Annotated in this window: 51 protein-coding genes, 1 pseudogene and 1 riboswitch (2 of these 53 only partly in view); of the genes and pseudogenes, 24 read left to right on the top strand and 28 right to left on the bottom strand. The window is 39.8% G+C overall.

Annotated elements, in window-relative coordinates; all coding sequences use genetic code 11:
- Positions 1-453, bottom strand: partial view of a phosphate-starvation-inducible protein PsiE gene (locus EG365_RS05230; RefSeq protein WP_001113293.1) — the 5' portion only. It extends 30 nt beyond the left edge of the window; 453 of the gene's 483 nt are visible here — the first part of the coding sequence; its start codon is at positions 451-453; its stop codon lies off the left edge, out of view.
- A gap of 160 nt (positions 454-613) precedes the next feature.
- Positions 614-1324, bottom strand: a complete 711-nt coding sequence (locus EG365_RS05225) for a glutathione S-transferase family protein (RefSeq protein WP_000103025.1) — start codon at positions 1322-1324, stop codon at positions 614-616.
- 123 nt (positions 1325-1447) lie between these two features.
- On the opposite strand from EG365_RS05225, the gene EG365_RS05220 reads away from it, so the two are divergent.
- Positions 1448-2326, top strand: coding sequence for a LysR substrate-binding domain-containing protein (locus EG365_RS05220; protein ID WP_085916936.1), 879 nt, complete (start codon positions 1448-1450; stop codon positions 2324-2326).
- A 71-nt stretch (positions 2327-2397) separates the two neighbouring features.
- Here EG365_RS05220 and EG365_RS05215 read toward each other — a convergent pair whose 3' ends face one another.
- The 3 genes from EG365_RS05215 to EG365_RS05205 form a co-directional block, all read right to left on the bottom strand.
- Complete coding sequence (locus tag EG365_RS05215; protein WP_001123422.1) at positions 2398-4179, bottom strand: acyl-CoA dehydrogenase C-terminal domain-containing protein; 1782 nt, start codon at positions 4177-4179, stop codon at positions 2398-2400.
- A gap of 167 nt (positions 4180-4346) precedes the next feature.
- Complete coding sequence (locus tag EG365_RS05210; RefSeq protein WP_001136744.1) at positions 4347-6149, bottom strand: acyl-CoA dehydrogenase C-terminal domain-containing protein; 1803 nt, start codon at positions 6147-6149, stop codon at positions 4347-4349.
- A gap of 289 nt (positions 6150-6438) precedes the next feature.
- Positions 6439-6819: a hypothetical protein gene (locus EG365_RS05205; protein WP_000784267.1), complete on the bottom strand. Its 381-nt coding sequence runs from the start codon at positions 6817-6819 to the stop codon at positions 6439-6441.
- A 131-nt stretch (positions 6820-6950) separates the two neighbouring features.
- Here EG365_RS05205 and baeS point away from each other — a divergent pair, with 131 nt between their 5' ends.
- Positions 6951-8609, top strand: a complete 1659-nt coding sequence (baeS, locus tag EG365_RS05200) for a sensor histidine kinase efflux regulator BaeS (protein WP_031944935.1) — start codon at positions 6951-6953, stop codon at positions 8607-8609.
- 19 nt (positions 8610-8628) lie between these two features.
- Positions 8629-9315 (top strand): response regulator, encoded by a 687-nt coding sequence (locus tag EG365_RS05195; protein ID WP_000680577.1) that lies wholly within the window; start codon positions 8629-8631, stop codon positions 9313-9315.
- Between the two features lie 63 nt (positions 9316-9378).
- On the opposite strand, the gene EG365_RS05190 is transcribed toward EG365_RS05195, so the two are convergent.
- Both EG365_RS05190 and EG365_RS05185 read right to left on the bottom strand, forming a co-directional pair.
- Complete coding sequence (locus EG365_RS05190) at positions 9379-10821, bottom strand: protein adenylyltransferase SelO (RefSeq protein ID WP_001160208.1); 1443 nt, start codon at positions 10819-10821, stop codon at positions 9379-9381.
- Positions 10822-10934: 113 nt separating this feature from the next.
- Entirely contained in the window at positions 10935-12107 is a 1173-nt protein-coding gene (locus tag EG365_RS05185) for an acyl-CoA desaturase (protein WP_000199593.1), read from the bottom strand.
- 208 nt (positions 12108-12315) lie between these two features.
- Here EG365_RS05185 and EG365_RS05180 point away from each other — a divergent pair, with 208 nt between their 5' ends.
- Complete coding sequence (locus EG365_RS05180; RefSeq protein WP_000701694.1) at positions 12316-12846, top strand: META domain-containing protein; 531 nt, start codon at positions 12316-12318, stop codon at positions 12844-12846.
- Positions 12847-12874: 28 nt separating this feature from the next.
- On the opposite strand, the gene EG365_RS05175 is transcribed toward EG365_RS05180, so the two are convergent.
- The 3 genes from EG365_RS05175 to EG365_RS05165 all read right to left on the bottom strand — a co-directional run bounded on the left by EG365_RS05175 (position 12875) and on the right by EG365_RS05165 (position 16207).
- The gene (locus tag EG365_RS05175) at positions 12875-13588 is read right to left on the bottom strand and encodes a glycerophosphodiester phosphodiesterase (protein ID WP_001220110.1); all 714 of its coding nucleotides are present in this window, start codon (positions 13586-13588) and stop codon (positions 12875-12877) included.
- A 72-nt stretch (positions 13589-13660) separates the two neighbouring features.
- On the bottom strand, positions 13661-14239 hold the full coding sequence (locus EG365_RS05170) for a cob(I)yrinic acid a,c-diamide adenosyltransferase (protein WP_000509981.1): 579 nt from the start codon (positions 14237-14239) through the stop codon (positions 13661-13663).
- A gap of 96 nt (positions 14240-14335) precedes the next feature.
- Positions 14336-16207, bottom strand: a complete 1872-nt coding sequence (locus EG365_RS05165; protein ID WP_000045379.1) for a TonB-dependent receptor plug domain-containing protein — start codon at positions 16205-16207, stop codon at positions 14336-14338.
- Positions 16208-16242: 35 nt separating this feature from the next.
- Positions 16243-16450: riboswitch (cobalamin riboswitch) on the bottom strand.
- Between the two features lie 126 nt (positions 16451-16576).
- Here EG365_RS05165 and EG365_RS05160 point away from each other — a divergent pair.
- From EG365_RS05160 to EG365_RS05145, 4 genes are read left to right on the top strand one after another with little or no spacing between them, the layout of a single operon-like run.
- Complete coding sequence (locus EG365_RS05160) at positions 16577-17236, top strand: phosphoribosylanthranilate isomerase (protein ID WP_000083559.1); 660 nt, start codon at positions 16577-16579, stop codon at positions 17234-17236.
- Positions 17220-18449 carry a tryptophan synthase subunit beta gene (trpB, locus tag EG365_RS05155; protein WP_000372737.1) on the top strand — a complete coding sequence of 410 codons (1230 nt, stop codon included), beginning with the start codon at positions 17220-17222 and terminating at the stop codon, positions 18447-18449. The genes EG365_RS05160 and trpB overlap by 17 nt, the downstream gene beginning before the upstream one ends.
- A gap of 9 nt (positions 18450-18458) precedes the next feature.
- A complete protein-coding gene (locus EG365_RS05150) occupies positions 18459-18971 on the top strand; it encodes a DUF1543 domain-containing protein (RefSeq protein ID WP_001139544.1) in 513 nt (170 codons plus the stop codon).
- A 37-nt stretch (positions 18972-19008) separates the two neighbouring features.
- Positions 19009-20004 carry a DUF2804 domain-containing protein gene (locus EG365_RS05145; RefSeq protein ID WP_000364284.1) on the top strand — a complete coding sequence of 332 codons (996 nt, stop codon included), beginning with the start codon at positions 19009-19011 and terminating at the stop codon, positions 20002-20004.
- Between the two features lie 8 nt (positions 20005-20012).
- On the opposite strand, the gene EG365_RS05140 is transcribed toward EG365_RS05145, so the two are convergent.
- The gene (locus EG365_RS05140) at positions 20013-20888 is read right to left on the bottom strand and encodes a metal-dependent hydrolase (RefSeq protein WP_000991232.1); all 876 of its coding nucleotides are present in this window, start codon (positions 20886-20888) and stop codon (positions 20013-20015) included.
- A 120-nt stretch (positions 20889-21008) separates the two neighbouring features.
- Between EG365_RS05140 and EG365_RS05135 the strand changes: the two genes are divergently transcribed.
- The 5 genes from EG365_RS05135 to EG365_RS05115 all read left to right on the top strand — a co-directional run bounded on the left by EG365_RS05135 (position 21009) and on the right by EG365_RS05115 (position 26343).
- Positions 21009-22058, top strand: a complete 1050-nt coding sequence (locus EG365_RS05135; protein ID WP_001155161.1) for an AraC family transcriptional regulator — start codon at positions 21009-21011, stop codon at positions 22056-22058.
- 244 nt (positions 22059-22302) lie between these two features.
- Positions 22303-23106: a tryptophan synthase subunit alpha gene (trpA, locus tag EG365_RS05130; RefSeq protein WP_000088559.1), complete on the top strand. Its 804-nt coding sequence runs from the start codon at positions 22303-22305 to the stop codon at positions 23104-23106.
- Entirely contained in the window at positions 23103-23999 is an 897-nt protein-coding gene (gene accD / locus EG365_RS05125; protein ID WP_001071168.1) for an acetyl-CoA carboxylase, carboxyltransferase subunit beta, read from the top strand. The genes trpA and accD overlap by 4 nt, the downstream gene beginning before the upstream one ends.
- Entirely contained in the window at positions 23996-25282 is a 1287-nt protein-coding gene (folC, locus tag EG365_RS05120; RefSeq protein ID WP_000813081.1) for a bifunctional tetrahydrofolate synthase/dihydrofolate synthase, read from the top strand. The genes accD and folC overlap by 4 nt, the downstream gene beginning before the upstream one ends.
- Positions 25273-26343, top strand: a complete 1071-nt coding sequence (locus EG365_RS05115) for an SPOR domain-containing protein (protein WP_002001156.1) — start codon at positions 25273-25275, stop codon at positions 26341-26343. The genes folC and EG365_RS05115 overlap by 10 nt, the downstream gene beginning before the upstream one ends.
- Positions 26344-26361: 18 nt before the next feature.
- Here the strand turns inward: EG365_RS05115 and EG365_RS05110 are convergent, their stop codons facing one another.
- The 3 genes from EG365_RS05110 to EG365_RS05100 form a co-directional block, all read right to left on the bottom strand.
- Positions 26362-26940, bottom strand: a complete 579-nt coding sequence (locus EG365_RS05110) for a dual specificity protein phosphatase family protein (protein ID WP_000714606.1) — start codon at positions 26938-26940, stop codon at positions 26362-26364.
- Positions 26937-27749, bottom strand: a complete 813-nt coding sequence (locus EG365_RS05105) for an MBL fold metallo-hydrolase (RefSeq protein WP_002022492.1) — start codon at positions 27747-27749, stop codon at positions 26937-26939. Before EG365_RS05105 ends, EG365_RS05110 begins: the two co-directional genes overlap by 4 nt.
- Before the next feature lie 261 nt (positions 27750-28010).
- The gene (locus EG365_RS05100; protein WP_000175334.1) at positions 28011-28652 is read right to left on the bottom strand and encodes a peroxiredoxin; all 642 of its coding nucleotides are present in this window, start codon (positions 28650-28652) and stop codon (positions 28011-28013) included.
- 407 nt (positions 28653-29059) lie between these two features.
- Between EG365_RS05100 and secA the strand changes: the two genes are divergently transcribed.
- Complete coding sequence (gene secA / locus EG365_RS05095) at positions 29060-31783, top strand: preprotein translocase subunit SecA (protein WP_000881348.1); 2724 nt, start codon at positions 29060-29062, stop codon at positions 31781-31783.
- 131 nt (positions 31784-31914) lie between these two features.
- Complete coding sequence (locus EG365_RS05090) at positions 31915-32358, top strand: hypothetical protein (protein ID WP_000757177.1); 444 nt, start codon at positions 31915-31917, stop codon at positions 32356-32358.
- Positions 32359-32422: 64 nt separating this feature from the next.
- Here EG365_RS05090 and EG365_RS05085 read toward each other — a convergent pair whose 3' ends face one another.
- Positions 32423-33733 carry an MFS transporter gene (locus EG365_RS05085; protein ID WP_000446412.1) on the bottom strand — a complete coding sequence of 437 codons (1311 nt, stop codon included), beginning with the start codon at positions 33731-33733 and terminating at the stop codon, positions 32423-32425.
- Positions 33734-33867: 134 nt separating this feature from the next.
- Positions 33868-34509 carry a PAQR family membrane homeostasis protein TrhA gene (trhA, locus tag EG365_RS05080; protein ID WP_001984806.1) on the bottom strand — a complete coding sequence of 214 codons (642 nt, stop codon included), beginning with the start codon at positions 34507-34509 and terminating at the stop codon, positions 33868-33870.
- Positions 34510-34635: 126 nt separating this feature from the next.
- Here trhA and EG365_RS05075 point away from each other — a divergent pair.
- Positions 34636-35846 (top strand): annotated as a pseudogene (locus tag EG365_RS05075) (class I SAM-dependent methyltransferase).
- A gap of 12 nt (positions 35847-35858) precedes the next feature.
- A complete protein-coding gene (locus tag EG365_RS05070) occupies positions 35859-36278 on the top strand; it encodes a GNAT family N-acetyltransferase (RefSeq protein ID WP_000278752.1) in 420 nt (139 codons plus the stop codon).
- 29 nt (positions 36279-36307) lie between these two features.
- Here the strand turns inward: EG365_RS05070 and EG365_RS05065 are convergent, their stop codons facing one another.
- The 5 genes from EG365_RS05065 to EG365_RS05045 all read right to left on the bottom strand — a co-directional run bounded on the left by EG365_RS05065 (position 36308) and on the right by EG365_RS05045 (position 42146).
- Entirely contained in the window at positions 36308-37168 is an 861-nt protein-coding gene (locus EG365_RS05065; RefSeq protein ID WP_000129262.1) for a patatin-like phospholipase family protein, read from the bottom strand.
- A gap of 15 nt (positions 37169-37183) precedes the next feature.
- The gene (locus tag EG365_RS05060; RefSeq protein WP_001280986.1) at positions 37184-37438 is read right to left on the bottom strand and encodes a hypothetical protein; all 255 of its coding nucleotides are present in this window, start codon (positions 37436-37438) and stop codon (positions 37184-37186) included.
- A 164-nt stretch (positions 37439-37602) separates the two neighbouring features.
- Positions 37603-39738 (bottom strand): 3-hydroxyacyl-CoA dehydrogenase NAD-binding domain-containing protein, encoded by a 2136-nt coding sequence (locus tag EG365_RS05055; protein ID WP_001274319.1) that lies wholly within the window; start codon positions 39736-39738, stop codon positions 37603-37605.
- Positions 39739-39758: 20 nt separating this feature from the next.
- Complete coding sequence (locus EG365_RS05050) at positions 39759-40964, bottom strand: acetyl-CoA C-acetyltransferase (protein WP_001287654.1); 1206 nt, start codon at positions 40962-40964, stop codon at positions 39759-39761.
- A 171-nt stretch (positions 40965-41135) separates the two neighbouring features.
- A complete protein-coding gene (locus EG365_RS05045) occupies positions 41136-42146 on the bottom strand; it encodes an AraC family transcriptional regulator (protein WP_000085721.1) in 1011 nt (336 codons plus the stop codon).
- 210 nt (positions 42147-42356) lie between these two features.
- Between EG365_RS05045 and EG365_RS05040 the strand changes: the two genes are divergently transcribed.
- From EG365_RS05040 to EG365_RS05015, 6 genes are all read left to right on the top strand, one after another.
- Positions 42357-43475, top strand: a complete 1119-nt coding sequence (locus tag EG365_RS05040) for a CaiB/BaiF CoA transferase family protein (RefSeq protein WP_000205325.1) — start codon at positions 42357-42359, stop codon at positions 43473-43475.
- Between the two features lie 155 nt (positions 43476-43630).
- The gene (locus EG365_RS05035; protein ID WP_002001352.1) at positions 43631-44863 is read left to right on the top strand and encodes a carbohydrate porin; all 1233 of its coding nucleotides are present in this window, start codon (positions 43631-43633) and stop codon (positions 44861-44863) included.
- Between the two features lie 173 nt (positions 44864-45036).
- Positions 45037-47442: a glucose/quinate/shikimate family membrane-bound PQQ-dependent dehydrogenase gene (locus tag EG365_RS05030; RefSeq protein ID WP_001075596.1), complete on the top strand. Its 2406-nt coding sequence runs from the start codon at positions 45037-45039 to the stop codon at positions 47440-47442.
- A gap of 166 nt (positions 47443-47608) precedes the next feature.
- Positions 47609-49252 (top strand): nitrite/sulfite reductase, encoded by a 1644-nt coding sequence (locus EG365_RS05025; RefSeq protein WP_000281760.1) that lies wholly within the window; start codon positions 47609-47611, stop codon positions 49250-49252.
- Positions 49245-49730, top strand: a complete 486-nt coding sequence (locus tag EG365_RS05020; RefSeq protein ID WP_000935249.1) for a DUF934 domain-containing protein — start codon at positions 49245-49247, stop codon at positions 49728-49730. The genes EG365_RS05025 and EG365_RS05020 overlap by 8 nt, the downstream gene beginning before the upstream one ends.
- A gap of 82 nt (positions 49731-49812) precedes the next feature.
- Entirely contained in the window at positions 49813-50166 is a 354-nt protein-coding gene (locus EG365_RS05015; protein ID WP_000457787.1) for a DMT family transporter, read from the top strand.
- Between the two features lie 42 nt (positions 50167-50208).
- On the opposite strand, the gene EG365_RS05010 is transcribed toward EG365_RS05015, so the two are convergent.
- The 3 genes from EG365_RS05010 to EG365_RS05000 form a co-directional block, all read right to left on the bottom strand.
- A complete protein-coding gene (locus EG365_RS05010) occupies positions 50209-50652 on the bottom strand; it encodes a VOC family protein (protein WP_001176580.1) in 444 nt (147 codons plus the stop codon).
- 126 nt (positions 50653-50778) lie between these two features.
- Positions 50779-51954 carry a thiolase family protein gene (locus tag EG365_RS05005; RefSeq protein WP_000129968.1) on the bottom strand — a complete coding sequence of 392 codons (1176 nt, stop codon included), beginning with the start codon at positions 51952-51954 and terminating at the stop codon, positions 50779-50781.
- A gap of 108 nt (positions 51955-52062) precedes the next feature.
- Positions 52063-52578 carry a GspH/FimT family pseudopilin gene (locus tag EG365_RS05000; protein WP_000477147.1) on the bottom strand — a complete coding sequence of 172 codons (516 nt, stop codon included), beginning with the start codon at positions 52576-52578 and terminating at the stop codon, positions 52063-52065.
- Positions 52579-52959: 381 nt separating this feature from the next.
- Here EG365_RS05000 and omp38 point away from each other — a divergent pair, with 381 nt between their 5' ends.
- Entirely contained in the window at positions 52960-54030 is a 1071-nt protein-coding gene (gene omp38, locus EG365_RS04995; RefSeq protein ID WP_000777882.1) for an outer membrane protein Omp38, read from the top strand.
- A 124-nt stretch (positions 54031-54154) separates the two neighbouring features.
- Here the strand turns inward: omp38 and EG365_RS19305 are convergent, their stop codons facing one another.
- The 4 genes from EG365_RS19305 to EG365_RS04980 all read right to left on the bottom strand — a co-directional run.
- Positions 54155-54298, bottom strand: a complete 144-nt coding sequence (locus EG365_RS19305; RefSeq protein WP_162138624.1) for a hypothetical protein — start codon at positions 54296-54298, stop codon at positions 54155-54157.
- A gap of 18 nt (positions 54299-54316) precedes the next feature.
- Positions 54317-55522 carry an RtcB family protein gene (locus tag EG365_RS04990; RefSeq protein WP_000512707.1) on the bottom strand — a complete coding sequence of 402 codons (1206 nt, stop codon included), beginning with the start codon at positions 55520-55522 and terminating at the stop codon, positions 54317-54319.
- A 276-nt stretch (positions 55523-55798) separates the two neighbouring features.
- On the bottom strand, positions 55799-57259 hold the full coding sequence (locus tag EG365_RS04985) for an amino acid permease (protein WP_000004971.1): 1461 nt from the start codon (positions 57257-57259) through the stop codon (positions 55799-55801).
- Between the two features lie 21 nt (positions 57260-57280).
- Positions 57281-57671, bottom strand: the 3' portion of a protein-coding gene (locus tag EG365_RS04980) for a methyltransferase (protein WP_000371518.1). Its footprint extends 623 nt past the window's final position; the window shows 391 of its 1014 coding nt (coding positions 624-1014); its start codon lies off the right edge, out of view; it ends in the stop codon at positions 57281-57283.

Below are 57671 nucleotides of genomic sequence, written 5' to 3'. Positions count from 1 at the left end.
CGTTTTTAACGAAGTAGGTGTTTTTGAATGTTTTTCTTTCATAACAGATGGGTAGTGCCAAGAAGCAAAACGGACAACTAAAATAGAGAGAGCTAAAATAAGAATTGAGCCAGTAATAATGACTTGATCAAGGTCGGCTTTATGGTCATGTTGGATATCAGAAATAAGTAAACGTGTTAGGGCTGTAATGGCGACATAAATAAGAAAACGTACAGGCATATGATTGGTTTTAAAGTAAATTCCAACCATTGCCCCAAGTTCTAGGTAAATAAATAACAATAAGATGTCATCGATTGATGCATATTTTTTGACGGTCAGAATTTCAAAAACGGTATGAGCAGCAGACCAAGCAATCATACAGCCTATAATAAATAAGGCTAAATAATGAAAAGCCTCAACAGCATAATGTCCAAACCGATCAAGGGTTCTTTCAAACTTTTTGGGATCAGGCATAGTAAAATCTTTTTTGATATGAGAATGTTTAAAAATTAAACAAATTTTGTGCCAATGGAAATAGTAAATACAAAATAAAAAGCGCCTGATTATTCAGGCGTTTTTATTGAAATTTAGTTCAATTCAAATAATAAGACGATATCCACTATCAAAGCGATGGCTATTCCAAATTTTCATATTGCTGAATGGCATCTTCAAATGCAATATGGCCTAAAAATTTACCTATACTCTTTGTGGGCTGTTCTTGTTCAATCGCATGCGCAAATTTCACAGCCGCCTCATTTTGTAATTGTTCATAAAGTCGTTTGCAGTTTGGAAATTGATCAATATCAATAACATTATGATATTTCAACCACCGTGCGATACCTGCGTAGTATCCGTCTACAAAAGATAATTGATCGCCCATTAGCCAAGTTTGATTTGTCAGGCTATTTTCTAAAGCGGTAAATGCTTTTTTAACTTGGACTGCTCCATATTCACGTAATGCTTGTTTATTACCTTCTGATGAAGAGTGTTCAAGGCTATACCAGAGTGGGCTAAATGCATTAAATAAAGTCGTATTCAAAAAAGCTAGTTTCTGATTAAAGAGATTAAATTGTTCTGTTCCTTGCTCATAATGAAAAGCCGCATTCAGGCTTTTTGCCATGATATGGTTCAAGATAGCCATGCTTTCCGTTAAAACTTTACCATTATCGTAGAGCAGTGCGGGTGTTTCGCCGACTGGATTAATTTGGCGGTATTCCTCGGTATTACACTGAGCCGGCATCTCAATTCTACAGAGCTGATAAGGTAAACCTGACCATTCTAAGGCAACAATAGAACCAAATGAACAGCCAGATGGGACGCCATAAAATAAAGTGAAAGTAGACATGATGATTACTCTTTTGTGATGTGTAAAATCATCTTAAGTCGCCAGAAAAGTTTCTAGTAGTCAGGTATTATGAGACTTATTGTCTACATATATGGACATTGAAGAATGCTACTTAGACAAAACTTGAATGATGTTTATCTCTTTGTTGTTGCTGTAGAGCATCAGGGATTTTCCGCAGCAGCTAAACGGCTTAATTTACCTAAATCAACAATCAGTAAGCGTGTTGCAATATTAGAAAAAAAGCTAGGCTTAACCTTAATTCATCGTAGTTCACGTAGTTTTGTCTTAAGCGAAGCAGGTAAACTGTTTTATCAACATGCCAAAAATGCAGTAGATGAGTTTCGTTATGCAGAAGAAAATTTATTAATACAACAACAAGAGCCAAGTGGTGTAGTCAGGCTCAGTGCTTCTGTACCCATTGCCCAGTATCTTTTATCTGATTGTTTGCCTGAACTTGCAGAACGTTATCCTAAGTTGTTATTGCAAGTAGAGGTAACTGATCGTTACGTTGATGTCATGAGTGAAAACTTTGATATCGTGATCCGTAGTCATTTTCAACCCTTGCCGGATTCTGGGTTAATTCAACGTGTACTTAAAAATGATAAAATCATCGCTGTTGCAGCGCCTGCCTACTTAATGAAATCGTCTCCTATACATACACCAGAAGATTTACTCAAACACGAAGGTATATGGCCTGAATTGCAAATGAATCCATGGCATTTTCAAAATATAAATGGTCAGAAAGAGATAGTACGTCCAAACATCCGCTTTGTAGCAAATGAGTCGGAGATTTTAAAGGGGGCTGCAAAAAGGGGATTGGGGATTACGCTTTTACCTGAAACTTTTTGTATGAATGAACTATCTGAGGGTAGCTTAATTCATGTTTTGCCAGAATGGTCTGCTGGTAGCGTAACGACAAGTTTATTGATGCTAACAAGACGAGGGCTTTTACCCAGTGTCAATATTACTGCTGACTTCTTGGTTGAGAAATTAAAAACTTAAAAGTTATTCTACTTTTTATGATTAGAAATAAAAAACGCCTGATTATTCAGGCGTTTTTATAAAAAATTTAATTACGCTTGGTTTGTAAAGTAATCTTCACTAAAGCCCATAATTAAGTCAGAACCAGCTTTGATTTTAGCAATACGCGCATCAATATCCGGCAAGATACGTTCAACAAAGTATTGAGCCAATGCAAGTTTGTTTTGGTAGAAATCACCAGATTTATCTTTAGCAGCGGCAGCAATTTTTGCAAACATATAAGAGAAGCTGAGTAGACCCACTGCATGTAAGTAATCAACAGCAGCAGAGTTCGGAAACTCTACGTTCTCTGCAGCTTGCTCAATAATAAACTGAGTGATTGCTTCGATTTCAGTTGCAGCATCTAAAGTTGCATCTTTAATGAAGTTCAAATCAGTGTCTAAGTCATTTGCAAAGTCACGAATTTCAGTGATGTATTCAGCAATGAATGCACCGCCACATTTAATGGTTTTACGACCAATTAAATCTTGAGATTGAACGCCGTTAGTTCCTTCGTAGATTTGAGCAATACGAAGATCACGGATACATTGCTCCATACCCCATTCACGAATATAACCGTGACCACCAAATACCATTTGAGCATCTAAAGTTGCTTGGAAGGCTGTATCTGTGAGGTAAGCTTTTGCAATTGGGGTTAAAAGCGCAACACGGTCATTGGCTTTTTTCACGGCTTCTGCATCAGTTGAGAATTTAGTGATATCGAGCTGCTGGCCTACATAAACTGCAAAGGCACGAGAAGCTTCGTTGTTTGCACGTACATTTAACAACATACGACGTACATCGCCGTGGACTAAAATGCTATCAGCGGGTTTGCTTGGTGACTGAACACCAGCTGCACTACGACCTTGTAAACGGTCAGTCGCGTATTGAGCAGCATTTTGATAAGCAAATTCAGAAGCACCTAAACCTTGAATACCCATTGATAAACGTTCGTAGTTCATCATCACGAACATGGCAGCAAGGCCTTCGTTTTCTTTACCAACGAGGTAACCTTTCGCACCGTCAAAGTTCATCACACAAGTTGCAGATGCTTTGATCCCCATCTTATGTTCAATAGAGCCTGGACCAACATGGTTACGGTCACCTAAAGAACCGTCTTCATTTACAAGGTATTTCGGTACAATAAATAGCGAGATACCACGTGAACCAGCAGGAGCATCTGGAGTTTTAGCAAGTACCAAGTGAATGATGTTTTCTGCTAAATCGTTGTCACCGCCAGTGATGAAGATTTTAGTACCTGTAATGTTATAAGTACCATCTTCATTGCGCTCGGCTTTAGTTTTGATAATACCTAAGTCAGTACCGGCATGTGGTTCAGTCAAACACATGGTACCTGACCATTCACCTGAATAAATCTTAGGTAAATACGTTTCTTTTTGTTCTTGAGATGCGTAGCTGCTTAAAGCCATACCTGCACCCACTGAAAGAAGCGGGTAAAGCATGAAAGATGGATTTGTCGCGAATAACATTTCATCGGCAAGAACGGTAAGCATTTTTGGCATGCCTTGACCGCCCCATTCTTCATCTGCACCTAAGCCAATCCAACCACCTTCTGCATATTGACGAAATGCATCTTTAAAGCCAGCAGGAGTAAAGACTTCGCCATTTTCGTAGCGAGCGCCTTCTTCATCACCAGTACGGTTTAATGGATGAGTCACGTTCTGAGCAAATTTAGCCATTTCTTCTAAAATTGCTTCAGCTGTTGCAGCATCTACATGAGCGAGTTTCTCATTAGCCTGCCAAAATTGTTCTGCTTTAAATACATCATTTAAGATGAATTTCATATCAGCTAAAGGAGCATTGTAAATTGGCATAATCGTTCACCTTTTTTGTGCACATCGGCCTGTGCTAGATATCCTGTAAAACGAAATGGATATTGAATTTAAAATCTAAATTTATCATTGATTTTATAAAAAAAGGACCGTCAAAACTGAGCAGTCCTTTTTTGGTTTTTAACATTGCATATCGCAACTAACTATGATTAGAAAGCGAAATGTTCAGCATCTAATGCCATCAATGGGTCTAAACCACCTGCGATAACGTCTACATGAGAGCGTACACGCGGTAAAATTTTCTTGAAGTAGAAGCGAGCAGTAGTTACTTTCGCATTGTAGAAATCAACATCGGTTGTACCCGCAGCTAATTTCTCTTGTGCTACAAGCGCCATACGAGCCCATAGATAAGCTAAAGTAACGTAACCAGAGAAGTAGAGGTAATCTACAGCCGCTGCACCCACTTCATCCGGATTTTGCATTGCACGCATACCGATTTGCATAGTGAGGTCGCCCCATTCTTTGTTCAGCGCAGCAAGTGGCTCAACAAATTCTTTCATGGCAGCATTGTCTTTATTTGCTTCTACAAACTTGTGAACAATCTTAGTGAAATCACGAAGCATTGCACCTTGAGTTTGTAAAACTTTACGGCCTAACAAATCAAGTGCCTGAATTTCAGTTGTACCTTCATACAAACAAGCAATACGTGTATCACGTACGATTTGCTCCATGCCATGCTCAGAAATGAAGCCATGACCACCGAACACTTGAACACCGTGCTTAGCAGATTCAGAACCTGTTTCAGTTAAGAATGCTTTTGCAATTGGAGTCAATAAAGACAAGATGTTGTCAGCAAACTTACGCTCTTCTTCAGTTTCGCCTTTTTCAACGATATCTGCATATTGAGCAAGTAAGTAAACAAGTGCACGACCACCTTCAGCAAATGCTTTTTGAGTTAAAAGCATGTTACGAACGGCAGGGTGAACGATAATTGGATCTGCTTCTTTTTCTGGAGCTTTAGGACCAGAAAGTGAACGCATAGCTAAACGTTCTTTCGCGTAAGTTAAAGCACCTTGGAAAGAAGACTCTGATGCAGATAAACCTTGAACCGCAGTACCAATACGTGCTGTGTTCATAAAGGTGAACATACAGTTCAAACCACGGTTTTCAGGGCCAATTAAATAACCTTTTGCTTGGTCAAAGTTAATGACACAAGTCGCGTTACCGTGAATACCCATTTTGTGTTCAATTGAACCACAACGTACGGCATTACGTTCGCCTAGAGTTCCGTCTGCATTGACGTTGAACTTAGGAACGATAAATAACGAAATCCCTTTAGTCCCTTTTGGTGCGCCTGGTAGACGAGCAAGAACGATATGGATAATGTTTTCAGCCATGTCGTGTTCACCAGCAGAGATAAAGATTTTCTCGCCAGAGATTGCATAGCTACCATCTGCATTTGGTTCTGCTTTAGTACGGATAATACCTAAGTCTGAACCTGCATGAGATTCAGTTAAACACATCGTACCTGTCCAAACACCTGAAACAAGGTTTGGTAAGTAAGTATTTTTTTGCTCTTCAGAACCGTGATGTTCTAATGTACGTACTGCACCGTGAGACAAACCAGGGTACATACCCCATGCCCAGTTAGAGCTACCTACCATTTCTGAAATTGCGATACCTAAAGAGTTAGGTAAACCTTGACCACCGTATTGTTCTTCTGCTGATAAAGACGGGAAGCCAAGTTCGATGTATTTTTGATAAGCTTCTTTAAAGCCTGTTGGTGTAGTTACAACACCATCATTCCAAGTACAACCTTCACGGTCGCCAACTTGGTTTAAAGGAGAAAGTTCATTTTCACAGAAGTCTGCCGCAGCTTCTAAATATTGATCAACCAATTCACGGCTTACGTTACCTTGAAAGTCAGGTAATTTTGCATAGTGTTCTTCAGCATTTAATAATTCATGCAAAACGAATTGCATATCACGTAAGGGCGCTTTGTATTGTGGCATATCGGGTTCCTCAATACTGGTGAAACCAGAGTTATAATCCTAATCTACGATAATGTGCCATAAGGCACCTTGAACTATTACATCGTGCAACAACTTGCATAACTGTACAAGCACCTCGGGGCCTTTACTTTGTGACTGCAAAGTCAAGAAAAAAATACTTGAACTATGTAAGTGCTTTGAGTGTAAACACTTTTGATGAAGTTTAGATGAGACAAATAGTCAAAATCGTAAATAGTTATGTATAAACAAAAGGCGCCTTCTGGCGCCTTTTGTTTTACTGTTTTTAGAATTATTTTGCTTGAGATGCTACTGGAGCAGGTGCATTGACTGGTGGTTGAGGACGTTTTGGCTCAAAGCGGAGGTTACATGTACCTTCAAGTGTTTTATCTCCAACTTGAACATTGACAGTTTGTCCAACAGCTTTACCTTCACATGCTTTTTGAATTTGCTCAAAACGAGCTTTACGCTCTGCACGGTGTTGTTCCCATGCTGCTTTTTGTTCAGGCGTAAATTCACGGTGTTTCATACGATGGTGGTGACCATCACGTGGGCCATCTTGCATCATGCCATGTTCTGGCTTAGGTGGTTGAGTTGTTGATTGACAAGCAGCCAAACTACCCATAGTTACAATTGCTGCACTGAATAATGCAATTTTAGCCGTCATTTTCATGGTTAAAACCCTTTAATGTTTGTTTTAAGATGACTTAAAGATTAGATAATAAAGATGAAGAAACAATGGAGAGTTTTTCTTTTCGTTGTTGGTTACAATGCAAAATATAGAGTAAAAATGAGAGAGTGCTTTTGAACGTTCTACGTGTTCCCATAGCCTTGCGGTTATTTTTAACGGTCTTGCTTACCACGCTGTTAATTGCAACTGCAAGTTTGAGTGTTCTGCACTGGACGATGCAAAAGAACTTTGCCAAATATGTAGCCGATGTTGAAATGCAAAAGCTAGATCGGCTCATTACTAATCTGGGAAATGTATATACCGTTTATCATGATTGGGGGAATGCGATTCAGGCGCAAATCTTACAAATTGAAGGAACGGCAGCACCAGATGATTATGACCGTCTTTCCCAGTGGTGGTTACGGCGCCAATATGATATTGCCATTCAGCAGCATTCTTTCGATGAACACACTCTCATTAATATTTCTCCAGATGCGGGAACGGTAAATAAAAACTCTATTTTTAGTGATGAAGAACTACGTACACTTGAGCAAAACTTACCTTCGGAATATCAACCATTTGAAGGTTTAAGATTCCCGCTAAGTGCAAACCAGTTTCGTCCAAGCGATGATAAAAACAAATCAAAAAAAGGAAGCCTCAAAGACATTGAGACGCAAAATGGTAAGAAGCGTTTTATTGCTTTACCAGACCGGCTGGGCTTAAGTTCTCGTTTATCTTTATATGATGCCAAACACCAGTTCGTAGTGGGTGAACCGCCGTCTTCGGATCAGATGTCTTATCGCCCGATTATGGTCAATAGTCAGGTCGTAGGTTATTTAGGTCTAAAACCAGTTTTAGATAAAGAAGATGCATTAAGTATTAATTTCTTCAGTAATCAAAAGCGCTATTTACTTTTAATTTATGCCTTAACATTACTGTCGAGTTTAGTTGCAGCACTTTTAATGGCAACTTATTTTAAAAAGCCAATTCAGCGTCTATTAAATGCAACAAATGAGTTAACAAAAGGTAATTATCAACACCAAGTTGTGATTAAACGAAATGATGAGTTAGGTGATTTATCTACTCAATTAAATCATTTAGCTGAAATTTTACATCAGCATGAAGAATCACGACGTCAATGGGTTGCAGATACCTCTCATGAATTGAAAACTCCATTGGCTGTTTTGCAAGCGCAGATTGAAGCGATGCAAGACGGTATCCGAAAGGCAACACCTGAACATCTTGATGCCATGATGCGACAAGTTTCGAGTTTAAAGAAATTGACACAAGATTTGGCAGACTTGGCTCAGGCTGATGCTCAACAACTTAAATGTTATTTGAGTTCGGTTAATCCTTGGGAAGTTATACTGCAAGAAGTCGAAAATTTCAGACCTAAACTCGAACAAGCAGGGTTAGAAATTGAGGTGGAAGGTGAAGGTGCTACTTTATTGTTAGACCGCGATCGATTTAAACAAATTATTGTTAATTTGATTGGTAATAGTATTCGCTATACCGAAACAGGTGGAAAGATTCATATTCATACAAGTCAAACGCCTCAGGAGTGGACTTTATATGTTGATGACAGTCCATTTGGTTTAAGTGATGAGCAATTATCACGTTTAGGTGAACGTTTTTATCGTGTCGATGATTCGCGTACGCGTAGTACAGGTGGAACAGGACTAGGCTTAGCTTTATCTTGTAAAATTGCGCAGGCGCTTGGTGGTACACTCAGTTTTGAACACTCACCATTAGGTGGTTTACGTTGTGTACTGACCTTTAAAAAGCAGAGTTAAATAAAAGGAAAAATGGCCCATGAAACATATTATGTTGGTTGAGGATGAAGTCGAGTTAGCGCATCTGGTGCGTGATTATCTTGAGGCTGCTGGATTCGAAGTAAGCATGTTTCATGATGGTCAGGATGCTTACACGAGCTTTCAACAACGTAAACCTAATTTAATGATTCTGGACTTAATGGTTCCAAGAATGGATGGTTTAACGATTTGCCGTAAGGTACGTGAACAGTCAGATTTACCGATTATTATGGTGACGGCACGTACTGAAGAAATTGATCGTGTCTTGGGCCTAAACATGGGGGCAGATGATTATGTGTGCAAACCTTTTAGTCCAAAAGAACTGGTTGCTCGTGTGCAGGCCGTTTTACGTCGTTTAGAACGTAAGGCTGAGCCAGAGCAAAATGATTCTTTCCGTATTGATAAAGCACAGCAAAGAATTTGGTATCAACAAAAATCTTTAAGTTTAACGCCAACAGAATTTCGCCTACTTGAGTTATTTTTAGAACATGTGGGGCAAGTTTATTCACGTGCACAATTATTAGATCATATTAATCCGGACAGCTTTGATGTTGCCGACCGAGTTATTGATAGCCATATTAAAAACTTGCGTCGAAAAATCACGGAAGTGGCCGAAACTGGTAACCGTCATGAGTGGATTCAAGCTGTTTATGGAGTAGGTTACCGCTTCGAATATCCAGAAGAATAATTGCTTAGAAAAGTTATGCTGTGGATAACCACAATGTTATCCACAGAAAATGTGGATAAAAAATTAAGAAGAACAGCTCACCGCGACATCAGGTACATCGCTTGGTAACGGACCTAAATCTTCCGGTTTTTCCAAATCTGATTGCTTTGTATAGGGATGGTTGAGTAGCTTAAATAAGCGGTCAACCTCACTAAAATCATCTCGCTCCGCTGCCTCAATAGCTCGCTGTGCCATATGGTTACGTAAGATATAAATTGGATTTACCTGCTGCATGTTTGCATCAAGCTCATCAATATCTTGATATTCACGGATGTTTTGATACTGCGTAAGGAATGCATCAAATTGTCGAATATCAAGGCAGTCATCACGTAAGGCTTTGTATTCTTTATTTTGAAGGCGAATGAAGCTTTGGGTGTAATCGAGCTGCTCCGCTTGCAGAATACGCAAAAAGCTTAAGCCGCATTCAGTACTGTCTTTATGAAAATGAGGAAGCCCCATTTTTTGACACAACCCAGTGGTGTAATGCTCAATAAAAGTCGGCTCAAATTCTTCTAAACAAGCGGCCAACGCTTCTTTGAACTGCTCTTTATGCTCAGGTTCGGCAAGTGGAATGAGATTATTTAACCAAGTCCATAAGTTCCAGTGCGCAATACTCGGTTGGTTTTGATAGGTGTAACGCCCTTGGTAATCGGAATGGTTGTTAATCCAATTTGGTCGGAAACGTTCCATAAAACCGTATGGACCAAAATCGAGTGTAGAACCCGTAATATTTAAGTTATCGGTATTCATCACACCATGAGCAAAACCGACCAGCTGCCATTTGGCGATCATAATGGCTGTATTTCTAATCACAGCTTTAGCAAAAGCTAAAATAGGTTGCTCTTCTTGTTGGCATTCTGGATAGTGCCATTCAATGCATTTTTGAGTGAACTCGGCCAATAGCTCAGGTGCATATTGATTGATCCATTCAAAATGGCCTAAACGGATATGACATTCAGATGTTCTAAGTAACATTGCGCCAGGTTCTAGCTTTTCACGCTGTACACCTTGAGTGGAGCTTGTAAAACCTACTGCGTGACTAGAAGCAACCCCTAAAGCATTTAAAGCATGTCCTGCTAAATATTCACGAATAACAGAGCGTAAAACTGCTCGCCCATCTCCCATACGCGAATAGGGCGTGGGGCCTGCACCTTTTAAATGTAAATCTATGGTTTGGCCTTTTTTATTAAGAATCTGCGCAATGAGTAAGCCACGTCCGTCGCCTAGTTGACCGGCCCATTGCCCAAACTGATGGCCTGCATACACCATAGCCAAAGGCGGGAATTCCGAGAAGGTACGCTGACCACTGCAAATTTCAACCCAAGCCTGTTTTTCTTCATCTGTCCATTGTAACTCTTCGGCTAAAGCTAAATTAAAGTGTCCAGCCTTTGCACCGCGAAGCGGAGAGGGTTGCTGGATATGAAAAAGCTTAGGATTGAGCGATGAATAAAGCGGATTAAATTGCATAGGCTGGACTAAATATTTGAGGCAAAATTCACTATACCATAGTTAAAAACAAGCCAAAAAAATAGCACCTGCAAAGTATGGCTCTACAGGTGCTATTTCGGGATAAACACGTATTAGTCTGGTACGACGTTTGTGTTCTTTTTAATGTTACGCATTAAAGTTTCTAAACACTCACGGTGATGACTCAAACGATGTTCAAGCAATTGGAAATCAACTTTTAACTTGTGATCCATTTTGTGAATCTTTTCAGCCATTGCTGCTTTCTTTGCTTGTAACTCTTGTTCTTTGAGTTTCGCCCAGTCATTTAAAGTATGTGTAAATGCTTCATACTCTTGAGCAATACGTTGCTTCATTTGACTAATGTCGGCATTTACATCATGACCATAAATAGCCAAGTCTTGTTCAGCATATTTAAACTTCATTGCCAATTCTGCTTTTTTAATATTAAAGCTTGGAATACGACGTAGGTTCTTTGCTAAACCAATCTTAGAGCATGTCCAGATTAGCCATTTTGTTGGATCATATTGCCACCATTTCACACCATTACGATAGTCGTACTGGAAAATATGGTGATAGTTGTGGTAACCCTCACCCCAAGTTGCAATCGCTAACCAGAAGTTATCGCGTGCTGAGTTTTCATCGGTATAAGGGCGTTTACCGAACATGTGGCAAAGTGAGTTGATGAAGAATGTAACTTGATGGCTAATGATTAAACGTAATAGACCACCAAGAAGTACAACACCCCATAAATCGCCAGTTGCCCAGCCAACCAAACCTAAAATACCAACGTGAACCGCTACGACCATCAAGGCGTAGTATTTATGTTGGAACATCACCAGTTTGTCATTGAGTAAGTCTGGTGCATTTTTAAAATCTGGTTCAGATGGAGAATGATCGCGGATCATCCAACCCATATGGGCATACCAAAAGCCACGTTCAATTGAATATGGATCTTCATCTACATCGTCGACATGACGGTGATGGGTACGGTGACCAGATGCCCAAAACAGAATACTGTTTTGTACAGCAAATGTGCCGCCAATCATTAAAAGAATTTTAAGTGGTAACGACGCTTCATAAGCACGATGTGCCCAAAGACGATGGTAACCAGCAGTAATCCCCATGCTACTTAAAGCTAAAAGAAAAAATAAGCTTACCCATGCGCTTACACTAAAATCATAATAATACGCATAAATCGGGATTATGATTGCAGCAAGAATTGGTAAACCAATTAAGGTAATGCTAGCGGTCCAGTTAATTGGGGCCTTGAGTGGGGCGGAAGTCATATCCGGCAGCGCTCCTAGAAACCTTGTCATACAAGGTAAAAAGACAAATCGACATAGCAAAACCAATCTTCAAGATATATTGCTATTTTGCACATCATATTAGCACGTGCTTAGTGAGAATCACTAGCATTATTGTACAGATGTATTGAAAGAACCGTAACAGAATTAAACCATGCCTGACAACATTTCAGATAGGAGAAGTTGTGTAATGAAAATACAGCGATTGAGAAAAAAGAATAGCATTGATATTGCAAGGAAATTGCCATTGAAATGTCTTTTCATCGCAATCAGCCTTGTATTGGCAGCATGTCAAAGCACGCCGCAACAAAATAATCACAAAGGCCAAGTAAAACCAACACATCGTGTACAAACGCCAGTTGTGAAAAAGAAAGTAAGTCCTGATGGTATTCAAGATATAGATTGGCAAATTACCCAGATAAATGGTCATAAGGCAAAATTCTTTAACCAGTGGCCGACTCTTTCATTGAACTCTACAGTCAAAACAGTAACTGGTCATACAGGATGTAATCGTGTTTTTGGTCGATACACTTTTGATTTCAGCCAAAAGAAACTTGATATGGAAGTTAACGCAGGTCATTCGAGTTGTGATGGCGCGTTGGCTCAAGAAGCAGAATTGGTCGATTCTTTACAACGTATTAAACGCTTCCAGTTGGTAGGTAATACCTTATATCTACTTGATCAAAGCGGTCAGCGTTTGATTCAGGCCGAGAAAAAATAAAAGGTGGTCAATACCACCTTTTTTATATTTAAAGAGCTTCAAGCATTGTGGTTGGAATATCTGTAATTAAGCCCTGAATATCTAAATCCCGTAGTCTTTCTGCTCTTTCTACATCGTTCACTGTCCAGACACTAATGTTCAAACCAGCTTGATGCGACAATTGAATCATTTCATCTGTTGCAAGTTGATCATGCCAGCCAATATGACAGCACCCATATTGATGAGCAAGTTCAATCGCCGTTGCTCCAACCGGAAGTTCAACTAATAATCCGCGTTTAAATTGAGAGTTGATATCACGTAAAGCGGTTAGAATTTGAAGATCAAAACTTGTGATGGTCACGACTTTCTCGAAACCTTGTAACTCAGTCTCAAGCTTTTGAATTAACTTTTCTGCTAATGCCATATCTCTTACAGCTTTAACTTCAACTTCAATATGATCAAAGTTATCAAGTAAATTTAAAACGCCTGTAAGAGTAGGGGTTGGTTCAGAGGTTGGCCAGTTAGGCCAATTTTGACGATGATCAAATGATAATGCTTGAGCCAATGTTGATTGCTCTACAATTTGGTCGACACCTGCCGTGCGCAAAAAATTATCATCATGAATGACGACCAACTCTTGATCTTGCAGCTGACGAATATCAAATTCGACACCACGAATACCTAAATTTTTAATGTGCTGAAAACCACCTAATGTATTTTCAGGAGCTTCTCGGCGTGCACCACGATGACCAATAATGCGCATAGATTTCTATTGTCCGTTCTTTTTGATAATGATCTCTTTAAACGTAGAGATCATTCTTAACTTAATCTATTTTTAAATCATCTCATTAATATTTTTTTGCCAAAGGACTTCTTGTCCGCCTTCAGCACGCTGTAAAGCACGCGATGCGACAAATAACCAGTCAGATAGACGATTTAAAAGTTGAAGGGCAGTGGCTTGAATATTTTGATCGCGAGTTTGTACTGACATGAGCGATCGCTCTGCACGACGACAAACGGCACGGGCTTGATGGGCATAACTGCAAGATAAAGAACCAGATGGCAGAATAAATTCTTTTAGCATAGGCAAATCTTCATTCATACGGTCAATTTCTTTTTCAAGAAATTCAATACAAACGGGCTGAAGCAAATTGTAATTTGGAATACAAACTTCGCCGCCTAAGTCAAAAAGCCAGTGTTGAATCAGACTCAAGCTTTTGTCCCAATCAGCTTTATTAGCCACTTGGCTATCTGTGATTTGAGCACGAAGTACCCCAATAATGGCGTTTAGTTCATCAACATCACCAAGTGCCGCAATTCTTAGATCATCTTTAGCAACACGAGAGCCATCGCCTAAACCTGTGGTACCTGAATCGCCTGTGCGTGTATAGATTTTGCTTAAACGGTGTCCCATGATAGATATCCTGAACATAAAAAAGGGGATAATGTCGGTCAGAACATTACCCCGAAACTGGAGTTAAGAAAATATTTTTATAATCAGATTGAGAAATTAATAACGGAAAGTTACGCCAACAGAAGCTTGGCGGCCACCGTTGATATACCAGTATTCCGGAGAGAATGAAGATTGAGCATTATATGCAGTGTTATAACGTACATCACCAATATTCTGGATGTTCGTAAATAACTTTATATTTGGATTCATATTCCAAAAAGCATTTAAATCAACAGTTGCATAGCCTGGAACTTTAACTGAGTTTTCAATATTTTGTGCGTTTGCTTTAGAGCGAGAGACTAGAGAAGCATTCACCCCATAAATACCATCATCATAGCCTGCAGTTAAAGTATATGTTTGACGGGGACGATAAGGGACATCTATGTCTTTATCTTTATCTCTAGCTTCTACATAAGCGTATTCAGCATTAACAAAGATATTATCCTTAGACCACTTTAGACCTATTTCACCACCTTTCATATCAGCTTTATTTAAGTTGATATATGTTGTTCTACCATTTATAGCACCATAACTAATTAAATTTTTAACATCTGTATAGTAGCCAGAAAGATAGGCAGAAATACCATAATTAAATTTCTGATCTATACCAATTTCATATGACTTGCTTTCTTCAGGTTTTAGATCAGGGTTACTATAAAAATCATAGCCGTAAGAGCCATATAGATGTTCAAGGGTCGGTGCTTTGAATGCAGTACCAATGTTAGTGTAGATACTTGTTAGAGGAGAGATTTGATAACGAATTGCAGCTTGTCCAACTGTATGTGTACCAAACCAATCATTATCTTCAACTCGGACACCAACCTGAGTATGAATACCATTATCGTTATATTGATGTTGTAAATAATAACCTGTAGAGCTGATATCTCTTACAGCTTCAGGAGATGAGCTAGCATCATATTTTGATCGATTGTATGTAACACCCGCTAAAATATTCTGATTTGGTACAAAATTCCATTTGGCATTTATGTCCCCTTCATCAGAGGTTGTATTAAAGTGGCTTTGATAAATTATTTGTTCGATTTTATCAAGATAGTGAGAATAACGTGCATTTAAGACTAAATCAGAAGAAGCCTTATAACTAGCCAGCCAATTTACTAGACGATTTTCAAAATTACGTTTTGCATTGTTCGTTGAATAGTTCGTAGTATAGTTATTCGTACCTTGATTTTGGTCAATTGCTAAGCTTGTGTTAATTACATCATTACTATAACCAATTTTTGCATTATATCCTTTTTGGTCAAATGCTGCTTTTTCACTTTTATCTTGTATATTGATAATACTAGTACCATCAGTTTCCATCCGTTGACCACCGATACTTGCATAAAAACCACTGTCATCTACATAATCGGCATTTACAAGTGTTTTATAAGTACGGTTTTCACCATACACACCTGTTAAACTTGCTCCAGATTTTGTTGGATTATTGGAAATTAATTGTACTACGCCACTAATAGCATCTGAACCATATTGAACAGATGCTGGGCCTTTTAAAATTTCGATTTGGTCTACATCTGATAGGTTAATAAATTCAGGTGAAACAGGGCCTAAGCCATTTTGAGTATTTAAGCGAGCGCCATTTTTTAATAATAATGTTGAGCCCGTTTGTCCACCGCGTAAAGATAGGTCTGTGAGCTGACCAACGCCACCAGATTGCTTTATATAAATAGATGCATCTTTTTGTAATACATCAGATAAATTTAAAACAGGATTTTTTTCAATTTCTTCTTTAGAAATTACAGAAATACGCGCTGGAACTTCACTGGCTTTTTCAGCACTTTTTGAAGCAGTGATAACAATTGGGTCAAGCTGAGTTGCATTTGTTGCATCTTCAGCAAAAATAACAGGTGAACACCCCATCGCAATAGCGATAGCCCCTACCAGACGAGTAGGTTGAAAAGATTTAGACATAACATGCTCCATACATTCACCCCACGTGAATGATCGGGTAGATAGATGAAACAAGTAGGTCTCCGGACTTCAGCGCCATAATTCATTTATGGACATATTCACCTTCCCACACTACTGCAGTGGTGTAAGTCGATTTCGACTTAAAAAATATGCTTTACATTGTTACCGTTGCGGGGGCAGTGCCGGACTTTCACCAGCTTCCCTAAAGCATGAATTGCTTACACTTGCTTCCATTTGAACGCAGTATAAAGTGCCGAATTACTTCGTACAATGTCATTTAAAGCAATTCCCTGAGAACTTTTACGCAAGGGGCAAAAATTGCATTACAATGGCGCTTATTTTAAGAAATGGTTGTAGTTTAAACAGCTCATGAGCCAATCAAACCAAAAACGTACACGAGCAAAAATCTGTGGAATTACTCGCAAGCAAGATGTTCAGGCAGTAGTTGTAGCGGGAGCAGATGCGATAGGCTTTGTTTTTTTTCCTCCGAGTCCAAGAAATGTAACAGTTGAACAGGCAGAAGAATTAGCAAAACTCGTTCCGCCTTATGTACAAATGGTGGGTTTGTTTGTAAACGCGAGTGTTACTGAAATTCAGGATATACTTGATTGTGTTCCCCTAGATGTATTACAACTACATGGCGATGAAACTCCAGAACAATGTCAGGAAATAGCGCGTCATTGTAAACGTCGCTGGTATAAAGCGATTCAGGTTAAACCTGATCTGGATGTAATTGCTGAAATTCAAAAATATCAGGCAGCTGGTGCCAGTGCTGTATTGCTCGATGCATGGCATCCTGAGCTTAAAGGGGGCACAGGACATCAGTTTGACTGGTCTAAATTCCCGAAACTTGATATTCCATTAATCTTGGCAGGTGGTTTAACCCCTGACAATGTCATTGACGCTATTCATACTACCGGTGCTTTTGCAGTAGATGTGAGCGGAGGCGTAGAGTCCGCAAAAGGTATAAAAGACCAACAACTCATTGAACGATTTATGCAAGGAGTCCAACGTGGATCAGCAAAATAATGTGATTGACTATACCCAATTCCCAGATGCAAATGGGCATTTCGGTATCCATGGCGGACGTTTTGTGTCAGAAACTTTAATGGCGGCATTAGAAGATTTGGAAAATCTCTATTCCCGCATGAAAAATGATGAACAGTTTTTGGCAGAATTCGACCGTGATCTCGCCTACTATGTAGGTCGTCCTAGTCCACTTTATTATGCTGAGCGATGGTCAAAAGAGTTAGGTGGTGCGCAAATTTACCTTAAACGTGAAGACTTGAACCATACAGGCTCACACAAGGTAAACAACACGATTGGTCAGGCACTACTTGCAAAGCTTTCTGGTAAAAAACGTATTATTGCCGAAACTGGTGCAGGCCAGCATGGGGTAGCAACAGCAACAATTGCAGCACGTTTAGGTCTTGAATGTGTTGTTTATATGGGTGCTGAAGACGTTAAGCGTCAAGCGATGAACGTTTACCGTATGCGTTTGTTAGGTGCAACAGTTGTGCCTGTGCAAAGTGGCTCTAAAACATTAAAAGATGCCATGAACGAAGCGATGCGTGACTGGGTAACCAACGTTGATACAACATATTATGTCATTGGTACAGTTGCAGGTCCGCATCCTTATCCTCAACTTGTTCGTGACTTCCAATCAATTATTGGTCGTGAAGCGCGTAAACAGATTTTGGAACAAGCAGGTCGCTTACCAGATGCATTAGTTGCTTGTGTAGGTGGTGGTTCAAATGCAATGGGCTTGTTTTATCCGTTCTTAAACGATGCCAGTGTAAAAATGTATGGGGTTGAAGCTGCTGGTTTTGGTATTGAAACTGGTAAACACTCTGCGCCTTTAAATGCGGGTCATGTGGGTGTATTACATGGTAACCGTACTTATTTAATGAGTGATGAACAGGGCCAGATTATTGAGACACACAGTATCTCGGCGGGCCTTGATTATCCGGGTGTTGGTCCTGAACATAGTTTCTTGAAAGATATGAAGCGTGTAGAGTACGTGCCGATTAATGATACAGAGGCTCTTCAAGGTTTCCGTGACTTAACCAAAATCGAAGGGATTATTCCTGCGCTTGAAAGCTCGCACGCGATGGCGTATGTCTCTAAGCTTGCACCGACGATGTCTAAAGATCAGATTATTATTGCGACTGTTTCAGGCCGTGGCGATAAAGACTTAATGACAGTTGCACGCATTGATGGCGTAGAAATGGTCGAGATGTAAGAGGATACAATGCCAAGCTTGTTTATGGTGATGTTGGGCGGGCGTCATGCACGTGCTAATACAGAAGTTCATGATGTGGTCATGGCTGTAGGAGATACTTTGGAAGAAGTTTATCCTCAACTTAAACAAGCTTGGTTTGGTGAGGCTCAAGGATTACATATTGATGCTTGGGCTAAGCTCTCAGGAGTTAGTTCTCAAGGACAGAACTATCAAATTCATTTTACAGATGCTGCTCCACAACCAGATGATTTAAAGTTATATTTAATTAATCTAGGTGGATATAATGCAAGTGAATTCGGTGAACTTCATCGTTATGAGTTTGTGGTGGCACCCAACACGGTAGTTGCCAAACAATTAGGTAAACAATTTATAGATCGGCAGTGGCAAAAAGCACATACAGACCGGGTCATTGATATTGATGACTGTTTAGCGATAGATTGCGTGGCAGGCCGTTATATTCATTTAATAAAAGGCGATTTTGCTGCAACAATTTGGGAAAATACATATTTGACTGTGGGATAGGTCATTTGAAATCTAATATTCATATGGAAGTGGGTAAATGGATTTAATTCAAGAAAATGGACAGCCTCGTTATGGGCGTTTTGAATCTGTACCGTCCACCATTCATGTCCAACGTTATATTTATAAAACTCCTTATGGCAAAGTCCTAAAAGGCTGGCGCAAACAATTAAAATATAAGAAATTTAAATTTTGTGGCATTCAACATAAACATTATAGTATTGGTCTGGCAATTGCAGATATTGGCTGGGTCGGACACGGTTTTTTCTATATCTATGACCATGAAACAGGGCAAGTCATTGAGTGGAATGCTATTCAGCCGTTAGGTCACAAGACGTATCTTGATGAACAGCCTTTGTTTAATCAAAGTTATTTTTCTAAATCGCCTTATCAGTTTGATATTCAGCATGCCAATGGTGTGCGATACATTCGGGTAACTAAATATGGGGAAATTTGTCTGAGCGCCCGTATTTTCTGCGCCGGAACAGATATTTTAAGCTTGTGTACACCAACAGGTATCAATGGTTGGACCTATACCCAAAAGCAGACCACTTTGGCTGTAGAGGGAATGTTCATTAATAAGCAAAATCAAGTTGTACAATTTGATGAAAAGACATTTGCTTCACTTGATGATACTTGCGGATTTTTACGTCCTGAAACAGCTTGGTTCTGGCTCTCATGTAACTTCTGGGATGAACAGGGGCGTCGTATTGGGTTAAATCTGGCCTCTGGTGTTAATGAAAGCTTTGGTAATGAAAACTGCCTATGGATTAACGGAGTTTTATTTCCGCTCACAGACGTTTTATTTGAAAAAGTAAATGATGAACTTTGGCAAATTAGTTCTCTAAATCAAAAACTTAATCTACAAGTGCATATTGGGTGGTGCCGATATGAAAATATAAACTTAAGAATGATTGGCAGTCAGTTCAATCAATGGCAAGCTAAAATTAGCGGCACGATTGAGCATCAGCCAACAGATATAATCAATTGCAAAGAACAATACGGTTTACTAGAACAACATTATGCGAAATGGTAACAAGCAGGTTATAAACCTGCTTGCCAAAATGCTTCACCCGCTGCAATAGGGTCATTTGTTTTTTCCAAAGTTTCAATCCAAACAGGATACTGACGAATAACAGGATGCTGGCTTGGATGAAAATCTTTTTTAAACCAATCCATATATTGTTTTTTCATAGCTGTTAATGTGCCATTTTTGCCAAAGAACCAAGGTAAACCTTTAAGGTTCATCAAAAGTCTTTCTCTTGGACTGAAGCCATCACATTTCAACATGATATTGGTACGGTAAAGCGTAAAACCGAACATGAGTACGGTTGTTAAAACAAGCACAAAGCGACGTGTTGACTCTGGAACTTCTCCCACCTGTTTCATGACATCAAAGGCAACATCGCGGTGTTCCATCTCTTCAATGGCATGCCAAGCAAACAGTGCTCGAACATAAGGATAAGCGTTTTCTAAAGTTTTTTTATGGCTATAAAAGGTTTCTGCCATTAACGCTGTTAAATGTTCAGCGGCAGCGGTCATGGCAATATTATATTGTGGTGAACGTTTTGTTAGTTCAAAGCGGAAAATCTTTTTAAGGGTGGTCGTGAACTGGTCAACAGGCATGCCTTGCTCTTTCATGAGCTGATTCATTTTGTCATGTGCAATACCGTGTTGAGCTTCTTGTTTAATAAAATCCGCAACTCGTTTTTGTAGTTCAGGATCATCAATTTTATCGCGGAACATACGCACACATTCAATGAAGTAACGCTCTCCATCTGGAAAGGTTAAGCTGAGTGCATCAAACATACGAGTTAAAAAAGGGTCATTGTTAAACCAAAAGCGAGGTGCTTCGTTTAAATGAAAATCGAGATCTTTACGAACTACTGGTTCGACCTGATAAGAAACATGTGCGTTCATCTTTTATTTCTCGCAACTATAACCTTTTCATTAGTATGTCGCGAGTGGTCGGCTTTGTTTTGACAGTTATCGCCAATTTTTATACAGTTTGCGACAAAATGGCAGTAAAAAGGACGCGCCATGCAAGAATTTACTATCTCAAATGGTTACTTCTACCTTTGGAATACGTATTTAAAAGAAAAGGGAATAGATTGGCAGACACTTAATTTAAGTGAAATTCAAACACGTCAAGTCCAAAATATTTTATCTGCTTCTATAGATGCTCAATCTTCTTTAGACCTTTTTATTGAACTTTTAGAGATAACTGAAACGCGATTACATGTGACTAATTTGGCTTTAGAGATGGCAGCCTGTATTACCCCTGCCAACTTTGGGGTCTTGGGTTATATGGCGTCCAGAAGTGATACCTTAGGTCAAGTGGTGGAGTATATTGCAAAGTTTCATCGTTTGGTCATTGATGGTGCACAGGTTGTCCCTATACAAATTGAACAGGATGCCTCCAAAATTCGCCTATATTGGCCTTTGGTCGACGACAGTAATATTCTACTAAGTGAGCTGACCTTGGCCGCAATGGTACAGCTTGCTAAACAGATCGCCCCTTTACATGAGTTTCTTTTACAGCATGTAGAGTTCGTACACCGAGCGCGTGGAGCAGTGGTTCACTATCAACGTTTCTTTCAGTGCAAATTATCATTTGAGCGGCCTTACTATGCATTAACTTTTGCAAGTGAAAGTTTAAATGTTCGCCCTCAACATGCAGACCCAACTTTGGTGCAACTTTTGGTGAAACAAGCTGAAGAAGCTTTAGTTCAGCGGAAAATACATGCCGATTTAGTTCAGCAAATACATTGGATCGTACAGGAATACTTTAAGCATAAGCAGCAAGCGCCCAAAATAGAAGATATTGCCATCGAGCTGAATGTTTCTGTTAGAAGCTTGCAGCGCCAATTACAGGCATTAAACACTTCATTTAAATTAATTTTAGATGCTGAGCGTATGAAACGCTGCGAGATATTGTTAAGACAAAATGAAAGTCTGACTGCAATTGCCGACCAGTTAGGTTATTCGGATCAGTCTGCACTAGCAAGAGCATATAAAAATTTAACAGGGCAAACATTATTAACTCGAAAAAAGCAATTACAGCTCATCCAGAAAAATGCAACGAAATAGAATTTTAGATGCTTTTTTGCTCAATTTGTAAATCAATAATGGCCCAAAAATAGGAAGCTTTGATCATTGAGAAAAGTTTCAAAATATTGATAAATGTACGCCATGGGTTGTATGAATCATACAATCGAATATCGCCATAACGTTAGACCTGTTCAATGAACAAAAAATAGCGTTAAAATGCGGTGTTCTTGTATTTCTACAAACAACTCCTCAATTTTAAATAATTCAAGGAAAGCACAACCCTATGTCACGTCTTGCCACCCGTTTTGAAAAGCTGCAGTCCCAACAACGTAAAGCGCTTGTATCTTATGTCATGGCGGGTGATCCACAGCCACAAGTAACGGTGCCGTTACTTCATAAAATGGTTGCGGCAGGAGTAGACGTCATTGAGCTTGGTTTACCATTTTCAGACCCGATGGCTGATGGTCCGGTAATTGCACTTGCTGCTGAACGCGCACTTGCGGCTGGGACGAACACCTTAGATGCGCTGAACATGGTAAAAGAGTTTCGTGAGCAGGATCAGGAAACACCTGTAGTTTTAATGGGTTATCTTAATCCTGTTGAAGTGATTGGTTACGAGAAGTTTGTTTCTTATGCGAAACAATGTGGTGTAGATGGCTTATTACTTGTGGACTTACCACCGGAAGAGTCAAAAGAATTTGGTGCAATCTTGAAACAACATGATATGGACCAGATTTTCTTACTTGCACCAACTTCAACTGATCAACGTATTCAACACGTAGCGAATCAGGCAAGCGGGTTTATCTACTATGTTTCACTCAAAGGTGTAACAGGTGCAGCGACTTTGGATACTTCTGAAGCGGCTGCACGTATTGAAAAAATCAAAGGTATGACTAACGTTCCAGTTGGCGTTGGTTTCGGAATTAGTGATGCTGCTTCAGCGAAAGCCATGGGTAGTGTTGCAGATGCCGTGATTGTAGGTAGTGCTTTCGTTAAATCTTTTGCAACGTTGGCAGCTGATGAAGCTGTTGAACAGACGGTGAATAAAGTCAAGGAGCTTCGAGCAGCGCTCGATGAGTTAGTATGAATCAAGAAGTGAAATCAGGGAAAGTTCTTAGCCCTTCGACGCCATGGACACAGCGTCCAGTTCCAGGTATTGAAGTTGCAGATGAGCAACAGACTCTCAAAGCAACATTTACTGAGCCAACTATTGAGTGCCCTGAATGTCATGCTTTAGTGACACGTACAGCAATATCTTTTAATGCGTATGTATGTCCACAGTGTGACGAACACTTACGAATGAAAGCTCGCGATCGCTTAAACTGGTTCTTCGACAATGTTGTGGCTGAATTAGGTCAAGAGTTTAGCGCGAAAGACCCATTAAAGTTTGTTGATAGCAAACCATATCCAGACCGTATGCGTGAAGCGCAAACTAAAACTGGTGAAACGGAAGCTTTAATTGCCATGCAAGGTAACTTAAATGGCGTAGATATGATTGCATGTGCTTTTGAGTTTGACTTTATGGGCGGCTCAATGGGTACTGTAGTAGGTGACCGTTTTGTTAAGGCAGCTGAACTTGCAATTGAAAAACGTCAGCCATTAATCTGCTTTGCAGCTTCTGGTGGTGCACGTATGCAAGAAGGTATGTTGTCACTTATGCAAATGGCGCGTACTTCTGCTGCAATTCAAAAATTAAAAGATGCAGGCTTACCTTATATCGTGGTGTTAACACATCCGGTATATGGCGGTGTAACAGCTTCTTTAGCAATGTTGGGTGATATCCATATTGCAGAACCTAAAGCAATGATTGGCTTTGCCGGTAAACGTGTGATTGAACAAACTGTACGTGAAACACTAGAAGAGCCGTTCCAGCGTGCAGAATATCTGCTTGATCATGGTGTGGTCGATCAGATTGTTCATCGTCATGCTTTACGTGATACTGTATCTCGTCTTGTATCAAAATTGATGAACTTACCTTGAAACAACAAGCTCCACTTTCAACAGACTCTTTAGATACATGGCTCAATTATTGGAGCCATGTTCACGTTACAGGGATCGATCTTGGTCTGGAACGTGTTATTCCCGTAGCAGAAAAATTAGGCATGACTAAACCCAATGCCAAAGTTTTTACTGTTGCTGGAACAAACGGGAAAGGTTCAACCACAACAACGCTTGCGTCTATATTAAAAGCACAAGGGTACAAAGTTGGGTTGTATCAATCACCGCATATCTATCGTTTTAACGAGCGAGTCAAATTAGGTGGAGTTGAAGTTGATGACCAAAGCCTGATTGATGCTTTTGTACAAGTTGATCAGGCTCGTCGCGAGTGTGATTTAAGCCTATCTTTTTTTGAAGCAACCACTTTGGCTGCTTTTGTTATTTTTAAACAGCAACAATGCGATGTATGGGTTCTTGAAGTCGGTTTAGGTGGGCGTCTTGATGTTGTCAACGTAATTGACCCTAATATCGCCGTGATTACCAATATTGGCCTCGACCATACAGATTGGTTAGGCGATACCATCGAAAAAATTGCTTTTGAAAAAGCAGGTATTATCCGACCTCATATTCCTGTTATTTTTGCAGGTGAGCAATCTTTGCCTCAAGCGATTCAAGATAAGGCAAATAGCTCACAAGCCACGCTATACGCGATTAATAGAGATTATTTTTATAAACTCGCCGATGATGGAAAACATTGGTATTTTGCAAGTGAAGGAACCACTTTAAGGTTGCCGCTTGGTACACTTGCAATCGAGAATATTGCAGGAGCAGTTGCGGCCGTATTAAATAGCGGACTTGAAATCTCGCAACTAGCGCTAGAGGAGGGCATTACAAATGCCCGCTTGGCTGGACGCTTCGAAGTGCGCGAAGTTAATGGAAAAACCATTATTTTTGATGCCGGACACAATCCTCATGGTGTTGAATTTTTGTTAAAGCAATTGCGAAATTTCTTAGAATACAATAAACAGTACACAGAAGTTGTCGCAGTATTTTCAATGCTGGCAGATAAAGATATAAAATCAGTAGTCGATTTGTTGAAACCTACTGTTTTACATTGGAAAATTGCTGAGTTGAATGTGCCGCGTGCTGCACCGATTCAGCAATTGAATGACGCCCTGCAAGGCCAGACAATACAACAATTTGGCAATATCAAAGAGGCTTTTAAATCAGCGCTTGAGCAAACAAATAACAATCAGCTGATTTTAGCCTGTGGTTCGTTTCATACTTTAGAAGCGATTTGGGAGTATTTGGAAGAATGTCAATGAATAACAAACAACGCTGGATGGGTGGCGTTGTTTTATTAGGTGGTGGTGTTTTATTGGCAGCATTACTTCTAAAAGGAAATGAAGAAATAAAACAGGTAGATGTTCAACCCCAAACGTCAACATCACCGAAATTACAAGCTAAACCAAAGCAATCAGCACAAGAAGGGCAGATGGTACAGCTACAGCCACTTGCAGTTGATGTTGAAACAGAAAAACGTCTTCTTGAAGAACAGCGCCGTTCTCGTGAAAAAGCTGTAGCAGAACAAGAGGCTCGTGCTGCCGAATTCTTGGCAATGCAACAACAAGCAGAAGCGGATGCAGCTCGTAAAGCTGCTGCTGAATATGCCGCGATTAATGCTCGCCGAGCTGCTGCACAAGAAAGTTCCGATAATATTCCTCCTGAAGTCGCGGGTAGTGAGAATAAGGCAAAAGGACAGCAAACTGATACAAAAAAGTCAGTAGATCTGGCTAAAGCGGATGCAGATAAAAAAGCTGCTGAAGCGAAACGCTTAGCTGAGGCGGATAAGAAAGCGGCTGAGGCAAAACGTCAGGCAGAAGCAGACAAGAAAGCAGCAGAGGCTAAACGCCAAGCAGAAGCAGATAAGAAAGCAGCTGAGGCAAAACGTCAGGCAGAAGCGGATAAGAAAGCAGCAGAGGCGAAGCGCCAAGCAGAAGCGGACAAAAAGGCTGCTGAAGCTAAACGTCAAGCAGAAGCAGATAAGAAAGCAGCTGAAGCGAAACGTAAGGCAGAGGCCGAGAAAAAAGCTGAAGCAGAGAAAGCACGTGAGTTGCTTGAAAATGGTGATAAAAAATGGATGGTACAGGTTGCATTGGCTGCTAACCAAGCAAATGCAGATGCTGTAGTCTCTAAATTACGTGCAAAAGGCTATAAGGTCACGACGAGTCCAACCAGTAAAGGTATCCGTATTATGGTTGGTCCTGCAAAAGATAGAGATACGGCAGATACTACACGTAAGAAAATTACTTCTGACGCCAGTTTAAATATGAAGTCAGCTTGGGTGATTGACTGGGTGCCTTTAGATCAGCGTAAGTCAGATTAATTTTATTCTGAAATCTAATTAAGATGGATTCGACAGTTGCTGTTGAATCCATTTTACATTTTCAGGGGTAAATAAACGGTCAATATTCTTCCAAATAATATGATAACCATAACCCCCTTGTTTCATTTCTTTCACTGCATCATCAATTGCCCAGTTTTCAAAAATAATTCGATACATGGCGACGCTGGCCCCTGTACGGTCTGAACCATGATAGCAATGTAGTAAAACACGTTGATTATTTTGCTTGGCAAGTTGGATTTGCTGCATAACTTCTAATAAATCTTGTCGATCAATTGCCCATGTATTAATCGGAATATGAACAAGATTAAAGTTTTCATTTTTAAAGACTAAATCATCTGATGCTTTGGCTCTTAAGTTAATAATAGTCCCAATTTGATGGTGTTTTAATTCGGGAATCATTGCTGCATCGGGCTGTTCACTCCGGAAAACATCATTGCTAATTTGATAAAAATTATGAGTTTGAGAAACTAAGGTTCCCCAATCGTGAGGTCTGTGCTCATGGGCAATACTTTCGTGTTGCATACACCCTTGAAGGCTTAAACAGACCGCAAATGCAATGAGCGAAAATTTTTTCATGTTTGGTACCGCCGAAGCTCATGGGGGTCATGTGCACAAATGATCTCAATCGTTGGCTCATGTTGAGCCAGATGCTGTAATTTTTTTAGGTTAATAAGACGCTTTTCATTATCTTCTGCAAATGTCTTTTCTAGAAGGCTAAGAGATCTTAATTTATTTGCTGGATTTAGCTCTAGGTGTGAGTAGTAAGCATCTCCACAAAATAATAACCATTGATTTTGTTGTTTTATCGCAATACCACAATGTCCAGCAGAATGGCCCAATAATGGCACCATTAAAATTTCATCTTGAAATAGGGGGAAACCTTTTACTTTTTCAAGGTTAAACCATTTTTCACCTTGTTGATACTCAACAAAGTTCCAGTACCGATGTTGTTTATATTGATTAGTTCTATAACGAAGCTTACCTTTAAAATTAGGTAGTTGCGCAGCATTGTATTCAGTAGCTAGCACATGGACAGTGGCGTGAGGAAAGTCTGAAATTCCGCCTGCATGGTCAAAGTCGAGGTGAGTCACAAAAATGTGCTGCACATCTTTAGGATGGAAACCCAGTTTCTGAATTTGTTGGATAGCACTGAACTCAAGATTCGGTTCAATTTTCCCCAACCGTTTGACTAAAGAACCAAGGCGCTGTTGCATGTGTAGATAATCTTGTAGGCCAAATCCGGTATCAATCAGTACAAGGCCTCGATCAGTTTCTACCAAAAGACAATGACAAACAATTTCAGCTTTCCAGCCTTTCTGCCCAAATAAAGGTGCACATACAGGGCACATACTGCCGCATTTTAAATGATGAATTTTATGGATCATGATTTTTGTTTTTTGCACAAACTCTTGGGAAGTTATAACTGATCTCAACAGTAAAAACCATGTGTATTCATTAATGTAAAAAAAAGCCATCGGGTGAGATGGCTTTTGAGATGGAAATATTTGTTTATTTACGTGAACTGGCTGATTTAGAATTTTTTTAATATTTGCCTACGCACTTTGCTTGTCTTGCAGGGGACCTTTCAGACGCTTGCCTACGCACTGCGTTTGTCTTGCGCTTCGATTAAAGCCTTGTTAAAGGCTTTAATCTTGCTCAGGCTGTGGCGTAAGGCGTAAATAAGGTTTCACCGCAGTATAACCTTTAGGGAAGCGTTGTTTAATTTCCTCTTCATCTTTTAAAGAAGGGACAATGACCACATCTTCACCTTGTTGCCAGTTTGCTGGTGTAGCCACTTTATGCTTATCGGTTAATTGTAATGAGTCAACAACACGTAAGACTTCATTAAAATTACGACCAGTCGAAGCAGGGTAGGTGATGATTAAACGAACTTTTTTATTTGGGTCAATAATCACTAAAGAACGAACAGTAAGGGTTTCACTGGCATTGGGATGAATAAAACCGTATAGCTCAGATACTTTGCGGTCTTTGTCAGCAATAATTGGAAAATTGACTGTTGTATTTTGAGTTTCATTAATGTCATTAATCCAGCCTTTGTGCGACTCAACATCATCTACAGATAAAGCAATTGCTTTAACATTACGTTTTTCAAATTCATCTTTTAGTTTTGCTGTATAACCCAATTCAGTTGTACATACTGGCGTATAGTCGGCTGGGTGTGAAAATAAAATGCCCCAACTATCACCTAGAAAATCATAAAAATTAATAGTGCCTTCGCTTGATTCTTGTTGAAAATCAGGGGCTGTGTCGCCTAATCGTAATGTCATGATAAATCCTCAATTGCTTAAAATTTGTTATATGTTGAAATGACTATGCCGCAATTTATTTATTATTAAAATTATTGTTTTTATATTTTATTATGAACTTTTTATATAAGTGTAAATATATATGACCAAAACATATGAATTTATGGGCTGAATCAATGTAACTTTAAGATAAATTTGCTAAATTAGATTTCTCGGAAGTTGTGCTCAATAGATGAGCATTAATGTCGAGTTTTTAGGTGCCAGATGCTTTAAAGGGGCTTAGAAAATGGGTAAAACCATTTGTCTAATGATCAGATTTTTTTTATGGGTTTTGTGCAAACCCCTTGTACTTCAAATTTCTGACACCATAATAAACGACTGAGAAAAAATTTATTCATTTGACCAAGCAAGATTTAGAGAGTTTATCCATGTTGGCAAGTCTGATCGGAGGTATCTTCGGTACAAAAAATGAGCGTGAACTCAAACGCATGCGCAAAATTGTTGAGCAAATCAATGCGCTCGAGCCGACGATATCAGCTTTAAGCGATGCAGACTTATCTGCAAAAACTCCAGAATTCAAACAACGTTATAACAATGGCGAAAGTTTAGATAAGTTACTCCCTGAGGCGTTTGCAGTTTGTCGTGAGGCAGCAAAACGTGTAATGGGCATGCGCCACTACGATGTCCAGTTAATTGGTGGTATTACCTTACATGAAGGCAAAATTGCCGAAATGCGTACCGGTGAAGGTAAAACCCTTATGGGTACTTTAGCGTGTTACTTAAATGCATTAAGTGGTGAAGGCGTTCATGTCATTACTGTAAACGATTATTTGGCACAACGTGATGCTGAGTTAAACCGCCCTTTATTTGAATTTTTAGGTCTAAGCATTGGTACAATTTATTCAATGCAAGAACCAGCAGAAAAAGCAGCTGCTTATCTAGCTGATATTACCTATGGTACCAATAACGAATTTGGTTTTGACTACTTGCGTGACAACATGGTGTTTTCTTTAGCAGAGAAGAAACAACGTGGTTTGCACTATGCCATTATCGATGAAGTCGACTCAATCTTGATTGATGAGGCGCGTACGCCATTAATTATTTCTGGTCAAAGTGAAGATTCTTCACACCTCTATACTGCCATCAATACTATTCCACCAAAATTACGCCCGCAAAAAGAAGAAAAAGTTGCCGATGGCGGACATTTCTGGATTGATGAAAAGCAGCGTTCAGTCGAAATGACTGAAATTGGTTATGAAACTGTAGAACAAGAACTTATTCAAATGGGTTTGTTAGCGGAAGGCGAAAGCTTATATTCAGCTACAAATCTAAACCTCGTTCACCATGTTTCTGCGGCTATTCGTGCGCACTTCCTATTCCAACGCGACGTTCACTATATTATTCATGACGGTGAAGTCGTTATTGTTGATGAGCATACTGGCCGTACCATGCCGGGCCGTCGTTGGTCAGAAGGCTTACACCAAGCAGTTGAAGCGAAAGAAGGTTTGGCTATTCAACCTGAAAACCAGACTTTAGCAACAACTACTTTCCAGAACTATTTCCGTCTTTATAAAAAGCTTTCAGGTATGACAGGTACTGCCGATACTGAAGCTGCGGAAATGAAAGAAATTTATGGTCTGGACGTCGTTATTATTCCGACACACCGACCTATGATTCGTAATGACCAGAACGATTTAATCTACTTAAACCGTAATGGTAAATATAACGCGATTATTCAAGAAATTATGAATATTCGTCAGCAGGGTGTTGCACCAATCCTTATTGGTACGGCAACGATTGAAGCCAGTGAAATTCTATCGTCTAAATTGAAGCAAGCTGGTATTCATCATGAAGTTTTGAACGCAAAACAACATGAGCGTGAAGCAGACATTATTGCTCAGGCAGGTAGCCCGAATGCAGTAACAATCGCAACAAACATGGCCGGTCGTGGTACAGATATTATCCTAGGGGGTAACTGGAAAGCGAAACTTGCCAAACTTGAAAATCCTACCCCTGAAGATGAAGCGCGTCTAAAAGCGCAATGGGAACAGGACCATGAAGATGTATTGCAAGCAGGTGGCTTACACATTATTGGTTCTGAACGCCATGAATCACGCCGTATTGACAACCAGTTACGTGGTCGTGCGGGCCGTCAGGGTGACCCTGGTGTTTCTCGTTTCTATTTATCTCTTGAAGATGACCTCATGCGTATTTTCGCAGGCGATCGTGTCGTTGCCATGATGCGTGCAATGGGGCTTAAAGAAGATGAAGCGATTGAACACAAAATGGTAAGCCGTTCTATCGAAAACGCGCAGCGTAAAGTTGAAGCACGTAACTTCGATATTCGTAAAAACTTACTTAAATATGATGATGTGAATAATGAACAACGTAAGATCATTTATTCACAACGCGACGAAATCTTAGCTGAAAATACTTTACAAGAATACGTTGAAGAAATGCATCGTGAAGTAATGCAGGCGATGATTGCTAACTTTATTCCACCAGAGTCAATCCATGACCAATGGGATGTGGAAGGCTTAGAAAATGCTTTACGTATTGATTTGGGTATTGAGCTACCAGTTCAAGAATGGCTAGAACAAGATCGACGTCTTGATGAAGAAGGCTTGGTTGAACGCATCAGTGATGAAGTAATTGCGCGTTATCGTCAGCGCCGTGCACAAATGGGTGATGAATCGGCAGCAATGCTTGAGCGTCATTTCGTTTTAAATTCTCTTGATCGCCATTGGAAAGATCATTTGGCTGCAATGGATTATTTGCGTCAAGGTATCCACTTACGTGGCTATGCGCAAAAAAATCCTGAGCAGGAATATAAGAAAGAAGCATTTAACTTATTCGTGAACATGCTGGGTGTAATTAAAACTGATGTTGTAACTGATCTGTCTCGCGTACATATCCCAACACCAGAAGAGCTTGCAGAAATGGAAGCTCAACAGCAGCAACAAGCAGAAGCAATGAAGCTTTCTTTTGAACATGATGATGTGGATGGATTAACAGGTGAAGTGACCGCTTCTCAAGAAGCACTTAATGATTCAGCTACTGAACAACAAACGTTCCCTGTACCTGAAAGTCGTAATGCTCCATGTCCATGTGGTTCTGGTTTGAAATATAAACAGTGTCACGGCAAAATTTAATTTGTGTTATAAAAAAAAGCAGAACGTTTGTTCTGCTTTTTTTTCGTTTGTAGTAAGCCTGTGAATAATGTTTGCAGTTTTAAGCATTAAATGCTATTTACTTCTCATCCAGAGTGTATGTTGGAAAGACAATGAAAAAAGTATTACAACCTTTATTTTTAACTGTTCTTGCTGTGCCAAGTTTTGTTTTCGCAGCAGAAACAGCTTCAGCCCCTCAAACCACAACGGTTGATAAAGTACTTGCGGCAAAAGGCCCAACTTCGGCTCAGGCTGTAGTGAAACAAGAAAATACGACGGTGATTAGCCCTCGTACAGGTATTCGTTACACATTGGGTAATACGGGTAATCGCCCAATCATTTTACAAACTGCTGCGATCGCTCCAGCAAACTCTGCAAATATTAACCGTATTGTTGCAAGTAACCCAGCTCTATCTCCAAAGAGCCAAGAAAAAGCAAAAGTTGCATTAATTGGTGAAGCTGCTGTTGCTGGTGCGGCAGCAGTTGCAGCGAGTAATGTAACTGCTCCGGCTGTACCAAACAGTGTTACACCTGCAAATCCTGCATCATTGAACTAAGTTCTATATAAAAAAGCCGGTCAATTTTGAACCGGCTTTTTTATATCAGGGTGTTTGAAAATATTTAAATCTGATTATTTACATCTACATTTTTTGTTTCGCGTATTAATAAAAACGCAATTAATGATAAAAGTGATGCTGCTGTAAGATAATAACCAACTGCATATAAACCATATGTTTCAGCAAGTTTAGTTGCAATAAGCGGTGCAAAAGAAGCACCAAAAATACCAGCCAAGTTAAACGTTAAAGCTGAACCCGTATAACGTACTGAGGTTGGGAAAATTTCTGAAAGGACAGTACCAATTGGACCATAGGTCAAGCCCATAATTGATAAGCCAGTACACAAGAACAAAAACACAATGAGTGTGTTTCCAGACTCTAACATACTAGAGAAAAACAGTCCGAAAATTGCAGCAGCAATACATACACCAATAGAAGTAGCTTTACGGCCAAATTTTTCTGCAAAAATGGCAGAAAGAGGGATAAAGGCTGCAAAGCAAAGGGTTGCAAACAATTGAAGTTCTAAGAACTCACCACGCGCATAGCCTAGTTTGGTTGTTCCCCAGTTAAGTGCGAATACTGTAGTTAAATAAAACACAACGAAGGTACAGATTGCTGCAATTGTACCGAGAATAAGTTTGCCCGTGTGTTTTGTCACCACTTCTTTAAATGGAATATTAACTTCTTTTTGCTTATCTAAAACCTTCTGGAAAGCAGGGGTCTCATGAAGTTTTAAACGGATGTATAAGCCAACAATAACCAAGACAGCACTTGCAATAAAAGGAATACGCCAGCCCCATTGCATGAATGCTTGCTCAGGAATAGCAGCACTTAGAAGTAAAAATGAACCAGTTGCTAAAATAAAACCGATAGGTGCGCCAAGTTGAGGGAACATGCCATACCATGCACGTTTGCCTTCAGGTGCATTTTCTGTAGCAAGTAAAACAGCACCACTCCATTCACCACCTAAGCCTAAGCCTTGTCCTAAACGACATAAGGCGAGCAATAACGGTGCGACAATTCCAATCTGAGCATAGGTTGGTAATAAGCCAATACATACAGTTGAGATACCCATAGTGAGTAATGCTGCCACCAATGTTGCTTTACGACCTATACGATCTCCTAAATGCCCAAATAGTGCTGCACCGATAGGACGGGCAATAAAGGCGATTGCAAAAGTTGCAAGTGATTGTAAGACTGCGGCACTACCACTACTGGCAGGGAAAAATAGATGTGGAAAAATGATAACGGCAGCAGTTGCATAGATATAAAAGTCGAAGAACTCAATGGTTGTACCGACTAAACTTGCAAACAAAACCCGTGTTTTCGAATTGGTGGCTACTACAGGAGCAGCAGTCGCAGAGGTTGACTCCATATAAGTCCTTATATCAGTTAAAATTTATTTTTAATTTACTATTCTCTTTAAAGGCATATTTTTCTTAAAAGAATAGCGTGAAAGAACATCATCCATGACTCTTTCAGGATCACTGAATATGAGTGAAAAATGGACTAAACAACGTACCAATAGATAGCAAGAAAGTGTGCACCTGCACCTAAAAGCACAAAAATATGCCATATCGCATGGGTATATCTTACCTTTTTTAACGCGTAAAACAATGCTCCAACGGTGTAAGCTAAACCTCCAGTAATCAATAACATCAAAGTATCTTTGCTTAAATAAGTTCGCATATCATCCATTACAAAAACGGCAAGCCAACCCATAAGAACATAAGCAAGTAGCGAAATTTTCTGAAAACGGTGAATAAAAACTAACTTGAAAAGTGTACCAATTGCAGCAATGCTCCAGAGCGCAATAAGTAAAATATGAGCTTTTTGTGTAGGTATAGCAATGCTTAAGAACGGGGTATATGTTCCAGCAATTAAATAATAAATAGCCGTGTGATCGAGTTTTTTATACCAGTAACGTAAATTTTGTGTTTGTGCAAAATGATAGAGAGTCGAACTAGTAAACACGAGAATTAAGCTAAAAGCATATACCCATAAACCTATCCACTGGGCAGTGGAAAGATAAGATCCTTTTATAATTAAAAAGACAGAGGCAATTACTGCCATAACCACACCAGCGCCATGGCTGTAGGCATTAAAAAGTTCTTCTTTTGGGTCGTAGGTTTCTAACACCGATTTACTCATAAGTTTATTTTTTGATTAAAAATACAAATGTATAGAAATACAAAACAGTCGTAAAGTTATTTTATTTTTAATCCTATACCCTTTAAACTTTCACTTTATATGAGTCACCATTTTTTAGGTATATCAGTGTCGGTTTTCTCCTTTGAGCAAGAACAGCAATTCTTTCATGAAATCAAACAAATGCTTAATCAGCAGACTTTTGAACGTTTGATTTTGAGCCAATATAAAGGAGAGTTGACACAGCTGGAAAAAATTACTTTCCGTGTTGTGGAGCTACATGGAAAAAAACAACTTTCCGCGCTATATCATCATACCACCCAAGATGTGACTAAAAATTATTCATTCGAAGATGGCTTAGAACAGATGCAGTGCTGATTACGCAATGCAAACAAGCGAATTTATTTGCCACTCATCAAGAAATCCAGCTTAAAAAAAATAAGAAAAAAGCCATGCTTAATATGGGTAAAAAACACAGCGTGACTACTGCTCCAACTGTACAAGCGCATGATCGTGAGAAACAGCGTTATGTACAGCAGGGTAGTGCATTTTTAAAAGAGCTTGGCATTACCGATGAGAAAGCTCAAATCATTCCAAGCATGGCTCGTAAATGGAAGCAGATTAATAAATTTATCGAAATTTTTGCGAGCGCATATGAGCAGATTGATGCTGAGCAAAAAGAGTTAAATATTGTCGATTTTGGTTCAGGAAAAGGGTATTTAACTTTTGCTTTGTATGATTATTTACAAGAACAACAAAAGGTTCCGCTCATTACGGGTGTAGAGCTGCGCCGTAATTTAGTGGAATTTTGCCAGAACGTTGCAGACAAAGTACATTTTAATCATTTAGACTTTTTTGAAGGTGACGTTCGTAGTTATCAGCCGGAAAAGCTGGACGTGATGATTGCTTTACATGCATGTGATATTGCGACTGATTTCGCTATCCATACGGGAATTCGTTTAAATGCTTCAATGATTATGTGTGCGCCGTGCTGTCACAAAGAGTTGCGTCCACAACTACATAGCCCTGAAGTTTTACAACCAATGCTACAGTTTGGTATTCATGCGGGACAACAAGCCGAGATGTTGACCGATACCTTACGTGCTTTACTTTTAAAAGCATATGGCTATGAAACTAAAGTTTTTGAGTTTGTATCGCTTGAACACACCAGCAAAAATAAAATGATTTTGGCGACTAAACGCAAAAACGTGACACAACCTGATGCCAAGATTATGGCTCAAATTCAAGCATTGAAAGAAATGTATGGAATTAAAAAACAGACATTGGAATTGTTATTACAAGATCAGCTGCCGATCGAAAATATTGGCTGCAAATGCTAGGAAGGTGAGTGGATGTATAAAGTTATAGCGGGTAGTTGGACGCAGTTTGAGGAAGATGCAAAATACATCCGTGAACAAGTCTTTATTCAAGAGCAAGGCATTGAGCCCAAAGATGAATGGGATGATTTCGACAGCACTGCTGTGCACTTTATGGTGTATGACAAAGAGCAGCCTATCGCTACAGCACGTTTGTTGCCACAGCATAGCGTAGGGCGTGTTGCTGTTTTAATGCTTTATCGAAAGCAGGGTATAGGTAAAATTCTAATGCAGCATATTATTGAATATGCGCGCCAACATAAATTGCCTTATTTAAAGCTTTCCGCGCAAACCTATGTAACAGCTTTTTATGAAGCTCTAGGTTTTAAAGTGCAGGGTGAGGTTTACCAAGATTGTGGTATTCCACATATTGATATGACTTTAGCGTTAAGTTGAGATTCCTTTTTAGAAATCTCAACTTTGAATTACTTCATCGCATTCCAGTTTTCGATGGCTTGTAAGCCTGTTTCCAAACCAACTTCATAACTGTAACGAAGCTTTTTCGGATTTGTCGTTAAACGCCCTGCCATATTTTTAAGAGGCGGTGGACATACCTCTAAAATTTGCTGTTCAGGGTTACTGCTACGAACAAATTCAACTGAAGCATTATAACGGGCACAGCGGTTACGCAAACTATTTGCAAAACCGTAATGGTGTTTAAAAGCATATTTCGCAAGGAATTGGTCGCCTCGACTACTTGCTTTAAAGTAGTTTTTCGGACGAGTGCGTAAAACTAATAGCTTTTTGACACCACTTTGCTGGGCTGTCCAGCGGACAGGTAGGGCATCTGCAACGCCACCATCAAAATAGGGTTCACCCATAATATCGACCGGATGACGGGTTAAAACCGGAATTGAGCTAGACGCACGAAGTGCATTTAACAGGTTGTCTTTGCCGGCACGGAGATATTCGGCTTGCCCTGTTTTAGCATGGGTGAGTACCATATAAAAATCAGGGTTGCTCGCAAAAAGACGTTGCTGGTCAAGCGGGTGCTCTTGCTCGCCAATTTCCCACATCCATTTTAAATCGAGTAAATCACCACCTTTAAAGAAGCGTTTGTAATCGATAAATTCAGGACGTAGTGAATGATCAATATAGAAGGTTAACGTGCGACCCTGTTGGCCTGCCAGGTAGTTAGCTACATTGGTCGAACCAGAAGATACGCCCACATATAAATCAAAAGGGTTGAACCGTTGTTGTAGAAAAGCATCAAGTACACCACTGGTAAAGGCACCACGCATGCCTCCACCTTCTACAACCAGTGCATTGCGAGAAAAATCTGTCATTTGAAAAATATCTGATTACTGATGTGAATGCTGATGTTCTTGCATGTCCATTTCAGGCATATTGTCATGCTGAGTTTGCTGATCTGTTGATTTCTCAGCTTTTTGCTGCATTTCATGCTGTTGAGCTTTGCGCTGTGCTCCTGGCATATAGTCAGGCTCATTACTCATTGCTAAATAGAAAAAGCCAAGGAAGATCGCACTTAAAACACCGACGATTAGAACAAATTTCCAGCCTAAAATTGCTGATTCGGAAGAATTTTTATCGGACATAAGGATATCTCGAATGTGCTGTAGAAGCACAGAAATGAAGTCTATTTATAGCATATTTAGGTATAAGGCTGAAATCTTAAAGGTCATAAAGAAAAACCCATATAAATAAAATATATTTATATGGGTAAGGTTTATGCAATTTTTAAATATTCAAGAGCTCTAACTTATTGAATATTTTGCTTCTGCTCTGCTTTAGTTTTTAGTAACGTTGGAGGCGTGAAGCGCTCACCATATTTGGCAGCCAACTCTTCGGCACGTTTTTTTGCTTTATCAATACCATATTGATTTAAGAATTGAATCGCTCCTCCCGTCCACGGGGCATAACCAATTCCAAAAATAGAACCGACATTGGCATCAATCACTGACTCTAATACCCCTTCTTCATAACAACGTAAGGTATCTAAGGCTTGTACAAACAAAATACGGTCAATCATATCTTGCTCGGAGATATCATGATCTTTTTGCCAACGTTTTAAGCCTTCCCATAGGTGCTTTTTACCATTTTCAGGATAATCATAAAAACCTGCGCCAGCAGCTTTACCTTTACGGTTTAATTCATGAATCATGGTATGAATCACTTCATCTACCGGTGTTTTCGGTAACTCTTTGCCTACAGCTTGTAGTGCCTTACGTGTTTCACTTGCAACATGCTCCGTTAAAGTTAAAGACACTTCATCTTGAATCGCAAGTGGTCCTACCGGCATGCCAGCTTTCAGTGCTGCCATTTCAATACGCGCTGGATGGACGCCTTCTGCAAGTAAGCGCATACCTTCTTGAATAAAAGTACCAAACACACGACTGGTAAAGAAGCCACGGCTATCATTGACAACGATTGGCGTTTTTCCAATTTGCTGTACAAAGTCGTAGGCTTTAGCAAGTGTCTCTGCGGAGGTATTTTTACCTTTAATAATCTCAACCAACTGCATTTTGTCGACAGGGCTAAAGAAATGCAGGCCAATAAATGCTTTATCATCCTTACTTGCTTGCGCTAAACCTGTAATCGGTAGGGTGGATGTATTTGATGCCATTACACCATTAGGCGCTAAGTATTGTTCGGCTTCTTGAGTGACTTTCGCTTTGAGCTCTTGGTTTTCAAATACGGCTTCAATAATCAGGTCACAACCTTGTAAGTCTTCAGCAGAAGCTGTGGCCGTAATGAGCGATAAAATCTGATCACGTTTTTCTGCCGTCATGCGACCTTGTGAAACACGTTTATCTAAGAGCTTTTGTGAATATGCTTTGCCTTTTTCAGCATTTTCAACAGATACATCTTTAAGGATAACAGGAATGCCTTTAATTGCAGTGGCGTAGGCAATACCGGCACCCATCATGCCCGCACCCAACACGCCCACTTTAGTGGCTTGCCATTTTGCAATATCGGCAGGACGGCTAGCACCCGACTTAATTGCATTTAGACCATGCCAGAAAGTGCCAATCATATTTTTAGAAATTTGGCCTGTTGCTAGTTGAGTAAAGTAGCGAGACTCGATGCGCAAGGCGGTATCGACATCAACTTGAGCACCTTCAACTGCGGCAGCCATAATCGCTTCAGGAGCAGGATAGCAGCCCTTGGTTTTGTCTTTTAGCATGGCTGGTGCAATAGCGAGAACTTGTGCAACTGCCGGAGTTTTTGGATCGCCACCCGGAATTTTATAACCCTTCACATCAAAAGGCTGTTGAGATTTTGGATTGGCTTTGATCCAAGCAATCGCTTTATCTAAAAGTTCTTGTTCATTTTCAGCTGTGTCATGAATTAAGCCTAAAGATTTTGCTTTATCGACACCGAACTGTTTGCCTTCCATTAAAAATGGGAACGCATTTTGAAGACCAAGCAGACGAACCATACGTACAATACCACCGCCGCCCGGTAGTAAACCTAAGGTAACTTCTGGTAGGCCAAATTTACTTTTCGGGTCATTGATTGCAATACGGTGATGGCAACTTAATGCGATTTCCCATCCTCCGCCCAGTGCCGTGCCATTTAATGCTGCAACAACTGGAACTCCTAGTGTTTCAATCGTTCTTAGATGACCTTTTAACTTCTCAACCATATTGAAAAAGTCAGTTGCATGCTCAGGTTGAACTTGAATCAGTTCATCTAAATCACCACCAGCAAAGAAAGTTTTTTTTGCTGAGCGAAAAATAACACCTGAAAGTTCTGATTCTGCTTTAAGTTTCTGGGTGACCTCATCAAGCGAGTCACGAAATTCTGCATTCATGGTATTTGCAGACTGACCAGTTGAATCAAGTGTCAAGATGACAATATTGTCGGCATTTTTTTCGTATTGAATTGCACTCATCTTTATATATCCCTAAATTTTTATACACGTTCAATAATGGTGGCAATACCCATACCACCGCCGACACAGAGCGTTGCTAAACCGCGTTTTTTATTTTGACGTTCAAGCTCATCAAGTAATGTACCCAAAATCATGGCACCAGTTGCCCCTAAGGGATGACCTAAAGCAATCGCACCGCCATTTACGTTGACTTTTTCAGCAGGCACATTGAGTTCATTTATAAAACGCATTACGACAGCTGCAAATGCTTCGTTGACTTCAAATAGGTCAATATCATCAATTGTTAAACCAGCTTTTTCCAAGGCTTTGCGTGCAGCAGGCGCAGGGCCAGTCAGCATAATGGTTGGATCAGTACCGACTAGGGCAGTTGCCAAAACTTTAGCGCGTGGTTTTAAGTTTTGTTCTTTCACTGCTTTTTCTGAAGCCAGTAAAACAAGAGCTGCTCCATCGACAATACCTGATGAGTTACCAGCATGATGAACATGATTTACTTTTTGTGCTTCTGGATATTTTTGCAGGGCAACAGCATCAAAGCCCATTTGTCCCATCATTTCAAAACTTGGGTTGAGCTTTGCTAACCCTTCAAGTGTGGTATTGCCTTTAATAAATTCATCTTTTTCTAAAATCACAATACCTGCGTGATCTTTGACTGGCACAACTGATTGATCGAAATAACCATTTGCTTGAGCTGCCGCTGCTTTTTGTTGTGACTTTACGGCAAAATTATCAACATCTTCTCGGCTATAGCCATCTAAGGTTGCAATGAGGTCAGCGCCGACACCTTGTGGAACAAAAGATGATTTAAGGTTGGTTTCCGGATCTAACGCCCACGGTCCGCCATCAGAACCCATTGGGATACGTGACATTGATTCAACGCCACCAGCAACCACTAAATCTTCCCAACCAGAACGAACTTTCATGGCTGCCATGTTGACCGCTTCTAAACCTGAAGCACAAAAGCGGTTAATTTGCACACCTGCAACATCATCATTCCAGCCCGCTGCAATCGCTGCTGTTTTGGCAATATCACCGCCCTGATCACCAATTGGTGTCACGCAGCCCAGAACAATATCATCTACTTTAGTTGTATCGAGTTGATGGCGTTGCTGTAATTCGTTTAATAGAGTGGTGAGTAATGTGATTGGTTTTACTTCGTAAAGAGAGCCGTCTTTTTTTCCTTTTCCGCGTGGTGTGCGAATGGCGTCAATAATATAAGCCTCGCTCATAACAGTTCCTTTTTTTATTACTTAAACTTTGTCGTGTTTTTGAGTGTACTGTTTTTAAGAGGGAGTGCAATGACGATAAGCGCACCAGTCAGGTGATGATTTTTGCCAATGGCGATACAAAAAAGCCCAAGTTGAACTTGGGCTAAATGTGAAACTAAAGAGATTTAAGAATTAATGGTAACCATGGAGCTGGCGATATAGACCGGGAGTAACACCAGTCCACTTTTTAAATGCACGGTGGAATGTACTGGTTTCACTAAAACCAACTTGCTGAGCAACATCTTCAAGTGTTAACTCAGGATTGAGTAATAAATGAATCGCAGCATCTCGGCGTAAAGCGTCTTTCACGCCCTGATAGCTTTTACCTTCGGCAGCTAGGCGGCGGCGTAAAGTTTGTGGAGATAAATACAACATTGATGCAACGTCATTGAGCGTTGGCATTTCTTCACCAATTTGGCTTTTGAGTACTTCACGAATACGTGAAGTCAACGAATTGGTATTTTTGAATTTTACTAAAAGCTGAGCAGGGGCTGCTTTTAAGAATTCTTCTAATGTTTTTTCATCTTGGCGAATTGGTAAGTCAAGATAATCAGCCGCAAAGGTTATTTCGGTACGCGGTGCGTCGAATTGCATAACAGGCGCAAAGAATAACGCGTCATATTCATCTGCATGTGCAGGACGTGGATAGCTAAAATGAACACGTTCTAATGGTAAGCGACGTTCAATCAGCCATGATGCCAATCCATGCCAGATCATGAGCATACTTTCAGTAATGAAATGATCGGGATCTAATGTTTTTGGAATGAGAGGTACTAAACGTGCTTCATGTTTGTCACGCTCCAGCGTTACTGACCATTCATCACCAAATAATTTGTAAAATTGAGATGAAAGTTCAAGGGCTTGGCCCAAGGTTTTTGCATGAATAATCAACTGACACATAATGGCAAAAGTGCCCAAACGACGCGGTTGTACATCGAAACCAACGTGTTCGTCTTGTGTGACCATCCATAACATTTTTATAAAACGGGTATATTGTTCTGGTGAGATTCGAGCTTTAGGTTGACGTAATAGTTCCGCTTCGATACCCACATGTGAAAGTAACGTCTCGACATCCATGCCAAGGCGCTTTACGCCTGTCAAAGCCGCATTCACGAAGTGGATGCTAATCGTATCGCGACTCATATTGAATCCTTCAGTCTCTTTGATGTTCACTTTAAATTGACCTAAATGACCGTCTAAAAAAATAAATTGGCGATTTACAACAGTGTAAAAGCACTTTTTACATGTTAAATTGCCGAAATGATCAAGGTAAATGGCTGAACATGACATTGTTTTAGAATATTTGCTTAACTAATATAAAAGAAAATTCGAATAATAGTGGTTAAAAAAACGATGACGACTGCATTAAATGGACTTAAAGTTCTCGATTTCTCGACGCTCTTACCTGGACCTTTCGCCACAATGTATTTAGCCGATATGGGGGCAGAAGTCATCCATATTGAATCTCCATCACGTCCAGACCTCATTCGGATTATGCCGCCCTATGCAAATGGACAGGCGACTGCACATAGTTATCTAAATCGAAATAAGCAGTCGATTGTTCTCGACTTAAAAGATGCTGCAAGTATTGATCTGATTAAAGCCAAGATTTCTGAGTTTGATATTGTGATTGAGCAGTTTCGGCCAGATGTCATGCGCCGTTTAGGGCTGGACTATGCCACCCTTGCAGAAATTAACCCGCGTTTAATTTATTGTTCAATTACAGGTTATGGCCAAACTGGAAGTTATAAAGATCGGGCTGGGCACGACATTAATTATTTAGCTTTAGCTGGTATTGCTGGGTATAGCGGCCGACAAGATAGCGGTCCGCCACCGCTTGGTATTCAGGTTGCCGATATTGCTGGTGGTTCATTACATGCAGTCATTGCGATCTTGGCTGCTGTAGTTGAACGCAGCCGTAGCGGTATAGGTCAATATATTGATATTTCCATGACGGACTGTGTTGCAAGTCTAAATAGTATGGCAGCTTCAGCCACGCTTGCCGCACAAGTTGAACAGGCTCCCGAGCAGGGGATGCTCAATGGGGGGATTTTCTATGACTATTATATGACGCAAGATGGCCGTTATCTTTCTATCGGTAGCCTTGAACCACAATTTATGGCAGGTTTGTCTGCAGCACTAGATTTACCTGTGTTATTACAAAAAGGTGCGTCATTAGATGAGCAAGATCGACAGGAAGTTAAGCAAGCCATTCAAGAAAAAATTAAAGCCAAAACATTCAAAGAATGGCATGAAATTTTTGCAAATCTCGATGTTTGTGTAGAACCGGTTTTGAGTTTAAGTGAGGCTTTAAATTCACCGTTAGCACAACAACGTGGATGGATTGTGAATGTTCCTTTGCAAAATAATACGCCAGATACAGAACCGCAAATTGCATGCCCAATTAAGTTTTCACGTTCGCAAATGAGATATTCCTTTGTAGGTCAAAAACTTGGCGAAGGGCAGTGGTGAGGTTAAGGGGCTATTTCTTATACAGTATGTATTGAAATTATTATCTGAATAATCAATTGATTAACATTTTGAATAATTTCTTTACATAAAATTAGCGTAACCTTTATAAACAAAGACATAAAAGGTTCGTAAACATGAAAACGCATAAATCTTTGATGGTTTCCTGTTTATCCGTTTTATCAATTACTCTTTTTGTTCAGCATGCACAAGCTGCTGCTGCATTTGACCCAAATGGTTCTTGGATGTTGGGTGATTGGAACGGGCAACGTACAGCGTTGCAAGCACAAGGTTATGATTTTTCTTTTGGATATACCGGTGAATATGCCGGTATTTTAGATTCCAAACAAACATCTACACACGGTAGTGCTTATACAGGGCAACTTGCTTTAGGTTCTCATTTGGACCTAGGTAAAATTTTAGGGTGGCAAGATACAGAAGCTCAAATCACATTAACTTATCGTGATGGGCAATCGCTTTCTGAACATTCTCCAGCATTGGCTGGGCACCAAAGTTCTGTTCAAGAAGTGTGGGGCCGTGAACAAACTTGGCGTTTAACAGATTTATGGATCAAGAAAAAATTCCTTGATCAGAAGTTAGATGTTAAAGTGGGCCGTTTTGGCGAGGGTGAAGACTTTAATAGTTTTGACTGTGATTTCCAGAACTTGGCACTTTGTGGTTCACAAGTGGGTAACTGGGTAGGCGATCAGTGGTATAACTGGCCAGTTAGCCAATGGGCAATGCGTGTCAAATATAACTTGCAACCTGATTTATATACACAAGTGGGTGTATATGAATATAACCCTGAAAACTTGGAACGTGGCAAAGGCTTCAACCTAAGTACAGATGGTTCTCACGGTGCAATTATTCCAGCAGAAGTAGTTTGGTCACCTAAATTAGGTGTGCAAAGCATGCCTGGTGAATACCGTTTAGGTTATTACTATAGTACTGCCGATGCCAAAGAAATTGCAGATTCAACTAAAACATCTCATAAGCAGGGTGTTTGGGTAACTGCAAAACAGAAATTATTCCAGCCAGCTGATCAAACTGACCGTGGTTTAACAGGGTTTGTGAACCTGACTTTCCACGACTCAGATACCAACAAAGTTGATAACATGCAAAATATAGGCTTAGTCTATAAAGGTTTGCTCAATCAACGTCCTCAAGATGAGTTGGCACTTGGTGTTGCTCGTATCCATATCAATGATGATTGGAACGATGTTCAAGCCAAAGAATACGACACCGAATATAATACCGAGCTTTACTATGGTATTCATGCCACTAACTGGCTAACTATTCGTCCAAATGTGCAATATGTTCGTCATGTTGGTGCATTAAAAAATGGTGATAACACTTGGGTAGGCGGTATTAAGTTCTCAACTGCATTCTAAGTAATTATTCCGAAAACGGATTGTCGAGGGCTAAATCATTGATTGAAGTATCCTGACCTTCCGTTTTTTTCTTTATGCCTGAATTTTGTTTTAGACGTATTGGTGATGTCATTTTTCTATAAGTTTTTTGGCACATCTTTCCGATAAAAATGATGATTGATAAGAGGTGGTTTATGAATCAACCTTCTTCAAGATCAGGTTTAACGACTTTTACCGTAATTATTATTGGGTTATTGGCGTTATTCCTGCTAATTGGAGGTATTTGGCTCGCTACACTAGGCGGTTCAATTTACTATATTGTAGCTGGAGTCTTACTTCTCATTGTTGCATGGCAACTCTACAAGCGCGCTTCTGCTGCTTTGTGGGTTTATGCCGCATTAATGCTAGGTACTATTATCTGGAGTGTCTGGGAAGTTGGAACAGACTTTTGGGCGCTTGCACCACGTTTAGATATTTTAGGTATTCTTGGTTTATGGTTATTGGTTCCGGCTGTAACTCGTGGAATCAACAACCTTGGATCAAGTAAAGTTGCCTTATCTTCAACTTTAGCAATTGCAATCGTGTTGATGGTTTATTCTATCTTCAATGATCCGCAAGAAATTAATGGTGAAATCAAGACACCTCAACCAGAAACTGCTCAAGCCGTTCCGGGTGTTGCAGAGAGCGACTGGCCTGCTTATGGTCGTACTCAAGCTGGTGAACGTTATTCTCCATTGAAACAGATTAATGACCAGAACGTAAAAGATCTGAAAGTTGCCTGGACATTCCGTACTGGTGATTTCAAAACAGATAATGACTCTGGCGAAACAACCAATCAGGTTACACCAATTAAAATTGGTAATAACATGTTTATCTGTACGGCTCACCAGCAGTTAATTGCGATTGACCCAGCTACAGGTAAAGAAAAATGGCGTTTTGATCCGAAGCTTAAAACGGATAAATCGTTCCAGCATTTAACTTGTCGTGGTGTAATGTATTACGATGCAAACAACACAACTGAATTTGCGACAAGCTTACAAACTAAAAAGTCGACTTCAACTCAATGTCCACGTAAAGTCTTTGTTCCAGTCAATGACGGACGTTTAGTTGCTGTAAATGCTGACACAGGTAAAGCATGTACTGACTTTGGTCAAAATGGTGAAGTGAATTTACAAGAATTCATGCCATATGCTTATCCAGGTGGTTATAACCCAACATCTCCAGGTGTTGTTACTGGTTCAACAGTGGTTATTGCCGGTTCGGTTACCGACAACTATTCAAATAAAGAGCCATCAGGTGTTATCCGTGGATATGACGTAAACACTGGTAAGCTTCTTTGGGTATTTGATACTGGTGCAGCAGATCCAAATGCAATGCCAGGTGAAGGTACAACCTTTGTTCATAACTCACCAAATGCTTGGGCACCTTTAGCATACGATGCCAAACTTGATATCGTTTATGTTCCAACAGGTGTAGGTACTCCAGATATCTGGGGTGGTGACCGTACCGAGTTGAAAGAACGTTATGCGAACTCTATGTTAGCGATTAACGCTTCAACAGGTAAATTGATTTGGAACTTCCAGACAACCCATCACGATTTATGGGATATGGACGTACCGTCACAACCATCTTTGGCAGATATTAAAGACAAATCTGGTAAAACTGTTCCAGCAATTTATGTCTTGACCAAAACAGGTAATGCCTTTGTTCTTGATCGTCGTAATGGTCAGCCAATTGTTCCTGTAACTGAGAAACCAGTTCCACAAACAGTTAAACGCGGACCACAGACTAAAGGTGAGCATTATTCAAAAACTCAGCCATTCTCTGATTTGAATTTGGCACCACAAGATAAATTAACTGATAAAGATATGTGGGGTGCCACTATGCTTGATCAGCTTATGTGTCGTGTGTCATTCAAACGCCTCAATTACGATGGCATTTATACGCCGCCATCTGAAAACGGTACTTTAGTTTTCCCTGGTAACTTAGGTGTGTTTGAATGGGGCGGTATGTCAGTTAACCCTGACCGTCAAGTTGCTGTAATGAACCCGATTGGTCTGCCATTCGTGAGTCGTTTAATTCCTGCTGATCCAAACCGTGCGCAAACTGCAAAAGGTGCGGGAACTGAGCAGGGTGTACAGCCAATGTATGGCGTGCCTTATGGTGTTGAAATCAGTGCATTCTTATCTCCACTTGGTTTACCTTGTAAACAACCTGCTTGGGGATATGTTGCTGGCGTAGATTTGAAAACTCATGAAGTCGTTTGGAAAAAACGTATTGGTACAATTCGTGACAGTTTACCGAACTTGTTCCAGTTACCAGCTGTAAAAATTGGTGTTCCTGGTTTAGGTGGTTCTATTTCTACCGCAGGTAATGTCATGTTTGTTGGTGCAACTCAAGATAACTACATCCGTGCGTTTAACGTAACGAATGGTGAGAAACTTTGGGAAGCGCGTTTACCAGCAGGTGGACAAGCAACACCAATGACTTATGAAATTAATGGTAAACAATATGTTGTAATTATGGCCGGTGGTCATGGTTCATTTGGTACAAAAATGGGCGACTATTTAGTGGCTTATGCATTACCAGATAACAAATAAAAGTTTGCTATCAAAAAAGCCCGGATTTATCTGGGCTTTTTTTATGTCAATTTAGATTAAAGCTTATCAATAAAACCGTTATTAAATATGCAAAAAAAGCATTTTATTGATGAATAAAAGCTCGCTATGCTATCCGCCTTAATAATGAATCTACTAGCCATACGCCATGTATTTATATACCGATTTCGATCAGCAGCTGATTAATCAACGAGTTGCTCAGTTCCGCGATCAGACAGAGCGCTATTTAGCGGGCAAACTTTCTGAAGATGAATACCGCCCATTACGTTTGCAAAATGGTTTATATGTGCAACGTTATGCACCAATGCTACGTATTGCTGTGCCGTATGGCTTAATGAACTCAAAACAATTACGTAAAATTGCTGAAGTATCAACTCAATATGACCGTGGCTATGCACACGTATCTACGCGTCAAAATATTCAGCTAAACTGGCCTGCACTTGAAGATGTGCCAGAAATTTTAGCTGAACTCGCAACTGTACAAATGCATGCCATTCAAACCAGTGGTAACTGTATTCGTAACACGATTACTGACCAGTATGCAGGTGTAGTTGCTGGTGAAATTGCTGATCCACGCCCAACATGTGAATTGATTCGTCAGTGGAGTACATTCCACCCAGAATTTGCATTCTTACCACGTAAATTTAAAATTGCCGTTTCTGCACTTGAAGAAAAAGACCGTGCAGCAACAGCATTCCACGATATTGGTGTGTATATCGTGCGTAATGAAGCAGGCGAGATGGGCTACAAAATCATGGTGGGTGGTGGTTTAGGCCGTACTCCGATTATTGGTAGTGTCATTCGTGAGTTTTTACCACGTGAAGATTTAATTGCTTATTTAGAGGCAGTTTTACGTGTTTATAACTTACATGGCCGTCGTGATAATAAATATAAAGCGCGTATCAAAATCTTGGTTAAAGCATTAACGCCTGAAGTATTTGCACAGAAAGTTGAAGCTGAATTTGAACACACACGTGAAACATTAAAAATTCAGCCAGAAATCTTGAAAAAATTAGATGAAGAGTTCACTCCGTTTGATTATCAAGATTTAGAAGATGAAGACTTTACAGCTTTATTTGCTGAGCATCCAAAATTCAAACAATGGTTCAATATCAATACGCATGCGCATAAAGTAAAGGGCTATCGTATTGTTACGATTTCTTTAAAACGTGCAGGTATCGCACCGGGCGATATGACCACTGAAGAAATGAACTTCATTGCAGATCTCGCTGATAAATATACGTTTGGTGAACTTCGTACGACTCACGAACAAAACATTGCTTTGGCAGATGTACCTCAAAAAGATTTGTTCGATGTATGGCAAGCGCTTGAACAACACAACATGGCTCGTGCGCATATCGGCTTTATTACCGATATTATTAGCTGCCCGGGTGGTGATTTCTGTTCACTTGCAAATGCGAAATCAATTCCTATTGCTGAAGCGATTACACGCCGTTTTGAAGATTTAGATAAAGTTTATGATCTTGGTCATTTAGACTTAAATATTTCTGGCTGTATGAATGCTTGTGGCCACCACCACGTGGGGAACATCGGTATTTTAGGTGTAGATAAAAAAGGCGCTGAGTTCTATCAAATTACCTTAGGTGGTAATTCAGACCATGATGCTTCCATTGGTGACATCTTAGGGCCATCATTTGCAGCAGAAGCCGTGCCTGATGTCATTGAAGAAGTATTAAATACGTATCTTGATTTACGTACTGAAGGTGAGCGTTTCGTTGATACATATCGCCGTGTAGGAATTCAACCATTTAAGGAGCGTGCATATGCTTAATACAGCTCTACCTGTGCTTTATAAAGATGGCACGATTGCAGATAATACTTATCAAATCATTGCTGAAGATGGTGTGATTCCTCAAGGTGACGTTGTTTTAACAACAGCACAGCTCGATCAACTGGCGAACACTCAAGGTAAAAAAGCTTTGTATGTGACTGTAAATGATTCACCAGAAGATCATACATTCCCACTTAGTGAACTTGATGCAATCTTCATTGAGTTCGCAGGTTTCGGAGATGGGCGAGGTTATTCATTCGCTGCATTATTACGTCGCCAAGGTTTCCAAGGTGAACTACGTGCAACAGGTGATGTATTTAAGGATGTCTTAAATTATTTAAAACGTTCAGGTTTTGATAGTTTTGTCATCAAAGAAGGTAAAGATGTGCAAGAAGCTGCTGCTGGTTTGCAAGACTTTACTCATCCTTATCAAGCCTCAACAGCTGTGCCAAAAGCAAGTTATCAAACTGGTGCTTAAATAGCTTCTAAGTGAAAAGGCTGAACTCAGGTTCAGCTTTTTTTATAAATAATTTTTTTAATAACTGAATTGAAGAATAAGAATGTTCGCTTTAATTTCAAAAATAAATCCTGGCACTTGGTGGTTAATATTCGCTATTGCAACGGATGTACTTTCAACCTTTTATTCAGCTAAAGGCAATGGATTAGTTAATAAAACTGCTCAGGGAATTGCTCTAGTTTTGTATATTATCTCTTTTGCATGCGCTGCTATTGCTTTGAAATATATGCAAGCTGGAATTTTATATGTGTTGTGGTCTGGGGTGGGGGTATTGGCGACCGCTTTTCTCGCAAAGATTTTTCTTGGGCAAAATATTGATGTCGCAGGATGGATTGGGATTGGTTTTATTACAGTCGGCTTAATGATTATTGCGCAATACTCTAATATCGATGTTTAAAGCCCTTATAGAAACACTGAGATCTCTATAAGGGCTAAAGATTTAAGTATCTAACTGGCAGTTAACCATCCATTTGACACCAAATTGATCAGTAAAAGCACCGTATAAAGCGCCCCAGAACGTTTTTTCTAGTGGCATTTCAATTTTGCCATTTACAGATAATGCATCAAAAAGTTGCTTTGCCTTTTCTTGCTCATCTTTTTCAAGGTTAATTGCAATGTAATGATTATTGCCCTGAGTAAATACACTATTTGGTGTACAGAATTGATCAATGACATCTGATGCCATGAGTACAGTGTATTCGTTAATCGGCAGGGAAACATGAAGCACTAAATTTTTTTGAGCTTCCGATAACGTGACACCGTCATGAGGCGGCATATCGCTATAGCGGCTCAGCATGGCAAATTCACCGCCGAATACTGATTTATAAAAATTAAAAGCTTGCTCTGCCTGGCCTTGAAAATTGAGATAGTGATTGAGTTGCATTGTTATTGTCCATTGTTGTTTTCATTTAGAAGAATAAGTTAAAACGGAAAAGAGATTTTGTGGGTCATTTTTTGTAGTTTTTTCATAAAAAATCCCACCGAAGTGGGATTTTAAAAAAGGTTTTAATTAAAGAATTTCGATGGCAACAGCTGTTGCTTCCCCACCGCCGATGCAAAGAGCAGCGACACCCTTTTTACCACCAGTACGTTTAAGCGCATGAATAAGCGTAAGAATAATACGAGAGCCTGTCGATCCTACAGGATGACCAAGTGCACATGCTCCACCATGAATATTGACTTTTTCTGGATCAAGTTTGAAATCATCAATTGGACACATCGTTACCATAGCAAAAGCTTCATTAATTTCCCAAAGGTCAACGTCCTGAGCATTCCAACCTGCTTTTTTAAGTACTTTTTCAATAGCGCCAACAGGAGCAATTGTAAATTCTGAAGGATGTTGAGAATTTGACGCAGTGGCTATGATTTTTGCAAGTGGTTGTAAGCCGCGCTGTGCTGCAACTTCACTCGATGTTAAAACTAGTGCAGAAGCACCATCAGAAATTGAACTCGCGTTTGCAGCAGTAATGGTACCGTCTTTTGCAAAAGCTGGTTTAAGGGATGGGATTTTATCAATCTTGGCATTTAAGGGTTGTTCATCCTGATCGACAATGACATCACCTTTACGGGTAGAAACAGTAACAGGTACAATTTCATCTTTGAAATAGCCTTCAGTAATCGCAGTTTGAGCACGTTTTAAAGAACGAATTGCAAAGTCATCCATTTGCTCACGAGTATAACCACGTGTATTTGCCATATCTTGAGCAAATGAACCCATTAAACGTCCAGTTTCAGCATCTTCTAAGCCATCAAAGAACATATGGTCTTTAATTTCACCGTGGCCCATACGGTATCCCGCACGTGCTTTGGGTAAGACATAAGGCGCATTGGTCATCGACTCCATACCACCGGCAACTACAATTTCAGCACTTCCTGCTTTAATCATATCAGCCGCTTGCATTACCGCCTTCATACCTGAACCACAAAGCTTATTAATTGTCACAGCTCCTGTTGAATCAGGTAAACCTGCTTTACGCATGGCTTGACGAGCAGGGCCTTGCTTTAAACCCGCTGGTAGTACGCAACCCATAATGACTTCTTCGACATCTGTAGGCTGTAAACCTGCTCGTGCGATTGCTTCTTTAATTGTTACTGCTCCTAATTCAGGAGCAGTTAGTCCTGATAGTGATCCTTGAAAACCACCCATAGCAGTACGAGCACCATTAACAATTACGATGTCAGTCATTGTTGTAATCTCCGATTGTTCTTAATCTCAAAATAAGAAATGTTTAAAACCTAAGCAGTATATTGCAAAATGAAGAACGGGTTAGCTTCTGCATTAGACTGTAGAGTTCTAACAATTTTTAAGTTCTTCTAAGCGCACATGGCCCATTTTGCTAAGAATTAATTTAAAGTTTTTAAGCTGGTCATAAGAACAATAGATAAAACTGCCATTCGACTCGATGGGTAGTCCAGAACTACCTTGAAAAATAATACTATTTTGTTTTTTTCCAAAACGTTGTAATTTCATAGAACCGTAGTGATGGTTAAGATCTATAGAGGTTAATAACTCTTCATTTAAATCATGCTGTAGATTATGGTTATTATCTACAAAGCTGATTACGCGGTTATCCCAATTCGTATTGCAGACCAATTGATCAGAACTTGGACAAAGAACAACATTCTTATGCCTAATAATTGCGTCATATTTGGCTTTTTGTATATGAATTGTGAGTATACGCGGCGTATTTTTTAGTTCTACAGATGCCATAAATTGATGGTATAAAGGAATGGCTATAACTGACATAATCACAAGAATTACGAGTGTTATAGTGAGCTCAACTATAGTAAAACCAGGAGATTTAAACATTAAAAAACCTTAATATATGTATAAATAGAGCAATTTTATGTTTTCTGACAATGATTTATATTATTTTTTATAATGAGGAAACACAAAATTAAATAAGGGTTATCAGTCGGCTAGAATACTGGTAAAATCACGGCAAGCGAAACAAAGAAGTTGTTCATATTTGCTAGTTGGGTAAAAAATTACCGAATTACAACGGAAATTGTAAGTAATTTTGTCAATAATTTACTTGATTAAAATTATCAAGCACTTGGAAAGTCTATCAAGTGTTTGTATGATTCAAATGTGAATAGCTTAAAAATAATACTGGGGTAAAAAAATATCTCAGGGGCCAATAAATTTAGGCTGAGCTTGAACAACAATTGTTATCTCTGGAGGATATCCATGAAATTGAGTCGTATTGCACTTGCTACTATGCTTGTTGCTGCTCCATTAGCTGCTGCTAATGCTGGCGTAACAGTTACTCCATTACTGCTTGGTTACACTTTCCAAGACAGCCAACACAACAATGGCGGTAAAGATGGTAACTTAACTAATTCACCTGAGTTACAAGACGATTTATTCGTTGGTGCAGCTCTTGGTATCGAGTTAACTCCATGGTTAGGTTTCGAAGCTGAATATAACCAAGTTAAAGGCGACGTAGACGGCGCTTCTGCTGGTGCTGAATATAAACAAAAACAAATCAACGGTAACTTCTATGTTACTTCTGATTTAATTACTAAAAACTACGACAGCAAAATCAAGCCGTACGTATTATTAGGTGCTGGTCACTATAAATATGACTTTGATGGCGTAAATCGTGGTACACGTGGTACTTCTGAAGAAGGTACTTTAGGTAACGCTGGTGTTGGTGCTTTCTGGCGCTTAAACGACGCTTTATCTCTTCGTACTGAAGCTCGTGCTACTTATAATGCTGATGAAGAGTTCTGGAACTATACAGCTCTTGCTGGCTTAAACGTAGTTCTTGGTGGTCACTTGAAGCCTGCTGCTCCTGTAGTAGAAGTTGCTCCAGTTGAACCAACTCCAGTTGCTCCACAACCACAAGAGTTAACTGAAGACCTTAACATGGAACTTCGTGTGTTCTTTGATACTAACAAATCAAACATCAAAGACCAATACAAGCCAGAAATCGCTAAAGTTGCTGAAAAATTATCTGAATACCCTAACGCTACTGCACGTATCGAAGGTCACACAGATAACACTGGTCCACGTAAGTTGAACGAACGTTTATCTTTAGCTCGTGCTAACTCTGTTAAATCAGCTCTTGTAAACGAATACAACGTTGACGCTTCTCGTTTGTCTACTCAAGGTTTCGCTTGGGATCAACCGATTGCTGACAACAAAACTAAAGAAGGTCGTGCTATGAACCGTCGTGTATTCGCGACAATCACTGGTAGCCGTACTGTAGTAGTTCAACCTGGTCAAGAAGCGGCAGCTCCTGCAGCAGCTCAATAATTTGAGTTCTTGAACAGTAAAAAAGCGACTCGTTAGAGTCGCTTTTTTTATGGCGATTTTTAAAATATTTGGTCATTTGTAAATCTCCTGATTCATAATCTCTTCCAATCATTACTTAAAATAGTTACCAAACACCTTTCTTCAATTGCTGTTTAGTATCTTGTCTATTTCTACGATGTTGAGCACGAGGTTTTTCTGTTTCGTGCATACCACCTTTGTGAAGTAGAGGGGATAGAGCTACTTGATTACGGACCTTAATTTTCGGCATTTCTTTAATTTTCATGTCTTAACCTTTAATACATAAAACTTGTTTAAGAGTATGAACGACTTCAATGAGATCTGCCTGATTGGCTATAACCTCATCAATATCTTTATAGGCACTTGGAATTTCATCGACTACACCACTGTCTTTACGGCATTCAATCCCTTGTGTTTGTTCAATCAAGTCCTGCTGATTAAAAAGAACTTTTGCTTTGCTTCGGCTCATTTTGCGGCCAGCTCCATGAGAACAGGAACAAAAAGATTCAGGGTTTGCTTTACCTTTAACAATATACGAGCGTGCTCCCATAGAACCTGGAATAATTCCTAACTCATCTAAACCTGCTCGAATTGCCCCTTTTCTTGTAACAAAAAGGTTTTCACCAAAGTGTGTTTCTTGACTCACATAGTTATGGTGACAATTGATTGCTTCTTTCGTCATTTGAAAAGAAGGTAGAAGAGGGCGAATTGCTTCTAATATTAATCGCATCATTTCTTTACGATTTTCAAAAGCATATTCTTGAGCCCACTCTACTGCTTCTACATAATCATTAAAGCTTTGTGAGCCTTCAGCAAAATAACTTAAATCTTTATCAGGCACGTGCCCAAAGCGATGTTGTGCCTCTTTCTTGGCTAACTCAATAAAATAAGTACCTATGACGTTACCAAGACCTCGGCTGCCCGAATGGAGCATCACCCATACATCTTGATTTTCATCAATACATAACTCTATAAAGTGATTACCGCCGCCTAAAGTGCCCAACTGTTTTTGCCATGTTGCCTCAAACTGACGAAGCATTCGGACAAGACCCGGATGCTTTTTAATAATAGGTTCTAAGCGTTTTTCAAGTGGAATAATGCTAGAAGCTTTCGCTTTGACTTGTTTATGCAAAGCAAATCCAACCGGCACTTTCCGTTCAATGGCGTCCCGCAAGCGACTTAAGTTATTTGGAAGTTGTGAAGCTTTCAGGCTCAAACGAATAGCATTCATTCCGCAGCCAATATCTACACCTACTGCAGCTGGAATAATGGCATGTTTAGTAGGAATGACGCTGCCTACAGTTGCACCTTTTCCAACATGCACATCAGGCATAACAGCAATATGAGAATATATAAATTGCAGTTGTGCCATTTTCTTGAGTTGTTCAATACTTTCACTATCTATGTCTTGAGTGAAAATTTTAACGGGGACACCATATTGTGCCTCTTCGTTTAATATCTTTTGTATGCCCATAATTATTCTCTTATTTATTGTCCGAATAGGCATAAAAAAACCTAGCGAATGCTAGGTCTTAAATTCGAGCATTCGGACAAGTGAATTAAATTTGTACACTTGTCCGTGAGCTGACATCGTGCCAAATCGTTACTGTGTTTTACCTTGTAGTGTTGGCATGATGTCCTCCTTTTTTAAAAAGTGCCGTTGAAAATCTGAACGGCATTTTACCTGTTTTTAACTAAAGATCAAGTTTTTGACCTTTGATAAGCGCTGATTAATTACTTGAACTCAGTATTAATCTTGCTCTGGTTTTACATCCATTTGATCGTAAGGAATTAATTTAGTTTTATTTTTCCATTTGTATCCAAGCCAGATTACTAAAAATAAAGGCAAGCTGATATAAGTAGAAAGTAAGCCAATCCAGTCAATTTTACCGCCTAAAACCGCTTGGTAGTTTTGTCCTAAAATAATGACAGAACAGAGGATAAAGGCAAACCAAGGTGCGAATGGGAAAAACTTAGCGCGGTATGCAAGATCTTCTAATTTATAACCTTGAGCAATATAACCTTTACGGAAACGATAATGCGAAATTGCAATACCTAACCAGACAATGAAACCACACATTCCTGACATATTGAGGAGCCAGTTAAAGACTTGCTTTTCTCCGATAAAAGTCGTTAAGAAGCAGAATGCAGCAATGAATGTAGTTGCATATAACGCATTCATTGGAACACCACGATTATCGAGTTTTGCAAACCATTTTGGTGCACGGCCTTGTTGCGCCATATCAAATAACATACGGGTAGAAGAGTACATGCCCGAGTTACCTGCCGACAAAATAGCAGTCAAAATAACTGCATTCATTAAACTTGCAGCAAAAGCAAAACCTACTTTTTCATAAAGTAAGGTGAAAGGAGAAAGAGCAATATTTTCTGTTGCTGCTGCTTGTAATAAGTTTGGATCATCATAGGCAATAAGGGTGCCGATAATGAAAATACACAAGATATAGAATAATAAAATTCGCCAGAAAATCTGTTTAATTGCAAGCGGAATCGTCTTCTTCGGATCTTTTGATTCACCCGCTGCAACACCCACCATCTCGGTTCCCTGAAATGAGAACCCGGCAATCATGGCTACCCCAATCATGGCTTGTAAACCACCTACGAATGGTGCCTCTTTATAAGTCCAGTTGCCAAAAGTTGCTACTCCTGGTGTCAACATAATCTTAATAATCATGGCGATACCAATAATAATAAAGGCAACAATGGCAATTACTTTAACCATGGAGAACCAGAATTCACTTTCACCAAATCCTTTTACGGTCATCGCATTAATCATAAAGATAATGACGAGAAAGAGGGCGCTCCAATAGAATCCGGGAACATCTGGGAACCAGAATTTCATAATAAACTGTACGGCAACGAGTTCAAACGCAACCGTAATTGCCCAGTTGTACCAGTAGTTCCAGCCTAGAGCGAAACCAAAACCCTCTTCGACATAGCGACTTCCATAGGTAAAGAAAGCACCTGATGTTGGTGTGTGTGTCGCAAGTTCACCTAAACTGGTCATTAAGAAGTAAATCATAATACCAATGAGGGAGTAGGCGAGTAACGCCCCACCTGGACCTGCATTTGCAATGGTTGACCCAGAAGCAAGGAAAAGACCTGTACCAATGGAACCACCAATGGCGATCATATTCAGATGACGAGCCCCAAGCTTACGCTGGAGTTTTTCAGGAGCATGTGTTTCGCTCATGGAGATTCCTTACATAGTTTGTTATGCACAGGCATATAACACCTTAAAGCCTTGAAGATCAGTTTTAATCTCACACTGACCAAAGTGCTTCTCAATTAAGATCGGATAGTTTAAAAAACGGTTCGCTACAATCCATAGCTCGCCTGATGCCTTTAAATGTTTTTTAGCGTTCTGGCAGAGTCCTTCACTTGCATCATAGTTGGTATGAATACCCTGATGGAAGGGAGGATTACTGACAATGGCATCAAGTTCTGTTGGGGCGTCTGCAATTCCTGTAACAGGCTGCAATCTCAACTGGTCTGAACCTATTCCATTTCGACTAAAAGTCATTTCCGTTGACTGTAAAGCGAAGGCATCAATATCTAGGGCATGGATAATATTACTTGAATTTGCTTTTGCCAAATAGCAACTG

It is taken from the genome of Acinetobacter sp. FDAARGOS_494, from assembly GCF_003812225.1.
In the GTDB taxonomy this organism is placed as follows: domain Bacteria; phylum Pseudomonadota; class Gammaproteobacteria; order Pseudomonadales; family Moraxellaceae; genus Acinetobacter; species Acinetobacter baumannii.
This window is presented reverse-complemented; position numbering and strand designations above follow the sequence as displayed.

Excerpts from the sequence above, each read along its gene's own strand:
- EG365_RS05025 (WP_000281760.1), top strand. The coding sequence starts at position 47,609 with ATGTATTTATATACCGATTTCGATCAGCAGCTGATTAATCAACGAGTT.
- accD (WP_001071168.1), top strand. The coding sequence starts at position 23,103 with ATGAATCAAGAAGTGAAATCAGGGAAAGTTCTTAGCCCTTCGACGCCA.
- EG365_RS05030 (WP_001075596.1), top strand. The coding sequence starts at position 45,037 with ATGAATCAACCTTCTTCAAGATCAGGTTTAACGACTTTTACCGTAATT.
- EG365_RS05150 (WP_001139544.1), top strand. The coding sequence starts at position 18,459 with ATGCCAAGCTTGTTTATGGTGATGTTGGGCGGGCGTCATGCACGTGCT.
- EG365_RS05135 (WP_001155161.1), top strand. The coding sequence starts at position 21,009 with ATGCAAGAATTTACTATCTCAAATGGTTACTTCTACCTTTGGAATACG.
- EG365_RS05160 (WP_000083559.1), top strand. The coding sequence starts at position 16,577 with ATGAGCCAATCAAACCAAAAACGTACACGAGCAAAAATCTGTGGAATT.
- EG365_RS05035 (WP_002001352.1), top strand. The coding sequence starts at position 43,631 with ATGGTTTCCTGTTTATCCGTTTTATCAATTACTCTTTTTGTTCAGCAT.
- EG365_RS05060 (WP_001280986.1), bottom strand. The coding sequence starts at position 37,438 with ATGTCCGATAAAAATTCTTCCGAATCAGCAATTTTAGGCTGGAAATTT.
- EG365_RS05020 (WP_000935249.1), top strand. The coding sequence starts at position 49,245 with ATGCTTAATACAGCTCTACCTGTGCTTTATAAAGATGGCACGATTGCA.
- EG365_RS05015 (WP_000457787.1), top strand. The coding sequence starts at position 49,813 with ATGTTCGCTTTAATTTCAAAAATAAATCCTGGCACTTGGTGGTTAATA.
- EG365_RS05205 (WP_000784267.1), bottom strand. The coding sequence starts at position 6,819 with ATGAAAATGACGGCTAAAATTGCATTATTCAGTGCAGCAATTGTAACT.
- EG365_RS05185 (WP_000199593.1), bottom strand. The coding sequence starts at position 12,107 with ATGACTTCCGCCCCACTCAAGGCCCCAATTAACTGGACCGCTAGCATT.
- EG365_RS05175 (WP_001220110.1), bottom strand. The coding sequence starts at position 13,588 with ATGCGCATTATTGGTCATCGTGGTGCACGCCGAGAAGCTCCTGAAAAT.
- EG365_RS05090 (WP_000757177.1), top strand. The coding sequence starts at position 31,915 with ATGAAAAAAGTATTACAACCTTTATTTTTAACTGTTCTTGCTGTGCCA.
- EG365_RS05165 (WP_000045379.1), bottom strand. The coding sequence starts at position 16,207 with ATGTCTAAATCTTTTCAACCTACTCGTCTGGTAGGGGCTATCGCTATT.
- EG365_RS05010 (WP_001176580.1), bottom strand. The coding sequence starts at position 50,652 with ATGCAACTCAATCACTATCTCAATTTTCAAGGCCAGGCAGAGCAAGCT.
- trpA (WP_000088559.1), top strand. The coding sequence starts at position 22,303 with ATGTCACGTCTTGCCACCCGTTTTGAAAAGCTGCAGTCCCAACAACGT.
- EG365_RS05065 (WP_000129262.1), bottom strand. The coding sequence starts at position 37,168 with ATGACAGATTTTTCTCGCAATGCACTGGTTGTAGAAGGTGGAGGCATG.
- EG365_RS05115 (WP_002001156.1), top strand. The coding sequence starts at position 25,273 with ATGTCAATGAATAACAAACAACGCTGGATGGGTGGCGTTGTTTTATTA.
- trhA (WP_001984806.1), bottom strand. The coding sequence starts at position 34,509 with ATGAGTAAATCGGTGTTAGAAACCTACGACCCAAAAGAAGAACTTTTT.
- EG365_RS05050 (WP_001287654.1), bottom strand. The coding sequence starts at position 40,964 with ATGAGCGAGGCTTATATTATTGACGCCATTCGCACACCACGCGGAAAA.
- EG365_RS05225 (WP_000103025.1), bottom strand. The coding sequence starts at position 1,324 with ATGTCTACTTTCACTTTATTTTATGGCGTCCCATCTGGCTGTTCATTT.
- EG365_RS05085 (WP_000446412.1), bottom strand. The coding sequence starts at position 33,733 with ATGGAGTCAACCTCTGCGACTGCTGCTCCTGTAGTAGCCACCAATTCG.
- EG365_RS05100 (WP_000175334.1), bottom strand. The coding sequence starts at position 28,652 with ATGACATTACGATTAGGCGACACAGCCCCTGATTTTCAACAAGAATCA.
- EG365_RS05040 (WP_000205325.1), top strand. The coding sequence starts at position 42,357 with ATGACGACTGCATTAAATGGACTTAAAGTTCTCGATTTCTCGACGCTC.
- EG365_RS05195 (WP_000680577.1), top strand. The coding sequence starts at position 8,629 with ATGAAACATATTATGTTGGTTGAGGATGAAGTCGAGTTAGCGCATCTG.
- EG365_RS05005 (WP_000129968.1), bottom strand. The coding sequence starts at position 51,954 with ATGACTGACATCGTAATTGTTAATGGTGCTCGTACTGCTATGGGTGGT.
- EG365_RS05055 (WP_001274319.1), bottom strand. The coding sequence starts at position 39,738 with ATGAGTGCAATTCAATACGAAAAAAATGCCGACAATATTGTCATCTTG.
- EG365_RS05105 (WP_002022492.1), bottom strand. The coding sequence starts at position 27,749 with ATGATCCATAAAATTCATCATTTAAAATGCGGCAGTATGTGCCCTGTA.
- EG365_RS05000 (WP_000477147.1), bottom strand. The coding sequence starts at position 52,578 with ATGTTTAAATCTCCTGGTTTTACTATAGTTGAGCTCACTATAACACTC.
- EG365_RS05045 (WP_000085721.1), bottom strand. The coding sequence starts at position 42,146 with ATGAGTCGCGATACGATTAGCATCCACTTCGTGAATGCGGCTTTGACA.
- EG365_RS19305 (WP_162138624.1), bottom strand. The coding sequence starts at position 54,298 with ATGCCGAAAATTAAGGTCCGTAATCAAGTAGCTCTATCCCCTCTACTT.
- EG365_RS05070 (WP_000278752.1), top strand. The coding sequence starts at position 35,859 with ATGTATAAAGTTATAGCGGGTAGTTGGACGCAGTTTGAGGAAGATGCA.
- EG365_RS05170 (WP_000509981.1), bottom strand. The coding sequence starts at position 14,239 with ATGGGACACCGTTTAAGCAAAATCTATACACGCACAGGCGATTCAGGT.
- EG365_RS04985 (WP_000004971.1), bottom strand. The coding sequence starts at position 57,259 with ATGAGCGAAACACATGCTCCTGAAAAACTCCAGCGTAAGCTTGGGGCT.
- EG365_RS05210 (WP_001136744.1), bottom strand. The coding sequence starts at position 6,149 with ATGCCACAATACAAAGCGCCCTTACGTGATATGCAATTCGTTTTGCAT.
- EG365_RS05190 (WP_001160208.1), bottom strand. The coding sequence starts at position 10,821 with ATGCAATTTAATCCGCTTTATTCATCGCTCAATCCTAAGCTTTTTCAT.
- EG365_RS04990 (WP_000512707.1), bottom strand. The coding sequence starts at position 55,522 with ATGGGCATACAAAAGATATTAAACGAAGAGGCACAATATGGTGTCCCC.
- EG365_RS05215 (WP_001123422.1), bottom strand. The coding sequence starts at position 4,179 with ATGCCAATTTACAATGCTCCTTTAGCTGATATGAAATTCATCTTAAAT.
- omp38 (WP_000777882.1), top strand. The coding sequence starts at position 52,960 with ATGAAATTGAGTCGTATTGCACTTGCTACTATGCTTGTTGCTGCTCCA.
- EG365_RS05140 (WP_000991232.1), bottom strand. The coding sequence starts at position 20,888 with ATGAACGCACATGTTTCTTATCAGGTCGAACCAGTAGTTCGTAAAGAT.
- EG365_RS05110 (WP_000714606.1), bottom strand. The coding sequence starts at position 26,940 with ATGAAAAAATTTTCGCTCATTGCATTTGCGGTCTGTTTAAGCCTTCAA.
- secA (WP_000881348.1), top strand. The coding sequence starts at position 29,060 with ATGTTGGCAAGTCTGATCGGAGGTATCTTCGGTACAAAAAATGAGCGT.
- EG365_RS05180 (WP_000701694.1), top strand. The coding sequence starts at position 12,316 with ATGAAAATACAGCGATTGAGAAAAAAGAATAGCATTGATATTGCAAGG.
- EG365_RS05145 (WP_000364284.1), top strand. The coding sequence starts at position 19,009 with ATGGATTTAATTCAAGAAAATGGACAGCCTCGTTATGGGCGTTTTGAA.